This window comes from Haliscomenobacter sp., assembly GCF_033763495.1.
GTDB lineage: Bacteria > Bacteroidota > Bacteroidia > Chitinophagales > Saprospiraceae > Haliscomenobacter.
The window spans coordinates 1-57,671 of record NZ_JANRKL010000072.1 but is presented as its reverse complement, the minus strand read 5'-3'; the positions used below and the strand labels follow the sequence as shown (position 1 = coordinate 57,671).

Annotated in this window: 38 protein-coding genes, 2 pseudogenes and 1 riboswitch (1 of these 41 running past the window's edge); of the genes and pseudogenes, 21 read left to right on the top strand and 19 right to left on the bottom strand. The window is 47.4% G+C overall.

The window, feature by feature from the left end; genetic code table 11:
• From SFV55_RS08380 to SFV55_RS08370, 3 genes are all read right to left on the bottom strand, one after another.
• Nucleotides 1–2,067, bottom strand: the 5' portion of a protein-coding gene (locus tag SFV55_RS08380; protein WP_320029038.1) for a TonB-dependent receptor domain-containing protein. Its footprint begins 366 nt before the window's first position; 2,067 of the gene's 2,433 nt are visible here — the first part of the coding sequence; the start codon lies at nt 2,065–2,067; its stop codon lies off the left edge, out of view.
• A 299-nt stretch (nt 2,068–2,366) separates the two neighbouring features.
• A complete protein-coding gene (locus tag SFV55_RS08375; protein ID WP_320029037.1) occupies nt 2,367–4,694 on the bottom strand; it encodes a glycoside hydrolase family 3 protein in 2,328 nt (775 codons plus the stop codon).
• Nucleotides 4,695–4,820: 126 nt separating this feature from the next.
• Entirely contained in the window at nt 4,821–6,179 is a 1,359-nt protein-coding gene (locus SFV55_RS08370; protein ID WP_320029036.1) for an erythromycin esterase family protein, read from the bottom strand.
• 183 nt (nt 6,180–6,362) lie between these two features.
• Here SFV55_RS08370 and SFV55_RS08365 point away from each other — a divergent pair, with 183 nt between their 5' ends.
• Nucleotides 6,363–8,840 carry a glycoside hydrolase family 9 protein gene (locus SFV55_RS08365; RefSeq protein WP_320029035.1) on the top strand — a complete coding sequence of 826 codons (2,478 nt, stop codon included), beginning with the start codon at nt 6,363–6,365 and terminating at the stop codon, nt 8,838–8,840.
• A gap of 95 nt (nt 8,841–8,935) precedes the next feature.
• On the opposite strand, the gene SFV55_RS08360 is transcribed toward SFV55_RS08365, so the two are convergent.
• Nucleotides 8,936–9,682 carry a hypothetical protein gene (locus SFV55_RS08360; protein ID WP_320029034.1) on the bottom strand — a complete coding sequence of 249 codons (747 nt, stop codon included), beginning with the start codon at nt 9,680–9,682 and terminating at the stop codon, nt 8,936–8,938.
• Between the two features lie 26 nt (nt 9,683–9,708).
• On the bottom strand, nt 9,709–10,278 hold the full coding sequence (locus tag SFV55_RS08355) for a sigma-70 family RNA polymerase sigma factor (protein WP_320029033.1): 570 nt from the start codon (nt 10,276–10,278) through the stop codon (nt 9,709–9,711).
• 200 nt (nt 10,279–10,478) lie between these two features.
• Between SFV55_RS08355 and SFV55_RS08350 the strand changes: the two genes are divergently transcribed.
• The 6 genes from SFV55_RS08350 (at nt 10,479) to SFV55_RS08325 (ending at nt 18,324) form a co-directional block, all read left to right on the top strand.
• Entirely contained in the window at nt 10,479–11,774 is a 1,296-nt protein-coding gene (locus tag SFV55_RS08350; RefSeq protein ID WP_320029032.1) for a S8 family peptidase, read from the top strand.
• Nucleotides 11,775–12,149: 375 nt separating this feature from the next.
• Nucleotides 12,150–14,786, top strand: a complete 2,637-nt coding sequence (locus SFV55_RS08345; protein ID WP_320029031.1) for a CHAT domain-containing tetratricopeptide repeat protein — start codon at nt 12,150–12,152, stop codon at nt 14,784–14,786.
• Between the two features lie 95 nt (nt 14,787–14,881).
• The gene (locus SFV55_RS08340) at nt 14,882–15,283 is read left to right on the top strand and encodes a hypothetical protein (RefSeq protein ID WP_320029030.1); all 402 of its coding nucleotides are present in this window, start codon (nt 14,882–14,884) and stop codon (nt 15,281–15,283) included.
• A 76-nt stretch (nt 15,284–15,359) separates the two neighbouring features.
• Nucleotides 15,360–16,184, top strand: coding sequence for a hypothetical protein (locus SFV55_RS08335; RefSeq protein ID WP_320029029.1), 825 nt, complete (start codon nt 15,360–15,362; stop codon nt 16,182–16,184).
• Nucleotides 16,185–16,238: 54 nt separating this feature from the next.
• On the top strand, nt 16,239–17,741 hold the full coding sequence (locus SFV55_RS08330; RefSeq protein WP_320029028.1) for a thiol-activated cytolysin family protein: 1,503 nt from the start codon (nt 16,239–16,241) through the stop codon (nt 17,739–17,741).
• Between the two features lie 271 nt (nt 17,742–18,012).
• Nucleotides 18,013–18,324 carry a hypothetical protein gene (locus SFV55_RS08325; protein ID WP_320029027.1) on the top strand — a complete coding sequence of 104 codons (312 nt, stop codon included), beginning with the start codon at nt 18,013–18,015 and terminating at the stop codon, nt 18,322–18,324.
• Nucleotides 18,325–18,405: 81 nt separating this feature from the next.
• On the opposite strand, the gene SFV55_RS08320 is transcribed toward SFV55_RS08325, so the two are convergent.
• Both SFV55_RS08320 and SFV55_RS08315 read right to left on the bottom strand, forming a co-directional pair.
• On the bottom strand, nt 18,406–19,800 hold the full coding sequence (locus SFV55_RS08320; protein ID WP_320029026.1) for a RagB/SusD family nutrient uptake outer membrane protein: 1,395 nt from the start codon (nt 19,798–19,800) through the stop codon (nt 18,406–18,408).
• A gap of 39 nt (nt 19,801–19,839) precedes the next feature.
• Nucleotides 19,840–22,971, bottom strand: a pseudogene (locus SFV55_RS08315) (SusC/RagA family TonB-linked outer membrane protein).
• Nucleotides 22,972–23,543: 572 nt separating this feature from the next.
• On the opposite strand from SFV55_RS08315, the gene SFV55_RS08310 reads away from it, so the two are divergent.
• Entirely contained in the window at nt 23,544–24,317 is a 774-nt protein-coding gene (locus tag SFV55_RS08310; RefSeq protein WP_320029025.1) for a hypothetical protein, read from the top strand.
• Here the strand turns inward: SFV55_RS08310 and SFV55_RS08305 are convergent, their stop codons facing one another.
• From SFV55_RS08305 to SFV55_RS08290, 4 genes are all read right to left on the bottom strand, one after another.
• Entirely contained in the window at nt 24,318–26,504 is a 2,187-nt protein-coding gene (locus SFV55_RS08305) for a hypothetical protein (protein WP_320029024.1), read from the bottom strand.
• A 90-nt stretch (nt 26,505–26,594) separates the two neighbouring features.
• Nucleotides 26,595–26,990: an SMI1/KNR4 family protein gene (locus SFV55_RS08300; protein WP_320029023.1), complete on the bottom strand. Its 396-nt coding sequence runs from the start codon at nt 26,988–26,990 to the stop codon at nt 26,595–26,597.
• Between the two features lie 138 nt (nt 26,991–27,128).
• Nucleotides 27,129–28,310: a serine hydrolase domain-containing protein gene (locus tag SFV55_RS08295; RefSeq protein ID WP_320029022.1), complete on the bottom strand. Its 1,182-nt coding sequence runs from the start codon at nt 28,308–28,310 to the stop codon at nt 27,129–27,131.
• A 2-nt stretch (nt 28,311–28,312) separates the two neighbouring features.
• A complete protein-coding gene (locus SFV55_RS08290; protein WP_320029021.1) occupies nt 28,313–28,933 on the bottom strand; it encodes a hypothetical protein in 621 nt (206 codons plus the stop codon).
• 724 nt (nt 28,934–29,657) lie between these two features.
• Between SFV55_RS08290 and SFV55_RS08285 the strand changes: the two genes are divergently transcribed.
• The gene (locus SFV55_RS08285; RefSeq protein ID WP_320029020.1) at nt 29,658–30,059 is read left to right on the top strand and encodes a GxxExxY protein; all 402 of its coding nucleotides are present in this window, start codon (nt 29,658–29,660) and stop codon (nt 30,057–30,059) included.
• 261 nt (nt 30,060–30,320) lie between these two features.
• Here the strand turns inward: SFV55_RS08285 and SFV55_RS08280 are convergent, their stop codons facing one another.
• Nucleotides 30,321–31,055: a PLDc N-terminal domain-containing protein gene (locus tag SFV55_RS08280; RefSeq protein WP_320029019.1), complete on the bottom strand. Its 735-nt coding sequence runs from the start codon at nt 31,053–31,055 to the stop codon at nt 30,321–30,323.
• Nucleotides 31,056–31,173: 118 nt separating this feature from the next.
• A complete protein-coding gene (locus SFV55_RS08275; protein ID WP_320029018.1) occupies nt 31,174–32,430 on the bottom strand; it encodes a cation:proton antiporter in 1,257 nt (418 codons plus the stop codon).
• A gap of 193 nt (nt 32,431–32,623) precedes the next feature.
• On the opposite strand from SFV55_RS08275, the gene SFV55_RS08270 reads away from it, so the two are divergent.
• Together SFV55_RS08270 and SFV55_RS08265 are read left to right on the top strand one after the other, a co-directional pair.
• Nucleotides 32,624–33,904, top strand: coding sequence for a TIM barrel protein (locus SFV55_RS08270; protein WP_320029017.1), 1,281 nt, complete (start codon nt 32,624–32,626; stop codon nt 33,902–33,904).
• A complete protein-coding gene (locus SFV55_RS08265; protein ID WP_320029016.1) occupies nt 33,901–35,238 on the top strand; it encodes an FGGY-family carbohydrate kinase in 1,338 nt (445 codons plus the stop codon). The genes SFV55_RS08270 and SFV55_RS08265 overlap by 4 nt, the downstream gene beginning before the upstream one ends.
• On the opposite strand, the gene SFV55_RS08260 is transcribed toward SFV55_RS08265, so the two are convergent.
• Nucleotides 35,231–35,839, bottom strand: a complete 609-nt coding sequence (locus SFV55_RS08260; RefSeq protein WP_320029015.1) for a trimeric intracellular cation channel family protein — start codon at nt 35,837–35,839, stop codon at nt 35,231–35,233. The two genes, SFV55_RS08265 and SFV55_RS08260, sit on opposite strands and share 8 nt — an antisense overlap.
• Nucleotides 35,840–36,128: 289 nt before the next feature.
• Here SFV55_RS08260 and SFV55_RS08255 point away from each other — a divergent pair, with 289 nt between their 5' ends.
• From SFV55_RS08255 to SFV55_RS08240, 4 genes are all read left to right on the top strand, one after another.
• Nucleotides 36,129–38,837 carry a glycoside hydrolase family 78 protein gene (locus SFV55_RS08255; RefSeq protein ID WP_320029014.1) on the top strand — a complete coding sequence of 903 codons (2,709 nt, stop codon included), beginning with the start codon at nt 36,129–36,131 and terminating at the stop codon, nt 38,835–38,837.
• A 187-nt stretch (nt 38,838–39,024) separates the two neighbouring features.
• On the top strand, nt 39,025–39,453 hold the full coding sequence (locus SFV55_RS08250; RefSeq protein ID WP_320029013.1) for a hypothetical protein: 429 nt from the start codon (nt 39,025–39,027) through the stop codon (nt 39,451–39,453).
• Nucleotides 39,450–39,965 carry a DUF2199 domain-containing protein gene (locus SFV55_RS08245; protein WP_320029012.1) on the top strand — a complete coding sequence of 172 codons (516 nt, stop codon included), beginning with the start codon at nt 39,450–39,452 and terminating at the stop codon, nt 39,963–39,965. Before SFV55_RS08250 ends, SFV55_RS08245 begins: the two co-directional genes overlap by 4 nt.
• 111 nt (nt 39,966–40,076) lie before the next feature.
• A complete protein-coding gene (locus SFV55_RS08240) occupies nt 40,077–41,447 on the top strand; it encodes a Gfo/Idh/MocA family oxidoreductase (protein WP_320029011.1) in 1,371 nt (456 codons plus the stop codon).
• Nucleotides 41,448–41,618: 171 nt separating this feature from the next.
• Here the strand turns inward: SFV55_RS08240 and SFV55_RS30185 are convergent.
• Nucleotides 41,619–41,729, bottom strand: a pseudogene (locus tag SFV55_RS30185) (short-chain dehydrogenase); the annotation flags it as partial.
• 233 nt (nt 41,730–41,962) lie between these two features.
• Between SFV55_RS30185 and SFV55_RS08235 the strand changes: the two are divergent.
• On the top strand, nt 41,963–44,188 hold the full coding sequence (locus tag SFV55_RS08235) for a T9SS type A sorting domain-containing protein (protein WP_320029010.1): 2,226 nt from the start codon (nt 41,963–41,965) through the stop codon (nt 44,186–44,188).
• A 58-nt stretch (nt 44,189–44,246) separates the two neighbouring features.
• On the opposite strand, the gene SFV55_RS08230 is transcribed toward SFV55_RS08235, so the two are convergent.
• Together SFV55_RS08230 and metX are read right to left on the bottom strand one after the other, a co-directional pair.
• The gene (locus SFV55_RS08230; protein WP_320029009.1) at nt 44,247–44,666 is read right to left on the bottom strand and encodes an OsmC family protein; all 420 of its coding nucleotides are present in this window, start codon (nt 44,664–44,666) and stop codon (nt 44,247–44,249) included.
• Between the two features lie 140 nt (nt 44,667–44,806).
• On the bottom strand, nt 44,807–45,913 hold the full coding sequence (gene metX / locus SFV55_RS08225; RefSeq protein ID WP_320029008.1) for a homoserine O-acetyltransferase MetX: 1,107 nt from the start codon (nt 45,911–45,913) through the stop codon (nt 44,807–44,809).
• 12 nt (nt 45,914–45,925) lie between these two features.
• A riboswitch (SAM riboswitch) is annotated at nt 45,926–46,107 on the bottom strand.
• A 172-nt stretch (nt 46,108–46,279) separates the two neighbouring features.
• On the opposite strand from metX, the gene SFV55_RS08220 reads away from it, so the two are divergent.
• From SFV55_RS08220 to SFV55_RS08210, 3 genes are all read left to right on the top strand, one after another.
• The gene (locus SFV55_RS08220; protein WP_320029007.1) at nt 46,280–47,230 is read left to right on the top strand and encodes an NAD(P)-dependent oxidoreductase; all 951 of its coding nucleotides are present in this window, start codon (nt 46,280–46,282) and stop codon (nt 47,228–47,230) included.
• A gap of 27 nt (nt 47,231–47,257) precedes the next feature.
• On the top strand, nt 47,258–50,215 hold the full coding sequence (locus tag SFV55_RS08215) for a DEAD/DEAH box helicase (RefSeq protein ID WP_320029006.1): 2,958 nt from the start codon (nt 47,258–47,260) through the stop codon (nt 50,213–50,215).
• 284 nt (nt 50,216–50,499) lie between these two features.
• Entirely contained in the window at nt 50,500–51,540 is a 1,041-nt protein-coding gene (locus SFV55_RS08210; protein ID WP_320029005.1) for a LacI family DNA-binding transcriptional regulator, read from the top strand.
• Here the strand turns inward: SFV55_RS08210 and SFV55_RS08205 are convergent.
• Nucleotides 51,537–52,016, bottom strand: a complete 480-nt coding sequence (locus SFV55_RS08205) for a nuclear transport factor 2 family protein (RefSeq protein WP_320029004.1) — start codon at nt 52,014–52,016, stop codon at nt 51,537–51,539. The two genes, SFV55_RS08210 and SFV55_RS08205, sit on opposite strands and share 4 nt — an antisense overlap.
• Nucleotides 52,017–52,394: 378 nt before the next feature.
• The gene (locus SFV55_RS08200; protein ID WP_320029003.1) at nt 52,395–53,540 is read right to left on the bottom strand and encodes a DEAD/DEAH box helicase; all 1,146 of its coding nucleotides are present in this window, start codon (nt 53,538–53,540) and stop codon (nt 52,395–52,397) included.
• 321 nt (nt 53,541–53,861) lie between these two features.
• Between SFV55_RS08200 and SFV55_RS08195 the strand changes: the two genes are divergently transcribed.
• Nucleotides 53,862–54,548 carry a carbohydrate-binding family 9-like protein gene (locus SFV55_RS08195; RefSeq protein ID WP_320029002.1) on the top strand — a complete coding sequence of 229 codons (687 nt, stop codon included), beginning with the start codon at nt 53,862–53,864 and terminating at the stop codon, nt 54,546–54,548.
• A 319-nt stretch (nt 54,549–54,867) separates the two neighbouring features.
• A complete protein-coding gene (locus tag SFV55_RS08190; RefSeq protein WP_320029001.1) occupies nt 54,868–57,552 on the top strand; it encodes an alpha-L-rhamnosidase in 2,685 nt (894 codons plus the stop codon).
• Nucleotides 57,553–57,671 lie beyond the last annotated feature (119 nt).

Below are 57,671 nucleotides of genomic sequence, written 5' to 3'. Positions count from 1 at the left end.
GTCCTCCTGGATGTTGGAACCATCGGTGATGGCGCGGAAGAAGTTGACGTTGAAGTCCAGTTTCCACCACTTCTTCAGGGTAAACGAACTAGTGAATTCCGCCCCAAAGGAGTGCTCATCCAGCAGGTTTTCCGGACGGGTAGCGGCAAAACCATCGCTGTTTACCCGCCGGATGCGATCAATTTTACCCGTGGTGTAGCGGTAGTACAAAGAGGAGGCAAAGGAGCCTTTTTCAAAAAACTTGACGTGGCCCAAATCGTAGGCATCGGTGAATTCAGGATTCAAATCGGGGTTGCCACTGAAAAAGTTGCGGTTGTCGCTATAGGTCACAAAGGGGCTCAGGTCGTTGTAGCGAGGGCGGCGAACGCGGCGGCTGTAGCTGATTTGTAGGGAGTTTTCCTTGGCCAGTTTGTAGGTGAAGTGGGCGCTGGGAAAGAGGTTGGCGTAATTTCTGGGGTTGGATTCATTGGTTTGGGCCAGGGTGGTTTTGATGTCGGTGTGTTCGGCGCGAAGGCCGAATTGGTAGGAAAAACGTTTGATCTTGTTGCCAATGATGGCGTAGGCCGCGTTGATGTTTTCGTCGTAGAGGAAGTTGTTGTTCAGGCTGTCCAGAGGCTGGAAACGGCCAGTGCTGTCTTGCTCGGTGACAAAAAAGTCGTTGCTCATGTCGCGGAAACTGCTGCGGACGCCCAGTTCGTATTTGCCTTCTTTGCCGAAGGGTTGCACGTAATCCGCCGAAAAAAGCCATTGTTTTTCGGTTTCATCATTGAGCGATTTTTGGGTGAGGCTGGCCACTTTGTTGATGATGCCATCGTCAAAAACGGTGCGTTGGGTGAAAGTTTGGTCGGAATGCTCCCAATAGTCGAGGTAGCGGGCGTCGATGAGCAGTTCGTGGCCTTTTTTTTCAAAACTGCGTTTGTAACTCAGCGCGTATTCAGAATTGGGTTCGTCTTCGGTTTCATCCTGCTGCCGGTCGGTGACGCTGAAGCGGTTGCTCAGGCTATTGATGTAGTCCTTGTACTGGTTGTCGTTGATGCGGCGAGCATCGCTGCGGCGCCAGAGGTAGGAGGCGGTGAAAATGTTTTTGTCGTCAAAATAGTAATCCAAACCACCATTGATGCTGTTGTTGGCCGCGCGCATGCGGCCCTTGCTGGTCTGTTCCAGAATACGGGTAGTGGCACCATCGTATACTTCCTGGTAGGTCTCACCGCGACCCGGTTGCAGGCGGTAGGCCAGGGCGTAGTTGAGAAAAAAGTTGATTTTGTCCTTGCGGTAATTGACATTGGCACCCGCACCGAAGTTGTCGGGATTGCCCGCGATGAGGTCAAAAGAGCCGTTGAAACCCTGGCGGCGGTCTTTTTTGAGCACGATGTTGATGATGCCCGACATACCTTCGGCTTCGTAGCGCGCCGAGGGATTGGTGATCACCTCCACTTTGTCGACCAGGCTACCTTGCAGCTGCTGCAAACCCGCGCCGCCTTTAAAACTGACCAGCCCGGAAGGTTTGCCATCGATGAGGATGCGCACGTTGTCGCTGCCGCGCAATTTGACATTGCCTTCCCCATCCACCGATACGGAGGGGATGTTGCTGAGGATGTCGGAGGCTGTACCCCCCGCATTGGCCAGGTCTTTGCCGACGTTGAAGATTTTTTTGTCGAGGGCCAGTTCCATGCTGCTTTTTTCGCCCTGCACCACTACTTCTTGCAGGTTCTGGGCCGAGGCGCTGAGGCTGATGGTGCCCAGGTCCAGGCTGTTTTTACCCGCACTCAGGCTAAAGCTGGGGATTTTGATGGGCTGGTAACCCAAAAACTCCACCACCGCGTGGTAGTCGCCGTAGGGCGCTTCGAGCGAAAACAGGCCCTTTTCGTCGCTGATGCCCCCGGAGACCAGGGTACTATCGCTGTTTTTCAAGATGCGGATGGCAGCGTAAGCGAGTGGGGCTTTGCTTTGGGCTTCAATGATTTTGCCCTTGAGGTTGGCCTGTTTGCTGTTTTGGCCAAAACCTTGTTGGAGGAGGGCCAGGATAAAAAGAGCTGCCAATATCACTTTAGTCAATGGATGCTTCATGTTTTTTGTTTGGTATTTGCGACCTAAAGTTAAGCTATCGACAAGACAAGCCCCAGGAGAATAGATTCTTTACCACATTGGCTAGAATGATGCCTTGTTTTAATCGATGGCTTGGATGGAAAGACGTGTAAAAGGCGACTTGCCCCGCTGAGGTGGTGGGAAAAAAATGTAAGGAGGGCGGCAAATGGGGAGATAACTTAGGTGCCTCTTTGGTGCCTTTGGTTTCTTAGGTGGTGAAAAAGATGTTTTTTTTTCACCACCTGAGAAACCTAAGGCACTTAAGGAATCACCTTAGAAAATTACTTCTTCTTCGATACATACTTCGCCGTACGCGCATCCTGAATGACCCCTTTCCAGTTCATCCCAAAACCAAAGGTGTACACATGCCCGGCGGCATCCTTGTGGCATACCATATCGTGAGGAGCATCTTCCGCCTGTTTTTCCACTACGCTCATACTCGCTGGCATCTGCATGGGCAGCAGGCCGGAAGGTTCGGCTTTGCCCGTCAGGATGTCGAGAATGGCTTGATCCTGGACGCGGAAATTGACCAGAATCGCGTTGGCTTTGCTTTCAAATTCGCTGAAAACCATCGGATTGTCTACGTTTATAGAAACTATGACGGGTTTGCCTTTCATTTTTTCATAGGTCTCGGTTACCATCGCCAAGTCGCTAATGTTTGAGGCTTTGACCGATTTGTCTTTGTAGGTGCGGTTGGCGAAATTTTCCAGTGGGTCGCCGCCTGCAATACTTACTGCACGGGCTTCGGTCGCTTTGTATTCGCCGTATTGCAGGCTGATCGGGAAGTACCCATTGCCGCCTTTTTTGACATCATCGGCCTGGTAGCCGTTGCCTGTGTTGGGGCTGCTGATGAAGGCTATCGCTACATCGGCTTCATCAGGGTTGTCGGTTACCGTGAAGTACTTTTTCACGATGTTGATGTTGACCGGGTAATCCATTCTTTCCGGGGTCGTTTCACCCAGGAAGTTGCGACCAGCCGGGGTGAATTTTTTGGGCACATACACCTTGATGCCTGTTTTGAGGGGCAAGGTCTGTTTTTGGTTTTTCAACAAAACCATTGACTTCAATTGGGCCTCATAGCCTGCCGCCATAAACTCGGGCTTACCCACCGTTTGTTTGGTCGTTTCTACGTCCAGGTAAGGGTTTTCGAATAAACCTACCCGGAAGATGTTTTTCAACAAACGTACCGCAGATTGTTCCATGCGTGCGCGCATCCAAGCCTCACCGTGCTCTTTGCAGCCCATGGCATAGGCTTCGATGATGGGTTTGGCTTCGTTGTTGCCCCCAAACTGATCTACTCCTGCCATCAATACCTTGTAATGGCGCTCGGCGATGCTGAGTTTTTCTACACCCCAGGGTTTGCCTGCGGTAAAATTGTCCAGTACGGTTTCATCCCCGGTGATCCCCCAGTCGGTGCAAGCTACGCCGTCGTATTTGTACTTGGTGCGCATCAGGTCGGTGATGATGTATTTGTTGTAGCTGTTGCCTACGTTCTCCTTGTTCTTGGTGTCCTGATTCCAGGAAATGGTGTAATAGGGCATGACCGCCGAGGCCATCATTGTTTTGCCTTTCAATTTGAAGGCTCCATTGATGAAGGGGATAAAATGCGTCTGGAACTGTTTGCCGGGGTACACCGCAAACTTCCCCATGCCGAAGTGGGCATCACGCCCCGCTTCACCTGAGCCACCACCGGGCCAGTGCTTCACCATGGCATTGACGCTGCCATAACCCCAACCATTGGCGATTTCCTGGGCGCCAGTAGAGGTTTGGAAGCCATCGCAATAGGCCTGGGCCATCACCGCGGCGAGAAATGGATCTTCCCCAAAGGTGCCACTGAAACGGTTCCAGCGGGGGTCGGTGGCAATGTCAACTTGTGGCGACAAGGCCGTAGCAATACCCAAGGCGCGGTACTCCGCAGCAGCAATGCGGCCAAATTTTTCTACCAATGCCGGATCAAAAGTTGCGGCCATGCCCAGTGAACCCGGCCACATGGAAATGGCGCCACCTGCTGCAGCGTTGAATTCGGCGTTGGCTACGGTGCCATGGCGAGGGTCGGAACTGTTGTTGGCCGGAATACCCAGGCCCGTTCCTTCCACCAGGGCCTGCATATTGTTGTTCCACTTGGCGGCAATTTCAGGAGATTGCACCGTGGTGAGCAGGACGTGACGCAGGTTATCTTTGGTCAAAAAATCGATTTGTTGGTCGCTCAGGTCTTCGGGTTTGGCCCCACTTTCAGGGAACGGTTTTCCTTTGTAAAGACCAGCAAAATAACCAGTTGCGCGCGCTGGAATGGATTGGTGGCGGCTGTACAGCATCAAACCCGCAATTTGTTCGATGCTCATTTTGGACGCCAGGTCTTTGGCGCGTACATCGGCGGGCAGACGCCAGTCTTCGTAAGGATCGAGCTGTCCGTTTTTGTTCAGGTCTTTGAAGGCCAAACCCGCCACGGTCAAAATTTTTACGCCGGAATTGGGGGAATAAGCGATGGTCTGGCCGCCCTGGTTTTGGACCAGATTGAAACTTCCCTTGGAGGCCTCGGTCCATTTTTGTTGGGCAAAAATGCCGATGGTGCCCAAAAGCAGGATGAGTGTAGTGCAGAGTTTATACATGATTTCTATGTTTTAAAACTTCCACAATTTATGCAAAAAAGAATAAGGCTACCTGATGATTCTACTCACCCGCTGATGCAATGGAAATTTGGCCTGGAATGGTCGACGGTTTGGGGTTGGTCTGGTTTAGAATAAGCGAGAAGGATTGGTGTTGTCAAAATGAAAAATCACATCGTACAACTGATCCAAACGTATGGTGTAATAGTAATGGTCAACCAGATTGGCATTGAAGACAGCCCCAATGGACAAAAAGGGGCGGCTGGAACTCAGGCGACCATTCCAAAAAGTGCGTTTTTGCAAATCGGCCAGTATTACCCCGTAGTGTGGCTCATCTGCTTGTGTAAACGGATAATTGAGGGAATTGGTTATAGGTGCCGCCAGCCTCATGGTTTCCAATTGATTATTGAGGGCGTTGTACGCTTTAAAATTCCCACTCCCCATGCTGAATCCAATCACTTGATAAGCCGATCCGTATTTGGCTTTGAGGTTGCCACCTAATGAGTTGGTATTGAAATTCAGGAATTGTTCGTTTTTGGCAACATGTTCGTTATGGGCCCAAAGTGCCACTTTAACATTGCCGTATTGGCTAAAAACCCAATCCAGGTTTTCGGCCATGTATCTTTCCCGGAAAGTGAAAAAAGTCTCCGCGTTAAAGACCTGATTGTATTGGAGAATTTCGGCTTGGACGATGGTCTCGTACACCCGCATGATTTGTTGGTAATAAGCGGGGGAAGTCAATTGGGAAATGGAAGCGGCTCTTTCATTGAGTGCCCTGCCTACCGCGTTGATTTGCGGCAAAACCCCATTGCGGGCTTGTTGAAGGGTAGCGAAAGTTTCTCCCTTGTACAATTCATGTTTGACAATCGAATTCAGTTTGCTGCTCACCTCGGTGGCGAAACTGTTGTCGTATGGCTTGAGTAAATTGACCAATTGGGGAACAGCCTGCTTGGGGAACTGGCAATCCACTCCAACCAGGTGGACTTTTTCGGAGTCGGGTTTGTTGCGGTTGTAATCTTGCATCCACAAAAAAAGCTCTAGCACTTCCGTCGTGCGCCAGGTCCAAAAGTACATTTGCTGCGACATCCATGCTTTGATGTCGCCTTGCCCACTTTGGATCAGTTCATTCAGGGCCATACAGCCGCCCAAATCGTATTCAAAAGCCAGGTAGCGAAAGCCCTGCTTTTCAACCAGGTATTTAAAAATGCGGTGTTTCATTTGGAAAAACTCCTGGGTACCGTGGGTGGCCTCGCCCATCCCGACAATTTTGGCATTGCCTAGATTCCCCAAAAAGGCCAGGTCATTTACAGGAAGATTGGGGTCGGTGGTGCTGAGTGGGTGTAAGGTGGCGTTGAGCTCAATTTTGAGGTTTTTCTCGATGGTTCCTAAATTGTCGGGTTTTACGTCGGATTCGGGTTTGCTACAGGCCAGGGAACTGAGCAGGATCAAAAGGAGCAGGGGAAAGGAATTTGAGGCGAAATTTTGCATGATTGCTGGGTTTTATTGAGCGTATAATATGATTCAACAAGGTAATCACATGATTTGTTCGAGGTTTATTTATGGTGTTAAAATGTTAAAAAAGAGATGGTTAAAGTTTTGTTAAGGCTTGCTCTTGTTAAAAATTGAGCAGATTGAGTTATCTTAACAGCCTACATCAATCAGTCTGGCCCAATGAAAAATATTTTCCTTCTTTGTATTGGGATTGGTTCGCTGCCCAGTTTGCTCCCGGCCCAATCCACCTGGATCCGCGTCAACCAACTCGGCTACCTCCCCGAGGATAAAAAAGTAGCGGTACTTGTCAGCAAGGAAACACCCCAGGTCAGCAGTTTTGAATTGTGTGAAGAGTTGAGTCACAAGGTCGTATTCAGCAGCCGCAGCATTCAAACCTTTGGCGAATATGCCGCTTTCCGCTCCGGCTGTCGGCTCAATTTTTCCAGCTTCAACCGCGAGGGGCGCTATTATGTGCGGGCAGCCGGGGTGCGCTCGCCCAGTTTTCGCATTGCTGCCGAAGTATATGCGGGCACCGCCGACTTCATTCTGCGGTACATGCGGCAGCAGCGCAGTGGATACAATCCCTACCTCAAGGACTCTTGCCATACCCAGGATGGCTACATTGTGTACCATCCCGACCCGGCCAAAAATGGTACACACCTGGATGTTTCCGGAGGTTGGCACGATGCTTCCGATTATTTGCAATACGTTACTACTTCGGCAAACGCCACCTACCAAATGCTTTTTGCGTACCAGCAAAATCCGGGCTCTTTCGGCGACACCCATAGCGCCAATGGCCACCCTGGACCCAATGGTATCCCCGACGTATTGGACGAAGCCAAATGGGGCCTCGACTGGTTGCTCAAAATGAACCCCGCCAAAGACGAAATGTACAACCAATTGGCCGACGATCGCGACCACCTCAAATTGCGGCTGCCCAATCTGGATTCGGTGGTGTACGACCCCAAACAGGGCCTCCGCCGCCCCGTCTACTTCATCACCGGGCAGCCACAGGGTTTGTTGCGTTACCAAAACCGGACGAAGGGCGTCGCTTCCACTGCCGGAAAATATGCTTCAACTTTTGCGTTGGGAAGTAAAATTCTGGCACCCTTCTACCCTGAATACGCCCAAAAATTACTGCCCAAAGCCTGGGATGCTTATGCCTTTGGCCGCAAATTCCCTGGGGTATGTCAAACTGCTCCTTGCCGGGCGCCCTATTTTTACGAGGAAGACAATTACGTGGATGACATGGAATTGGCCGCCGCACAGCTCCTACAACTAGCCCCCCAACGCAGCGAACTGCTCCAACAAGCGGGCGAATACGCCCGGGCCGAACCCACTACGCCCTGGATGGGTGCAGATACTGCCAAGCATTACCAGTGGTATCCTTTTGTGAATTTGGGGCATTACCTCCTAGCCCAACAGGGTGGGGGAGTGGGCACACCTTTTCGCCAATACTTACAGGCGGGCATTGAAAAAGTGAAAGCCAGGGGGCAAAACAATCCCTTTCTCAACGGAGTGCCCTTCATCTGGTGCTCGAACAACCTCAGCGTAGGCATTTTGACCCAAATGCACCTGTACCGCCAACTGACCCAAGACGATCAATACCAGGAACTGGAGGCCGCCATGCGCGACTGGCTTTTTGGCTGCAATCCCTGGGGTACGAGTATGATTTATGGCTTGCCTGCGGATGGCGACAGCCCCGTTGATCCACATTCTGCTTTTACCAACCTCTACAATTATCCAATTGACGGTGGCTTGGTGGATGGCCCCATTTACGGCAGCATTTTTGGCAGGCTAATCGGCATCACCATGCACGAAGCGGATGAATACGCCGAGTTTCAATCCAAACTGGTGGTGTACCACGACGATTACGGCGACTACTCCAGCAATGAACCGACGATGGATGGTACCGCGAGCCTGAGTTACATCCTCTCGGCGTATGAAAAGGAAGGCAAAGCGGCGGCGGATCAACTACGAAAGGATGTATACGGTGGCATTCAAGGGATGAACCCAGAGGAGCCTACGATTTACTTGACTTTTACTGGCCACGAGTTTGGGGAAGGCCGTAAATTCATTTTGAAGACGTTGAAAAAACAGGGAATCAAAGCTTCGTTCTTTTTGACGGGCGATTTTTTGCGAACCCCGCAATTCAAAAACAGTATCCAACAAATGGTCAGGGACGGTCATTACCTGGGGCCGCATTCGGACAAACACTTGTTGTATTGTGATTGGGGCAAAAGGGATTCATTGCTGGTTAGCCGTCCACAATTTGAGCAGGACTTGCAGGCGAACTTGCAGATGTTGAAAACCTTTGCCCCTTCGGCGGTGATTACCCATTTTATGCCACCCTACGAGTGGTACAACGAGCAGATTACCAGGTGGAGCAAACAACAAGGCCTGCAACTGATCAATTTTACCCCTGGCACGGGCACCAATGCGGATTACACCACGCCTAGCATGAGCAACTACCGCAGCAGTGCGCAACTATACGAAGGCCTGCTGGATTTTGAACAAAAGAATCCCTCTCGCCTCAATGGAGCGATTGTGCTTATCCACCTGGGGACTGATCCGGAGCGGAAGGATAAGTTTTATCGGCGGCTGCCGGAGTTGATAGCGGAATTGAAGGGGAAGGGGTATGGATTTGGGCGGTTGTAGAAACAACGAAGTGAGGTGTAGGCCTCCAAATAAACGGGTAAGTTTGTAGGCTGAGTCTAAAAAATTAAACAAGCACCAATGACACCAATAAAACTTTACTGCTCGAGCTTAATTAACAACATTTCAGCTTGATTGACATGTTCTCTTCCAATCGTGACTATGTTTTCTAATTCTTTGCGGGCTGCGCTTGCTTGGTTTGTACTCAAATACACCAGCGCTAAATGCCAGTTGATGGCATCTTCTTGCCAACCTTTACCAAAAGATCTCGCTTGTAGTAAGTGGGTTTCGGCAAGGGTGAAATTTGGTTTTTCCTGTTTTAAAGCGGAGATACCCAAGTAAAAATGTTGCTGTGCGGTAGAAGGTGGTAGCGCAGCAAAAAGCTGAGCTGCCTTTTGGTATCTTTGTTCAATATAGGCGGTTCTAGCAGCCTGCTCAGCAGTACTTAAACTGTCATCATTCATTGTATTGCTCAGCGACGGGGCACTTTCCTGCTTTAAAAAATTTAGTGCCAATTCGGGTGCGCTCTCACTCCAAGAAGATTTCAGGAATTGCTTCCCCAACCACGCTAAGGCCACTGGCCCAAGGATAGTAGCGGCTGCTATTGCAATGGATAACCAAATCCGACGACGTGTCGCTTTGGAAGCAGCCAAAGAGGTAGGCGTTGAAGATGATGTTGCTTCAGGATTCTGGTTGGTTTCTATTTCTAGGGATGTGGCAATACGCTTTAAATTTTCTCTTAGTTTATCCTCATCCTGTTTCTGAACCAGTTTTTGCAGCAATGTTTCTTCAATCGCCTCCATTTCTGCTTCGGATAATTCCCCTTTTTTGTATTTGTCAATCATAAATGTTAGTTTAAAAAGTCAATGAATCATGCAGCATTGAGACGGTGCAAAAAAAGTTCTCGGAGTTTGTTGCGGCAAACTTTGGTGCGGGTTTTGGAAGCATCTTCGGAAATATTGAGCTCAATTCCAATTTCGCGGTGGGGTGTTTTTTGAAAATAGTGCCGTTGTAATAAAGTACGACAGGCTTCATCCAATTGTTCAAAAGCAAGCTCAAAATGTTGGAGGGTAGTTTCGTCGTATTCTTCTTCTGTCAGGCCCAGGCTAGTTATTTCAATATCTGAAAGGGGCATTTGTTTGCGTTTGCGCAATAGCATCAAGTATTCATTTCGAATTATCTGCATAATGTAGCCTTCCAGGTTACCATATTCAATACGGCGTTCAAGCAAAAGCCGGTGAATTTTTACAAAAGCTTCAGTTGTGACGTCCGCAGCATCATCATAACTGATGTTCAGGTTTTTAAGTGCATAATTGCGGTATTTCTGGTAATTTTGAATAAAAATTTTCTGAAAAGCCTGCTCTTTACCGTTTTCCAATTCATCCAGTAATACCAGAAAATCTGCTACGCCCAAACCCCAATTTTTATTTTCATTTGCCATATAGGTTCTAATCTAGGTGAATGCATTTTTTTAAAAAAGTGAGCTGATTAAGAAGAGTTTAGAACAAAAATACACAATTGGACCAATTGAAAAAAAAAAGTGCAATTCAATCTCACTTTTGCTCACTACAGGGAATTTCTTGCATTTACTCATTGGTTTATCAAAAAAACAAAATTGTATAAACTCCTAAATAAAACATTATGAAAACTCCTGTTTTAATTGGCTTTTTTTATTTTTTTGCTTTAACAGTGGTATGGTCGCAGATCATGCAACCGCCCCCCAGGGATTCATTTGATGTTATTGTGGTGTTTCCGGAAGGCACTTCGTTTAAGGCCATTGAAGGCAGAAAGAACAGTTTAGGTGCCAAAGAGAAGTGGATTACCCCGATTACGAAGGCTAGATTATGGCGAATGCCAAACAGCAGAACTGTAAAATCAGGAGACCCTGCGGATTGGTTTCCCTATTCAAGTCCAACCGAAGCAGTAGAACGAGCACGTAGAAAGACCTCCGGGGTTGAATTTTTCATTGAGGAAAATGTTGAAATTACCATTCCCGAAAGCCCTAACATGTGGTTATCAAGGCCAAGCGCTAGTTGTGTAACTTTAGACATCAAGAGATTTGTTGTTCCACCAAACAAAAATGGGAGACCTGGGAAAATAGCCATATTAGATACAGGACTTGGCTGCAATTCTCGCATACCTGACTGTAAAATACCTCCTGAATTGAACAGCCTTATTGCATTCGGGGAAGGGTACAACTTCACAAATGATTACCCATCTGTAAAGATTTTTGGTGACAATCATGGTCATGGAATGGCAGTTGCCAGCCTGATTGCTCCTAACATGGGGAATGCTGCCAATATAGTGCCTATCAAAGTATTGGACAGACATGCAAAAGGACGTATGTATGCTTTGATCCAAGGAATTGATCATGCCATTCAAACAAATGTGGACATTATCAATATCAGCATTGTGGCTGAGGTTCGTCCTAATTCGGACGGGAAATATTTTCCACTAGATAAAACACCTTTGGGGATAGCCATGGGGATGGCTCAAAGAAACGACATCCTGGTTGTCTGTGCGGCTGGAAACAACCAGCGAATAATAGATGACAAACCTCTTCTCCCAGCCTGTGTGCCTGCCGATAACATTCTGGTAGTTGGTGCAGAATCCTGCATTGGTAGTATTGCATCATTTTCCAATGTTGGACTTATCCATGTTGACATATTTGCCCCTGGAGAAAACATCATTGTACCTACTGTGGAGGGCCTCACCAGGCCAGTTAGTGGAACTTCGTTTGCAACCCCTATTGTAGCGGGAATTGCCTTTGCGCTCCGTACACACAGTGGCACCCGCAGTTGGCAACAATTGAAATGTGCAATCATGCAGGGAGCCTACCGAACAAAAGGCTCAGTCTTTGTGGGCAAATGCGTTAGTGGTGGAACCATCGATAATACCGCGGCACTTGGTCGTTTGAGCTATTGCTTTCGAAAATGATGCAATGAGTAAATAACATTTAGGCCAGTATGATAGTGAGGTATACTGGCCTGAATTTTTTACAAAAAATCCATTCCTACTTTATTTTTAATATTTTAGATAAAAAAATAATTTGGCCAAGCAACTTCCAGTACATCTTTTTATTTTTGGAGAAAACATGTTAATAGACCCTAAAAAACTGGCTTCTGCATCCGCAGCCTAGGCATACCAGTGCTGTTTTGTTTAACAGTGGCTCATCTTACCCTTCGTTCGCAAGGCAAAATCAACCCAATTGATAGCTTATTCGATCAATTTTATTCTTTAATAGACAAGCCAAACCAGCAGCCCAAGCATGTTTTGGAAGGAATAAAAAATATAGCACAAAAGCTGAAAACATTGCCCAACCCCGGGCTTGATGCCGCCGACCTTTGGCACGAAATGGGGTTGTATTACTACAGCGATTTAGCTGATTATGGCCAAGCATTGCCCTGTTTCGTTGCTGCAGACGCCCTCCGCAGAAAACACCTTACTGATCCTGCCCACAACGATCTTGCACGCAGCGCATTCATGATGGGGGTTTGCCACAAGTACCTGGGTGAATACAACACTGCACTAAATCAAGTTAATATTGCTTTAAAAATCAGTTCAAATGGTAAAAATCCTTTCATGCTGGCAAAAGAATGCCTAGAGTTGGGTGACATTTATGATTATTTGGGCGACTACGATAGGAGTATAGTTTATTATGATCGTGCTTATCCCCATATCCTGAATAGTCAAAGAGATCGAGTCCAGTTATTGGAAGAACATTACAACCGACTTGCGCAAACCTACCTGGCAAAAGAGGAATATTTGCTGGCACTACAAAAAAATCGTTCAGCGATTCAGGTTTGTCTCGATTCAATGAAAGAAGAATGGGCAGATCAATTTCATGCGGTTATTGGGGGGTGTTTCATTAATATGAACCTGAGTTTCCGGGCTATGCAGCGGTACGATTCTGCCCATTTTTGTTTAACCCAAGCCTTGGCCTACTATCAAAAGTCTGACCTGCCCTATGTCACCCGACACATTGGCAACATCTATAACGAATTTGGTGAACTTGCTTTGGCTCAAAATCGCTATAAGGACGCACTACAATACCAAAAAAAGGCCATCACTATTTTACAAAATTACCCTCAGTATCGCTTGTTGTCCAGTGCCTACGCCAGTGCCGGAGAAGTTTGCCTACAAATGGGAACTATCAATGAAGCCAAGACTTATTTTGAAAAAGCTTTAAAAGTAGCTGTCCCAAAATTCCCTGCCTCAGTAATGCGACTCAATACGGTTACGGATAAATGCCTCATAGCGCTATTCGGGATAACCCGTTGCCAAATGGCTCAAAAAAAATTTCAGGAGGCACTGCACAACTTTCGGCGTTTGGATACTTTGATCATTCAGTTGAGGTATTCTTTACGTGAAGATGGTTCCAAATTTAGTTTGTCCCAACAGGCTTTGCCTATTTATGAACAGGCCATACGCACCGCCTTAATGTTGCATGATACCAGTGCCGCATTAGACTTTTGTGAACGCAACAAAGCCATTGTACTCCGTCAGGCTTTGACCGATCAATCAGCCAAACAAATGGCAAATATTGACCCAACAATTTTAGCATTGGAAAACCGACAGTTACAGCGCCTGGTCTTTTGGCAAAAAAAAGTTTTAGAGGCGGAAAATGATTCTTTGCGGGGAGTCTGGCAAGATTCCCTGGCCACATTAAAAACAGCTTTTGAACAACAGGTTCAAAAACTCGAAAAAACACAACCAGATTACTTCCGCTTGAAATATGCTTCCATTCAGGCGATGAGGGTAGTTGACATCCAGCGGGCATTACCAGACTCTACTTTGTTCGTTGAGTATTTTATGGGAAACCAAGAATGCTTTGTTTTCGCAATTACAAGGAGTGAGTGCCGAATTTATACTCAGGTGCTTCAACAGGGATTTTTGGATTCAATTTCCTTGTTCATCCAACACCTTCAGAATCCAGCTCCCGATGCTACTACGATGCAGGTTTTAAGTAAAACGGGGTTTCTATGTTATCAAAAAATATTGGCCCCTGCACTAAAAAAGCTCAATACACACGGTGAAATTCGACGATTGCGCATTGTGCCTGACGGATTATTGCACTACCTTCCTTTTGATGCCTTGTTGGAAGCTCCCTACCCTGATCTCAAAGGGCGGAATGTCCCTTTTTTGATTAAAAAATTTGCCATCAGTTATAGCTTTTCCAATCAATTATTAAATAACAAAAAATACGTAAATGCTTTTGGCCGAACCAGGTGGAATTTCGGAGGCTTTGGTATCAGTTACAACCAAGTCAATACTTCATTGACGAGGCTTCCTTTAGCCGAACCACAAGTGGAGTTTTTGAAAAAAAGCCTTGGCGGTAAAACCTGGACACAGAGCACTGGCCAGTCGAGTAAGCAACATTTTTTAACCGAAGCCCCACGTTGCCGCATTCTCCACCTTTCGATGCACGGCCGAATTGATGAAAAGCAACCAGCCAAGTCAGCACTGATGTTTGTAAAAAATAAGTCCATCGAGCCGCTCAGTGCTTTGGAAATCTACGGGATGCGTTTTCGCAATAACGAACTTACGGTGTTGGGGGCCTGCAATACAGGTAAAGGTGTGTTGCAACGAGGGGAAGGCATCATGAGTGTGTCCCGAGCATTTGCATACGCAGGTTGCCGTAGTTTGATGATGAGTTTGTGGGAGCTTCAAGATGTTTATTCCGATGACATTGTAAAAGCCTTTTATGTTGAACTAAAAAAGGGAACCCCCAAGGACATTGCCCTCCAGAGAGCCAAACTTCAATTTCTGGCTAAAGATGCAGCAGAGCAACGAATGCCTAATTACTGGGCGGCCATGGTCATTATTGGAGAAGTAGAAGCCCTTGATTTTTACCCGAATAGGTACATATGGTTACTGATAGTGCTGTCGCTTATCATCATAGGGGCATTGTTTAAATTTTTTAACCTAGGGAGTAAAAATAAAAAATAAAAAAAAGGACCAAGCTCCTCACTTCTCTACTTTTCTCGCATTTAATAGTCAAATCCGCCAGTGGATTGATTTGATCATTATTAAAATCTTGCGCGATGAAAAGTATCCTCAGTTTAATTGCTTTTGGGGTTCTGTTCTTTCAAATTACTACCAACGCACAGTCAGTTACTGGCATTCATAGTGTAGCAAGAGCTAGCAGTACCCATACTAGTATTACTGTAGATTTTACCCTTAATTTTTCAGATGTTGGCACTGATATCTTTAACCAAGATCAGGTTGTATACGTATTGCTTTATGATAACAATCGTAAAGAATATTATGCTTACCATCAAATTTTCGTTATCAAACCCTGCCAGATTGTAAGCTTGGAAAACCCTAGCAGAACTTACTCCTTTAGTGTTGATTATCGGACCTCAGAAATCAGAGACAGAAATTTAAAAGCCGTTGTCAAAGTTTTGCGGGTATCCGACATTGTCACCTGTGAAGGCCGAGAGTAATCCAATCTTCGTTCTTGCCTCTTTTTACCACATCCATTTTCCAATTTGATTTTTAAACCCTAATAGTTCTATTCCAATGAAAAGTATCATTTTCATTTTGGCATGGTTTGGGCTTATGTTATCCCAAATCAACGCACAACCTGTATGCCCGGTTGTTCCTCGCTCCACCTGGTTCAATCCACTTCAAGCGAGTTTGTCTACTGCCGGAATTCGGATCAACAATTTTACGCCACGAAGGCATGAATTTGATCCATCCGGAGAACGTGCTTTTTGGAAACCAAACGATTGTTTCTTTAGAGTCGATTTCGGCGGAACACATTATCGGCTACCTTTTAGCCTCGACATGGTTGCCGGTGGCCCAGATAATCGCTGCAAAGCTTACATCAATGAATGGAATTCCTCAAGAACAACGGTTAATACCCGCGGTGGAAGGTTAATTATGAGTTTCAATTTTGAAAGTGCAGAAACCGAGCTCATAACTGATTGCTATAACAATGCCTGTTGCGAAGGAAATCCGTTTTGTCCCGGTGCAGGTTGTCCAGATTTTGAACTCAACAGTGCGTGGGTTGAAATGCAACTTCTACCTATTTTGTCTGGTGGCCGCTTGAGGTATTCGAGTGAGGTCATTTTTAAGGTTGATGTACGAGAATTAGGTCCAGACCCATGCACCAACAACTTTTGGGCTTTCCTTTGCGACTGGGGGTTGATCCCTAGAGTGGGCGATCGCCAAAACCAGATTCGCCGAGCAATTGAAAGCAATCTTCGTACTAAAATGGATGACCCAGGACTAAAGGCAGCCATTGAACTTGCCTTGAACAATGCAATCCGCAGTACAGGAGTTGACCTATCTCGCTGTAGTTCAGTACAAATGGATAATGCTGGGAATTTAATTTTTAGATAATCAAACTGCCCATCAGGGTATAACAATCTCTTGTTTTTTTAAAATCAAAACACCATGAAAACTATCTTTTTTGTAGTATTCTGTTTACTGGGCTTTGTCTGCATTGCTCAACACACTACGATCACCCCAAACGTTTTGGTAAGACCTCCCATTGTAAGGGTAAATGGTGCTACCATAGGTCGTACAAACAATACTCGGCCATCAGCCAAAATACAACCGACTGTAACAACGGAGAATGGCATGACTTGTTCCTCTCGACGAATTGAGTTTACTGAATCTAATTTTGAACGCATCATTTCCGGGGGCATTTGGGACAAGATCTATCCTGGCGCGATTTACCAAGCGAATTCAGTGGCAGACGGCTCTTTTAGAACCTTGGACTTGCCTAGAAATCCAATGCGAATGGCAGTCAATCTAATTGCCGCCCCTTCTGGTAAAATTTCGACCACCATCCAGCCTGTAAACCTAAACCGTAGTGGGATATGGCAAGGAATTTCATATTTGCTCGACCAGAACAGAACGGTGGTTAATGCCTCTAGGGCAGTATTTGAACTGAAACAAATATTTAGCCGAGAGCAGCTGCAAGTGTTTGTAGGTGGGGATTTTACAGGTTGGGGTGCCAGCGTACAGGCTACCTTCAATACCAGCAATACACAGGCTCGCAACGTATATATCGTAAAACTGACCCAGGTTTATTTTGATATCGTAGTGGATGACAATCAAAACCTGGTTACTACTCCCCCAACTGATGACAATGCAGTATACATTCACGCTGTATCTTATGGAAAAATTGGGTACTTACGGATAGAAAGCAACGAATCAGAACAGACCATCCGAGCTGCACTCAATGCCCGTTACAATTGGGGAAGTGGCAACGCTGGAGTCCAGGCCAATGTCGACTACAATAAGGTTCTTCGTGAATCGCAGACTGTTGGTTTCGTATTGGGAGGTTCGGCACAGGTTATTACCAATGCCGACCAATTCAATCAATACGTACGGGATGCACGTTGGAATCCAAGTGTACAAATCCAACCCATTTCCTATAAGCTCAAATTTTTGCGGGATAGGTCTGATGCCTATGTTAGTATGACTACGAGCTACACCGAACGCATCTGCGAACCCATCCGTAGAGGTACAATTTTGCAAGTAACTACACAAAGTGGGAGCGATGACTTGCGCTCTTACAATACCGCCTTTCTAGCGGTTAATTTTAACAATGGTACTTCCTCTCGTGAATATTTGTTGCACCGGGGGCTAGGGCAAAACCAATCTGCAACCCAAAACATCAGTTTGGGGCAAGAAATTGACGTGGTGAATGTTCGCAGCATCTCCATTCGTCATGACGGCACCCCCAATAACAACCCTTTTACTGGAGGGGATCTTGGACATACTTGCGACAACTGGGATTTGATGGCCTTCAGGGTCTCCTTGCTCACGCCTAGTGGCCTTGTAAACATTTACAACAATATTTTAAGAAACCAGAGTACCGATGGTGACCATGCGCCAATCAGGTTTACTGGTGATAAGCGAACTGCAGAATTCAAAAAACAGGATTAAGTTCAAATTTGGATTGGGGATGATTGAGCAACAAATCTGATGTAAAGAACAAGGTGATTCGGATCACTCTCCGGTAACCGAAACTATAAATCAGAAAATATTAGGGGCTGCCTGATCGCAGCCCCTTTTTTGTCCTTACGTATTCGAGTGCCGACGAACAACAGGTTAAGATCCGAACAAGTTTGTGAAAATTATTTTGCAGACGTGCAAAATCACACATTTAGGTGAGGTGCTTTAAGGGCAGTATGTTTAATTTTATTGAAAAAAAGGAATGTTCACACCTGCCCAACGTCTATACTTCCTGTTTTTGTTCGTCTTGGTCTTCATCATGTTCCTCCTGGCGGCCTACACGGCCTGGATCGATCCAGCCATTACCTATGGCTTTTGGCCTGGGATCAAACATGGTTTTTTTGCGGTGCAAAATGGGTTCATTGGCCTGTTTTCCGGGCGGGAGTATTATGCGCCTTTGGTTACAAGTGGATATCGCTGGGGGTTTTGGGTTGGTCTGTTTTTGATTCCGGGGTTGATTCGGGTGGTGTTTGAGGTGCTGGGTGTAGTAGTGGAGGAGATGATACGGCGTTGATTAAGTTTTGATGGACAAAAAAAGTAGCACCACCCCTCAGTGATGCTACCTTCCAAAAGACTATAAACAGTGCAGAAATAATTAGTAGCCAGGGTTTTGGCCAAAAGTTGCTGGGTTGTTCATGATGTCGATTTCCTGCTGCGGAATCGGGTAAATCAAACGGAAAGGCGCGATGGTGATTTTTTTGTTGGCTGCAATTTCGGCAATCGCCGTACCTCTGCGCACCAGGTCAAACCAACGGTCGCCTTCAAAAGGCAATTCCAGTCTTCTTTGCTTGTAAATTTCAGCGCGGAAGCTCTCCTGGGTAGGTAAGTCAGTTCCAGTTAATTCCTTCAGGCCAGCGCGCTTGCGTACAGCATTCAGGTGAGCAAAAGCTGTACCAGCAGCGGTGCTTGCGTTGTAACCCAATTCATTCAGGGCTTCCGCCTGGATCAGCAGTACATCGGCAAAACGCAAGATCGGGAAATCCGTTCCTGAGTTGTTGTTCACTGGTGTATCCAGAAACTTCCGGGGCATGATGAGGCTACTTCCAGTTGGCTTTACGGCATCAACCAAGGTTTTACGCAAGTCACCTGCTTCCGTATAAGCCTTCTGAATCGTAGTGTCGATGCCAATTACCTGGGTATTGGAATACCAAAAACCGTGATCCTGGCCGGAAATGCCTTTAGCGAAACGGATGGCGAACAGAATTTCAGCGTGGTACTTCACCGTAGCGCTGAACACATCTTCCACCTTTGGCAACAAAGAGAAGACCTTGGAGTTGATAACTTCGTCCAATACAGTTTTGGCATCGTTGTATTTCTTTTGGTACAGGTAGACTTTGCCCAACAAGCCCTTGGCTGCACCTTGGGTAACCCGACCCAAATCGGCTGCCGGGTAAGTAGCAGGAAGATTGGCTGCTGCAAACTTCAGATCCGCTTCAATTTGGGCATATACCCCTGCAACGTCATCGCGTTTTAAGCTGGTAGCACTCACCGGATCGATCGTTTTGGTTACCAATGGAACAGCGCCCCAGAGACGCACCAAATTGAAATAATTCAAGGCACGAATAAATGAGGCTTCTCCCTTGATGCGGTTCTTCAGGGTGTTGTCCATGTTGATCGGATCTACCGATTCAAGCACCGTATTGCAACGGAAAATGCTGCTGTAGATGGCCGTCCAACTGCTGTAGAGGTTGGTGTTGCCGGGGTTATCCGAAAACCGGTTGATCTGGTAGTTTACCCCCGAACCAGAAGAAGGATCCTGGTCAGAGAAATTGTCGCCACGGTGTTCCATCAACACTTGAAAGGTACCACCATACTGGCCGCCAACGGCCAATGACTTGTAGCAGCCGTTTACTGCAGTAATGGCATCCAGAGAAGTTTTGAAAAAATTCTCCGGGGAAATCGTTGATTGAGGCGTCAAATCAAGGAAACTTTCCTTGCAGGAGGTGCAGACCAATAGGAACATGCACCCTATAAATAGGTTGTTTTTCATTAGCATTTCATTTTTGATAAAAAAACAAATGGAACCCAATTAGAAGCTAAAGTTCAAGCCAAAGGTGTAGGTACGCGCCAGTGGGTAAGAACCATAATCTTCACCAGTAGTCAGGGAGTTATCGGGGCGGTCGCTGATTTCTGGGTTGAAGTAAGGATACTTGCTCCAAGTGATCGGGTTCAATACAGAGAAATAAACTCGTGCTCCGGCGATATTCGCTTTTGCCAAAGTTTCACTGTTAAAGGTATAGCCCAACGTCAGGTTGCGTACGCGTACATACGACCCATCCTCGATGTGCCAGCTGGAAGTGATCCCGTTGCCACCAGTAGCTAAACGGTTGGCGCGGTTGACAAACCCTGTACCTGGATCACTCGGAGATTTGTAATAGCCCAATACTTCGCTGGTGTTGTTGAAGTTACCTTCCACGTTGGCAAAGTAACGGTTGAGCAATGCCATTACTTTGAAGCCCTGGCTCCCCTGGATGGCGATGTTCAGGTCAAAGTTTTTGTAACGGAAAGTGTTGCTGAACCCAAAGGTGTACTTGGGCTGGAAGTTGCCGAGGATCTTGCGGTCACTTGCATCGATTTTTTTGTCGCCATTGACGTCTTCAAATTTAAAGTCACCCACTTTGGTCGGGTTAGTGGTTTTTGCCGAAGCGTCCAAATCCGCCTGGTCTTTGTAGATGCCAATTACATTGTATACATAATAGGAGGCAATCGTTTCGCCAATTTGGGTAATGAAATAGGTGTTACCCGTGCCACCCGTTTGGATAATCGGCGCACCGGATGGTCCAAGCTTGGTCACCTTATTCTTGTTGGTAGAAAAATTGGCGTTTCCTTCAATGGCAAAATTTGTACTCAAACGTTTGTTGTACCCCAAGGAAACTTCAAACCCACGGTTGTTCATTTCACCGATGTTCTGGAGGTAGGTATTGAATCCTGAACCACTGGGTACTGGCAAATTCAACAGCAGTTTGCTGGTATTGGAATTGTAGTAATCAACGGTCAAGTTCAAGGCTGATTTAAAAAAACTGATGTCTACACCAATATCGGTACTGGCCGTATTTTCCCAGGAAAGGTTATCGTTAGCCGGAGTAGTGATGGAAATCCCGTTGTTCAAGGCAGAATTGCCAAAAATGTAGTTGCTGTTGGTGTTGCTCAACTGGGCGCGTGAGCCGTAGTTGGGGATTTGGAAGTTACCCGTCAAACCATAGCTGGCCCGGATTTTGAAAGCATTGATGGCTCCTGAGTTACCAAAAAAGTTTTCCTTGGCAATGTCCCATGCAGCAGATATCGAAGGGAACAAAGCCCACTTGTTGTTGGCCCCAAAACGGGAAGAACCATCACGCCGAGCGGAAGCCGAAATGAAATATTTGCCAGCATAATTGTATTGGGCTCTGGCCAACAAAGAAAGCAAGCTCCATTGTTGCAAAGAAGAGCTACCGGACAAAATCTGGCCTGCATTCAGCGTGGATACTGCATCCGTTGGAAAATTATTGGCTGTCAAGGTGTTGCGATCCTGATTTTCTTTCTGGGAAGAATATCCTGCTAAAAGATCCAATTTGTGATTGCCAAATAATTTAGAATAGGTCAGGGTATTTTCAACCAACCAGTTGGAGAATTGATCGGTATTGGAAAATCCGGTTGATACCGAGCGGCCAAGCACCCCCTGGGTTGGCAAATTGGAAGGACGGTAGTAATCGCGGCGAAAGGTGTTGACGTCGGTAGCAACGGCCAAGCGGTATTTCAAACCTTCCAGGATTTCGTATTCGCCATAAGAGTTGGCCAACAGACGGAAGTTTTTGATTCGGTCTTTGGTCTAATTCGCTACGGCAACCGGGTTCAACTGGTTGGTTTGCCCATACCCCCATACGTTTACAGAGTCAGCAAAGGTACCATCTGGATTGTATACCGGAAAAATTGGGGCATAACCCAAGGCCATTGAAACGACCCCAGAGTTGGGAGCGAACCAGGGTCCTTCAGAATTAACCACTTGATTGGTAGAGAAAGAAGGACTCATGTTGACGCCAAAACTGAATTTATTCAATTTGGCATCTACTCGGAAACGGGTGTTGTAACGGGTCAGGTTGTTGTTGATTACGATGCCATCCTGGTTCAGGTAAGCACCTGAGAACAAAAACGTGACGTTCTCTGTACCTCCGCTGACGCTCAAGGTGTGGCTCTGCATGGGCGCCTGGCGGAAAATTTCGTCTTGCCAATCGGTATTGGTCAACCCTTGTTGGCCAGCCAGATAAGGAAGAATTTGCGGGGGAACACGCAGCGCCGGGTTGGTCGGACGAACGCTATTTGGATCGGTGGGTTTACCAGTCGGTACCGCGTCGAAATAGGCATTGTTGTGGCCGTCGTACACCACCTGGGCGTATTCGTAGGCGTCCAACAAATCTACTTTTTTGTTCACTTCTTGCAGGCCGTAGCTGCCGTCGTAGTTGATTCTAAGCTTTCCAGATTTTCCTTTTTTGGTAGTAATCAGCACCACCCCACCGGAACCTCTGGAACCATAGATGGCGGCAGAGGCCGCATCTTTCAATACGTCGATGGATTCAATGTCGCTAGGATTCAAGGAAGCCAAAGGGTTGAATGGCTGCTCATAGCTGTTTACCCCATTGGAAGCACTGCGGGTATCGTTGGTTACAGGAATACCGTCGATCACAAATAGAGGGTTGTTGCCTGCGCTGATCGAACTCACCCCACGGATGCGGATGGACACGTTGCCACCTGGTGCGCCGCTGGTTTGAATGACGTTTACACCCGCCATTTTACCCACTAAAGCCTGATCGAAAGAAGTCACAGCCTGTTCTTTGATGTCCTTGGCCTGTACAGATGCAACCGAACCCGTCAGGTCGCGCTTGGCCCGCACTCCATACCCGGTAACCACCAAGGTGTTGAGGTTGGTGGAGGAAGCCTTCAGGTTGACGGACAAGTTGTTCTTTGCTCCGGCTTTTGCAGTATAGGTAATGACTTGTTCTTCGTATCCAATGTACGAGACGATCAATGTAGAGGGCTCATCGGTCGGTAAGGCAATTGAAAAATTACCTTCGATGTCGGTGACGGTGCCTTTATCCGTACCTTTTACCCGGATCGAAGCTCCAATCAAAGCTTCACCCGATTCCGAGGCTACTTTCCCTTGAACGATTTCGTCGGCAATGGTCATTTCCAGGGACGCATTGCTTTCAAAAGATGGGTGGGAAAAAAGGGGCTGACTAAGGCTTAAAAACGAGATCATGGCGAAACTCCAAAGGCTTATGGCCTGTACATTGGAGTGTCGATCCTTACGGCGTGCAAGATTCATAGTGGTGAATTTGTTTAAAAAATCTTAAAGTAGAATAATGTGTCTGTGTAGATTTCAACACAAAGGTAGGAGTGATAAAACGCAAGGATTGACTGGGAAGGAATAAGAAATTGTAAGGCTTTGATTAATGTTTTAGCATAAAAAACGGCAAAAACGGCACTATGTCCAGTGCTTAGTTAACACAGAAATATCCATGTTTAACAATTTGAATGCAGAATAGACTAAGTAGCTATGCCTTGTGTTGTTTGGAGTGTAAACTTGAAAAGTTGCTTGTACATTTCTTGTTAAAAATGGATTAAGATCACCCAAAGATGTGAACTTTTTTTGCATTCGCTTTTTGCGGTATTTTGCCAAATCTTAACCCAAAAAGCACATTTGATTCATCTATAGCTTGTATTCTTGCAATTTGCTTCAACGTTAAACGCCACCTTATCATGAAAATATTGCTTGGTTTAATCCTGACTGGATTGTTTTGGATTCCTGGTATGACCCAAACCTCTACCGAACTTTTTCGTGTCAAATCCCGCCACGCCACCCAGGCGGTGGCTGTCGATAGTTTGCATTTTTACGCCATTTCCAATTCGCAGATTGTGAAATACCGCAAAAGCAACAAAGACAGCGTAGCCAGCTGGTCTGGTCCGCTCAAACACCTCAACAGCGGGATCATCATCAATGGCAAACTCTATTGCGTCAATTCCAATTACCCCGAAAAACCCATGGCCAGTTCGGTGGAGATTTTTGACCCCAAAACGCTCCAACACATCGGCAGCCAAAGTTTTGGCATTTATGAGGGATCCTGCACTTGGGTAGACTGGTACGAGGGGCATTGGTACGCCTATTTTTCGCAGTACGAAAACGAAGGCGGTGAGCCTGGCCGAGGGGTACAGTACAGCTCACTGGTGCAATTCGATTCCGAATGGCGGCGCACTGCTGGCTGGATACTACCCAAAGCGCTGGTGGAGCGCATCCGGCCCATGAATTTATCAGGGGGGACGTTTCGCGAAGATGGTTTGTTGTATTGCAGCCCGCACCACGATTTGGAATTGTACATTTTGCGCATTCCCAACATTGGATACGAATTGGACTGGGTCAAAACCATTCCGGTACCTTTCCAGGGGCAAGGTATTGCGATAGATCGGTATCAGAAGAATGTGTTGTATGGCATTCACCGGGGCACGAGGGAGGTGATTTCGATCAAGTTGGAGTGATCACCACTTCAACCATTTGCCCACATTCCGCTGCCCCTCCACGGCCACTTCAATCGCGTAAAAACCAGCGGGCAATCCATCAAAAGCAGTCAAGGGAATCCGATTCTCCCCCGCTCTAAGGCTTGTTTTAAAAGTGGTACCCTGGCCACTTGCTGCAATTGCCCGCACAGTGGCCTCAGTAGTTTTGGGTGAGGTCAAGGTCAATGTTGCCGCTCTGTATGATGGATTGGGTTCAATTTGTAGCTTGAATTTCGCCTCTTCCAAGAACTGTCTGGTTGCAACCAAAGGATCAGTTACTACGATCCGCACATTGCGCAGGTCTTCTTTGTACACCACTATTTTGGGCAATACCACCAAGCCGTCCGGACGAACCGTCACCTTTCCGCTTTGCAGAATGGCATTGGTGGCGAGGTCACGCACTTGCCAGTTTACTTCACTGCCCGGGCGAGGGCTAAATTTCTGTAGCCTTCTCAATGCCAAATCTGCGATCAAGGAATTGATCGGGCAATTGTCGTTGGTAAAACTGGCTTTTGACTCCAACCAAACAATGGCAGACCACATGCCAGCCTGATCTTGAATGCCGTTGAGGTCCCAACGGTGAAATCCGCCCCAGGTGCCCCAATTGTCGCCGTCGCCATTGTTGATACCTAATTTTCCAGTGCCGGGATCATTGTTGTTGGGGTCGAGGCGGTGATTGAAAAATGCGGGGTAAGATTGTTTGCTGCTGAACAATTCCTGGGTGGCCAGGTTGTCCAGAGCGGTTTGATTACTGGCACCCAGTCCTTGAATCCAGTGGTAGTTCAATTCATCGTAGGTATGTTGGCGTTCATCCCAAGAGATTTGGGCGCCTAGGCCCAGGCTGTCTGCCTTGCGGTACTGAGCGACCAGGTCGGGGCCCCAGTGCATGCGGTCGTTGATGTCATTTTTTCCGGCCCAGGTTCTAAAAATAGGTAAATCTCGGGTAGCGGAAAGTGAGGTCGGGAGGTCAAATACTTCGTTGATGCGCACGGCCTGGCCATTGGGGTAACGCAAATTGGTAGGCAGGTTTTCTTCCACCGTACCGTGAATTTGGGTAATTGTTGCTTCGTTGACCCGGCGAAAACCATTGTTGAAGGCGCTGATGGTGGAAAAAAACTCGGGAAAAGCCTTCCCCAGAGCAGATACCCCACCTGAGCCCATGCTGTATCCCTGGAGTGCTACCCGATTGGGGTCCACGCGGTAGTTGCGCTGAATCCAGTTGTTTATCCACAAGATGCGCCGCTGGGTGTAATTGATGAGGGTATCGCCGGGCTTGGCATCGGCAATCGGGTCAAAAGGATTGTAACTCTTTGCCCAACCGAACCAGGCAGTGCGGCCGGAAGTTACCACCGTATCCCCTTCATTTACGATGATGCGGGTAAAATCATCGGTATGGGAAACGGAAATACCCAATCTGGGGGCGATATTGAATTGGCCCGTTTTGTCGGCGGTATGGTGTATGGCAAGTCCGCCGCCACCGTGCATCCAGTGGGTAGCAGGAATCAATTTGCCCCCGCTGGTATCCATATTGAGGGCTTCACTGACGATGAACATGGCGGGCATGCCGTTTTTATACACATTGGCCATCACCGGGAAGTCGGGGCGCCCAGCCGATTGGTCTTGTTTGCCCAACAGCCACATTGCGTACCATTTGGCGGGATAGCCGCCGTTTAAGGTATTGGCCAATTGCAGGTGGCAGTTGACAGGCTCTTTGATGGGGTCGTAGGTGTATTTTACCGCCGCCGTTGTGAGGTTTACGCCAGCATTCACGGCGGTTTTGCCCCATTCTACTACTGCGTAATAGGCTGAACCGGAGTTGGTGACGGTTTCCACAAACAGCCCTTCGCCTGGTGCCAGCGTATAGGTGCTTCCATCGGGTTTGGGGATGGTGTAGGTAAACTGTTTGTTGGAGGTTTGTTCGATGAAAGTTCCGGGCAAATACTCGTAGGCAAAGGGCCGGCCGATGGGCGTAGCCTGGCTGACATTGTTGAAGGCAGCTGTGCTTTTGTAAATAGCGTAAGTTTCTGGCAGGGGCAGTTTAGCTTGCCAGATGACCCATACCTGTCCTTGCGCATACCAGGCGCGGACATTGGTTTGAGCAAAAGCCAAAAAGACGGTCAACAACAATTGGAAGGTCAAAAAAAGACGCAAGATGTGGTGTAGGTTCATGTGATAAGGTGTTTTGATCACCTCAAATGTAGGGGGAGTTGAGTGGGTGGGAATCACACTCAGGGGTGATTTTGGGCTGATTTTTATTTTTTACAACAATTCCTCTACCGAATCTGCCACCTCCAGCAACTGCCCCGTCTCATGCACCCACAAAAAAACATTTTCCCGCAATTCGGACATGTCCACTTCGGAGGGTAGTAACACGAGGTAATCGCCCCAGCCATTTTCGGCGATGGCGACAGCCAGGGTTGGGAAGCCTGGCCAGGTTCGGGCCACGTAAGTTTCAAGCACCAGGTGGTTGCTGGTGCGGCTGATTCGCTTTTCATCAGCGCGATCAAAGATGGGAAAAATGGACCAGGAATGTTCTGTAGTGATGATCTCGCCACCATTGTGTTCGATCATCTTCCGTTTGTAATGTTCTGGAAGCAAAACAGATAGCTCTCGTTCTGCTTCCAGGATGTATTTCGGGTCAAGCGGGAAGGGCATAATCGAAGGTTTATAGGGGAAACTGAACGATACCCCGCACGGGGTATACCTGCGAATGTAATTTAATTCACAGTCCTAATGAAGTTTTATCCCCGGTTCTGCAAAAAAAGCCAATTGAACTCATGCTGAACAGGTACATTATTCTTTCATCATTTCATCAACAATCGCCTTGCGGAAATCCAAAAACACCGCTTTCAAATCGCTTTCTGCATCGGTACCGTAATTGATCAGGTAGGCCATCGTGATGTCCTGGTTGGGGAAATAAAATAAATCCGCCGTATAACCCAGGTCGCGCCCCCGGTGGCCAAGGGCGTATTGATTGACCGGTCGGTCCAAAAAGTCCTTGCGGATGGTAACCCCATACGCCTCCAGTTCAGGAAGGTCTTCGGCACTGATGCGGGTCATTTCCTGTAAAATTTGGGCTTTCAGCAGGGTTTTTTCTCGCAATAAGGCTTCAATGAAGCGTTGCAGGTCAAACACAGTTGAATAAATCCCTCCATATCCATTGCCGCTTCCGGTATTCAGGTTGGCAATGTTGACTATAGTATGGTTGTTGTACAGGTCAAAGTAGCCTTGCGCAACAAAATTGGGCAGGCCTTCATGCCAGTGGTAGTAGGTATCCTCCAAATCCAGGGGGTCGAGGATTTTTTCGCGCAACAAGCGGGCGTGGTCTTGTCCGGTAGCCCCTTCAATGGCCATGGCTGCGTAGAGCAGGTTGGTGTTGGAGTATTCCAGTTGGGTGCCGAGTTCAAAAACTGGATCAAGTCCTTTTACATATTTCAACAAGTCTTCGGGCGTCCAGAATCTGCCGGGGTTATTCAATACCGCCAGGTAAAAACTGCTTTGCTCAATGACGTCGGGGATACCCGAGGTATGGTTCAATACCTGGCGTAAGGTTACTTGTTTGGCATTGGCTACATTGTCCAGGTGTTTGGCGGCAACGTATTTGCTCAAGGGGGCATCAAGCTCCATTTTTCCCTCTTCAACCAGTTTCATAATCAAAGCTCCGATGAATATCTTGGTTATGCTGGCGGCTTTGGATACATGGCAAGGTTGCATGGCAATCCCTTTGTCGATGTCAGCCATACCTGCCGCACCGTACCAAGTCCCATCTTCATCGCGGATCAAAAGGGAGATGCCCGGCAAACCCTTGCGGACATAATCATTCAACACCTTTTGATAGGAGGTAGCTTTGGGGTGTGGGGCTGGGGAGCTTGTACTGCAACTTTGGGTGGGTTGAATTTCATTTTGTTTACAGCCCAGCGGCAACAGCAAAACGAAACTCAAGAGCAAAATGAAAGAAGATTGAATCGTTTTCATGGCTATTGCTTTTGGTGAAAAAATGGGAAACTCAGTCCCAGGTGCATAGCGATATTGGGCAAAATGGGAACGTACTCATTCACAAAAGGAAACTGCACATAGAATTGGTAAGCCAGGAATATTCTGGGGGTATTGCTTTCAGGCAATTGATAGCCAAGCCCCAAACTCAAAGAGGCAGCTACCTGGGGCCGACCCAGGCTTGTTTTTTGCGCATAAACGCCTTCGTTTAGTTCAAAAATCTGGGCAGCGGAGATGGAGTGCAAATACCCCAGTCCAAACCTGCTTTCCAAATCCAGCGGATTGCCAAAATGGTAGCGATACCCCACTTCACTCATCAATTGTACACTATGCTGGATATAGCGGTGATAGTGGTAGGCAAACCTGGCGGTTTGAAACCAATCGTGATGCGGACGGGTGCTGTACAGGAATTCGGTACCCAGAGAAATACCTGGATGAACCGGAGTTCCCCAAACTCCCAACTTCCCCGCACCGGGTAAAAGGGTAGCATTGTTGAACAAGGAAAGGACGAGTGGGCGAGATACCTCTTGCTGGGCACTTGTTTTGGTGTTCAACAAAAAAAGTAAAGCAAGCCCGATGATCCACCTGATTTGGCGTGTTTTCATGTTGTCCTGCTTTTGAGTAACGCAGAAAAATTGGGAAGTAATTTTTTGCGCCACAGTAGATGAATAAATTGTACAATTAAGCTACAACTTACTTCCTAGGCTAGCAGGCATATGGATCAGGTCATGGGGTGACTTTTGTCATCAATTTTAAGCGTCATCATTGCCCCAACGGAATAAATTACTCGCCTAAAACTAGGGAATTTGGCGCGGCATCTTTGCAATGTACCGTTAGGTGGGACTCACATTACGCAGTTTTAAAACGCAGAGTTTCACAGAGTACACGCAGAGTTTCACAGAGTTTTTAGTTTTAAGGAGTTTTGCCATCTTCGATGGCTGAAGGCCGGGCACTAATGAATTTTGATTTTTTCATACCAACTGCTATTCAGTGCGTTCTCTGAGTAATCTTTGCCATCGTAGATGGCCTAACTTAAAAACTCCGTGGAACTCTGCGTGTACTCTACGAAACTCTGCGGTTAAAAAAACTGAAGTTAAATAGAATAAGGCTATGCACTTTAGCTGCACCTTTTCAGAATCAAACTTGCGTAATGTAAGTAAATTATTTTTAGAAAATATTTGGGTAGTTCTTCCAAAGAATTTAATTTTATGGCTACTTACACAGCCTTTCTATATTTTTCAACACCTCTGATTTATAATATTCGGATAACCCTGCCTTACTGTTTCATCTATCCAGATGACAATCAATCAGAGAACAAACCTAAAGCTAATGTCTAAAAACGAGCTTAATTTTAAAGTGATTGGCTGTGCTATGCGTGTTCACAGTGCTCTTGGTCCGGGGTTACTTGAAAATGCCTATGAAGCATGTTTGTGTTATGAATTAAAAGGGATAGGCCTAAAAGTAACTCAACAAATGAGCCTACCATTAATGTACAAAGAAGTCAAATTAGATGTAGGATACAGGATTGATTTGTTGGTTGAGGATCAGCTTATTCTTGAAATCAAGGCTGTCGAAAACATCAAAGATGTTCACCTAGCTCAAATGTTGACTTACCTTAAGATTGCTAAATGCACCAATGGGTTGATATTAAACTTCAATGTAGTCAGTATGAAAGATGGGATTAAGCGTGTAATCAATAGTATCCCAACTTCGAAAAGTCAAGTTTTTTAGGGACAGGTAAATAATAAAGTGCCACTTCATTTTTTTACCACAGAAAACACGGAGTACACGCAGAGTTTCACAGAGTTTAAGCCACCTTCGGCGGCTAAGATGACTCAGAGGCGCATGGAATAAATTCTAATGTATAACAATCAAAATTTAATAGTGTCCGGCCTTCAGCCACCGAAGGTGGCAAAACTCCTAAAAACTAACTCTGTGAAACTCTGCGTGTACTCCGCGAAACTCTGTGGTAAAAAAACATTTATTCAGAATTTATGCCTTCAAACCACCATGCATCTGCTTGATCTGGCGCAAAATGGGGCGTTTTAATTTTTGCTCAAAAGCACTCATGTGATCTATTTCATCCATTAATGTTTCCAGTTTTTCTTTGGCCTCATCTACTCTTTTGATTTCAATTAAGAACTTGTAAAATTCGACCCGGTGGGGGAAATTGGTGAATTGAAGGTCCATGGCAGAAAAATTGACTTCTGCTTCTTCTACCTTACCTGCATAAAAACAAGACCAGGCATAGGCTATTCTTGCTTCGTCATGCTGGAAACTTTTCTCCTGCAACAATTTTTGACCACACTCAATGGCCGCTGCATAGTCCTTATTCAAATACAATACCCGCAACAGTTTTTTGATCAGGTGCGGATCGTCGGCATATAAGCCTTGTAAACAGGATTGATATAGCGGTATGGCCTCTGCAAAACGTTGGTGTTGGACATAAGCGTCCGCGAGCTTTACCTTATTGGTGATGGTAGGCGCGTATTTGATTTCCTTTTCTAACTTGTTGATTTGGTAATTGCTGTTGACCAGGTTTTTTACCCCTTCCTGCACGTCTTCCAGGTTGCGTCGACTGGCAAAGTTGTCATACAGGTAAATCAAACAGCCAATTAAGGGAATAAAGATGATCAGCCAAAGCCATTTTTGGTGAGTGTTGTTGCGGTAAGCATGGTATAAGCAAAATGCTTGCAACAACAAAATTGGGGTGTAATAGCCGTACATAGCAACTTAGTGTTTAGAATAATCAGCAGTCGGGGATAAACCCGGCACAAAATAACGTTTTAGGCGCTTTCATTGGTTCCCTTAGGCTGATAAAAAATGATCACTTATTTTTGCCCCACTACTCAGTCTCTAACTCTTCGTCAACCAACTGGTCTTTTCCAAAAAACAAACGATAAAAGGGTCGGCTGAACCCAATTTTTACCAAAAAAAACAAGGCTACACAGTACAGGGTGCTGAACAAAATCACCGCAAAACAAATCGATTGAATGATCACCCCATCCACATGCCCTCGCTGCAAGGGTAAGGTGGCAATGACCGCTGCGCCCAAACCTTTCGGAATCATGATCGACATGATGGACTTGTCCAACAGTGGCGTATCCTTGGTGACAATTAACTTGACAATGATGATGCGCGCAGCATAAAGGACCAGGGTAATGATGGCGCCCCACATAAGCCAGTCCAAACGATTGATCTGGATGCTGATGCCAATGAATACAAGGAAAAAAGTACGCAACAAAAAGACCAGTTCACTGAAAAAATCCTTTTCAATTTGGGACAAAACAATGCTTTGATTGGGAATAATCCGTTCCAGCAATTTGGGCTCAAAATACTGCAAATTGCCAATCGCAATGCCAAAAGACAAAGCAGTTATCGGGCCGCTATAATTGAGGTATTCCGTAAGCCCGTACAGGATAAATAAAAAGGCGGGAGTGGAAAATTTGGTCGATTTAAGGTTGGGCGTTTTGTTGAGGATAAAAGACCATAAAAATGCTCCACCAATCCCAATGAGCAAAGCAATGACCAGCGAAGCAATAAATTGCGACAATACCATACCTGCCTGGATCTCCCCACGCATCATCAAGCCCAAAATACTCAGTGGAATGGCTAGGGTGAACACATCCGTTTCTGCTGATTCCATGATCAGCGTTGTAGCCGTTTTGGGCTTTACGGCTACTTTTTTTACCAACCCGATCACCACCGCAGAGGAAGTCCCACCCAGGGTTGCTCCGATAAAAAGGCAGGTCAGAATGGACAAATGTAAAATCAAATAGCACATGACTGCCACGGTAACCCAGGTAACCAAAAAGCCTAGAGTCGTAATCCCAGCCGATTCTTTAAAGGAAGCTTTGACCTCGGAAATGCGCAAATCAGTACCACTTTCAAACAAAATAAAAATCAGCACCAGGTTGCTGAACAAGGGGCCGAACTGACCAAAGGAAGTTGGATCAACCAGATGAAAAATGGGCCCCAACAACATCCCGATTAGCATCAACCCCAACACATCGGGGATACTCCTGCGTTCAAACACCCCATTGAGGTAATGCCCCCAGAAAATGAATAAGCCAATGATGATGATAATTATGGATGTTTGCATTGGAATCAGTGTCTTTTTACAGATGTACATAAAGCTAAGTAAATAATACCGAATGCCAGATCCAAACCATAAAAAATTCAATTTTTGCAGCAGGAGAGCACAGGATAGCAGCGCACAAGGTTTTCATTTATTTTGTAAGCATTACCTTTAGCTTGTTTAAGTTTTATAGGCAAATCAAATAATCTACTCTGCCATGATCGTAAACGACCAAATTCAATACCATAACCAGGCACAATTGCCTGAACACGAAACCCGGCTGAGCTTCATCGAAGGAGTGCTGGAGCGCAAGGGCTTTAATGTGGCCCAAGTTGTCGAAAAAATCCGGGACTTTCAAATTGCCATCCCCAGCTGGGCACTGGGTAGTGGTGGCACCCGCTTTGGGCGTTTTAGCATAGGTGGTGAGCCGCGCAACCTGGAAGAAAAAATTGAAGATGTGGGTTTGATCCACCAGCTCAATCGATCGGCCAATTCCATTTCCCTGCACATTCCCTGGGACATTCCCAAGGATGTACCCGCCCTCAAACAATTGCTCACGCACCACGGTCTGACCATCGATTCGGTCAATTCCAATACCTTTCAGGACCAAAAGGATCAGGCCTACAGTTATAAATTTGGCTCCCTTTGCCATACCGAAACGGTGGTCCGCCAACAGGCCATCGATCACAATATTCAATGCGTGGAGTATGGCAAACAGCTGGATTCCAAAGTATTGACCGTATGGCTAGCCGATGGCTCCAACTTTCCGGGCCAACACCACCTTCGCCGTGCTTACCAACGCACCTTCGAATCCCTGGCTGACATTTATGCTGCCATGCCCGACGATTGGACCATGCTCATCGAGTACAAACCTTACGAACCCAATTTTTACTCCATGGTCATCCCCGATTGGGGTACTTCTTATTCTTTGTGCCAATCCGTGGGTAAAAATGCACAAGTCCTGGTCGATTTGGGCCACCATTTGCCCAACACCAATATTGAGCAAATTGTAGGCCGGCTGATGCATTTTGGTCGACTGGGTGGTTTCCACTTCAATGGCTCCATGTACGGCGACGACGACCTGACTACGGGCAGCATCAAGCCCTTCCAGTTGTTCCTGATTTTTAACGAACTGGTTGACGGCATGAACGACCCCGCGGTGAGAAACCCAAACATCGCCTGGATGATCGATGCCAGCCACAACACCAAAGACCCCATCGAAGATTTGTTGCAATCCGTCAATGGCATCCTCTCGGCTTACGCCCGGGCACTTTTGGTAGACCGTGCAGCACTGAATCAGGCCCAGGAAGAAAACGATGTCGTTCAGGCCGAGGAACTCCTGCGCGATGCCTTCCTCACCGATGTACGCCCGCTGGTGGCTGAAGCCATGCGTTTGGAGGGTGGCGCCATCGATCCATTGGGCGCTTTCCGCGCAGCTCAGGTTCGGGTCAATTTGATTGAAAAAAGAGGTAAATTCAGTACGGCAACGGGCTTATGAAAACAGCGGCATTTGCAATTTTTGATGTAGGGAAAACCAACAAAAAACTCTTGCTTTTTGATGAGAAATTTCAACCCATCGAAGAGCAAAGCCAAAATTTTCCAGAAACCTGCGATGCCGATGGTTTCCCTTGCGACGATTTGAGCTTACTCAATTCCTGGTTGCTGGATCATTGGGAAAACCTGCGTTTGCGATCTGGCATCGTGCTCAAAGGGGTCAATTTTAGTGCTTATGGGGCCAGTTTTGTGCATCTGGATGCTGAGGGCCAGGCGATTGGGCCTTTGTACAATTATTTGAAGCCCTTGCCCTCCGACTTGCAGACCGAGTTTTACGCAGACATCCAGCAACATGATGGCCAGGATCAGGAAGCTTTTGCTGCCATAACTTGCTCGCCCACCATGGGCATGCTCAACTCTGGCTTACAATTGTACTGGCTGGCTCGCAGCCAAGCGGAGGTTTTTCAACCAATCAAAACAGCACTGCACCTGCCACAATACCTTTCCTATTTGTTATCAGGTGAAAAGTTCAGCGATTACACCTCGATTGGTTGCCACACTGCCTTGTGGGATTTTCAGGTGGGGGCGTACCACCCCTGGGTCAAACGTTGGGGCATTGAGGAAAAACTGGCGCCGATCACCAAAGATCCCATTGCTACGGTAAAGGATGGGGTGATGATCGGGGTGGGTTTGCACGATAGTTCGGCGGCGCTATTGCCCTATTTGTTGCGGGGAAAAGAGCCCTTTATGCTGCTATCTACAGGTACTTGGTGCATCAATCTGAATCCTTTTAATGAGGAGCACCTGAGCCCTGAGGCATTGCGTTGTGATTGTTTGGCCTACCTTACACCCAAAGGCAATCCGGTCAAAGCTTCCCGGGTCTTTTTTGGACGAGAACACGATCACCAGGTGGAACGCATTGCCCAGCATTATGGTGTCGAAATTGGTTTCTACAAAAAACTAAATGGCCGTGAGCAAGTCGGTATCCAATCTGGCTTTGTGCCCGCTTGTATGGAGGGCACGGGACCCGAGCCGACCCTGCAAAATGGCAATTGGGATTTTTCGGCTTGCCCTGATGCCATTTCTGCCTACTACAGCTTAATGCGGGGCTTGATGGATTTGTTAAAAACCGCCATTGATCTGGTCGACAATGGGGTGCCCCAATTTTATGTAGATGGCGGCTTTGCCCAAAATCCCATCTTCATGGCCATGCTTGCGGTCGATTTCCCCGACAAACAAATTGAAGCGCTCGAATTCCACCAGGCCACCGCGCTGGGGGCTTTGATGCACTTGAAAAATGGGCAGGCTTATCAACAGTCGATGCCACTTTTTACTTGATCGTAGGCAAGCGCCATTCGTAGCGCACGGCCAACTGTCGAATGCCAAACACCACAATAATGGTGACAATCATTTTCCAACGGTAATCAAACCCCAATAGCCCCAGGAACAAATAAAACAAGCCACCCAATAAACACACGGTTACATACAATTCAGCTTTGGGCTGAAACACCTGGGGGATTTCGTTGCACAACAAGTCGCGAAGTACTCCTCCAAAAGTAGCTGAAACTGCACCCATGACCACCGCCACCGCTGGATCAAGCCCCAAGGCCAGGGTTTTTTCCATACCCAAAACGGTGAACAAACCAAGCCCCAAACTATCGAACCACAAAAAGGTACGAGGAAAGCGCAAAATGGTTCTGCGGAAATAATAAACCACGGGCAGTGCGGCGAGGATGGCGAACAAAAAATTGGTGTCCCGCATCCAGCCCACGGGCAGTCGGCCAATCATCACATCGCGGATGGTTCCTCCGCCCACCGCAGTGGCCCAGCCAATGATCGCTGCCCCGAATATGTCGAATTTTTTTTCGGCAGCAGTGGCCATTCCGCTGATGGCAAATACGAATGTACCCAGGAGTTCGAAAAAGTAAATGATGTCCATTTTATCCAGCCTTTTTGCTTACTTTATTGCACGAAGGTAAAGTCAAAGTAAATGTGTTCGGCACCTCGCCTTCGGCGATGCGCGAACATTTTTCAGCCACAAATCACACAAATTTTCACAAATTAAGGACGAACCTTGTTCGTCTCGGTAGCACAAACGCAAGTTTGTGCCTCAATTTGTGAAAATTTGTGTCATTTGTGGCTAAATTTCTAAAAACACTCCACCGCAGGTGGGGTGGTACTTTTACAAATCAACCACTACTCATACAACCATAAACCTTTTTCAAAACATGAGATCGCTCTACCTACTACTTTTACTTTTAGGCTTTACCATAAGCGCACACAGCCAACTTACGGTAAATAGCCTCACTTGTGAACACCTCGTCAATCCCATGCCGCTGGATGCCAGCAAGCCCCGCCTGAGCTGGAAACTGAACAGCCCCCAGCGCAACATCCTACAAACTGCCTACCAAATCCGGGTAGCTACGGCAGCGGATTTCAACAAAAAAAGCCTGATCTGGGATTCTGGCAAACTGAATTCTGCACAATCCATCCTTCAGGAATACGCCGGACCAGCCTTACAAAGCGCCAAACGTTACTACTGGCAAGTCAAGGCCTGGGACAACCAAAACCACGAATCCGCCTGGAGTGAAACAGCCTGGTGGGAAATGGGCCTGCTCAAACCCGAAGACTGGAAAGCTTCCTGGATTGAGCCCGAACTGACGGTTGATACCAAATCGATGCCACCTCCGCCCCTGACGCGTAAAGAATTTAGCCTGGGCAAAAAAATCCAGTCTGCCCGCCTGTACGCCACCAGCCATGGCCTCAATTTTATGGTCATCAACGGAAAAAAAGTAGGGGAAGATCTGTTTACGCCAGGATGGACGGCTTATCAGGATCACCTGCAATACTTCGTATACGACGTTGGCAGCATGCTCAACCAGGGCCCTAACGCCATCGGTGCGGTACTCGGTGACGGCTGGTACCGGGGCTACCTCGCCTGGGAAGACAACCGCAATGTATATGGCGAAAAACTGGCACTGCTGGCACAATTGGTCGTCACCTTCACGGATGGTTCTCAACAAGTCATTAGCACCGATGCTACCTGGAAAGCACAAAACAACAGCGCCATCCGCATGGCTGACTTGTACAATGGTGAGACTTATGATGCGCGTATGGAAATTCCCAATTGGTCCAAACCAGGCTTTGACGATAAGGGCTGGTGGGCGGTAAACGTGGCCAATTTTCCAAAGAACAACCTCATCGCCCCTCAAGGACCACCGGTTCGCCGCATTCAGGAGCTGAAGCCCCAAAAAATGATTACCACGCCACAAGGTGACAAGGTCATCGATTTTGGGCAAAACATCACGGGCTGGATTCGTTTTAAAGTCACTGGTCCAGCCGGAACGAAGGTTACCATCCAACACGCCGAAGTATTGGATAAAAAAGGCAATTTTTATACCACCAACCTGCGCCACGCGAAGTGTGAATTGAACTATACCCTCAAGGGAGTTGGAGAAGAGGTTTTTGAGCCGCATTTTACCTTCATGGGCTTCCGCTACATCAAAATCATCAACTATCCTGGTACTTTGAGCGCTGACAACTTTACAGGGGTGGTGATCCACAGCGACATCAAAAAAACCGGAGATTTTTCCTGTTCCAACCCCTTGCTCAACCAATTGCAAAGCAACATCCAATGGGGCCAGCGCGGCAACTTCCTCGATGTACCCACCGATTGCCCCCAACGCGACGAGCGCCTGGGTTGGACGGGTGATGCGCAAGCCTTCTCCCGCACTGCTGCTTACAACTACCAGGTAGCGGGCTTTTTCAACAAATGGCTGAATGACCTGATCGCCGATCAGGGTGAAAATGGCGGCGTGCCCCACGTGATCCCCGATGTGTTGCAACGCAAAGAAAAAAAGAACCTCACTGGCTCTTCGGGTTGGGGCGACGTATGTACCATTGCGCCCTGGAACCTGTACCAGGTTTACGGCGACCAACGCCTGCTGGAACGGCAGTACAACTCGATGGAAAAATGGGTAGCCTGGATCACCACCAAGGCCCCAGACGGCCTTTGGAAAGGCGGGCCCCACTTTGGCGACTGGTTGTTTTACCAGGCCCAAATCAGTAACCCTACTGAAAAAAGTGGCTACACCGACCCGGATTACATCGCCACTGCTTTTTATGCCAACTCGGTGGACATCTTGCGCAAAACGGCTCAGGTTTTGGGTAAAAAAGCGGATGAAGCAAAATATGCTGCCTTGTTTGAAAAAATCAAAAAGGCCTTCAATAACGAATACGTGGCGGGTTCGGGGCGGACAATTTCGGATTCTCAAACTTCGTATGTGCTGGGTTTGACCTTCAACTTGTTTGAGGAGAAACATCGGGCTGCGGCCACTGCACAGTTGGTACGCGACATCAAATCGCGCGGTAACCACTTGTCGACGGGCTTTTTGGGCACTCCTTACCTCTGCCATGTCTTGTCCGACAATGGGCATACCGATGTGGCCTACGACCTCTTGTTCCAGGAATCCTATCCTTCCTGGTTGTACCCGGTCAAAATGGGCGCCACCACCATCTGGGAGCGTTGGGACGGCATCAAGCCCGACAGTACTTTCCAGGACGCGGGCATGAATTCCTTCAACCACTACGCCTACGGCGCCATCGGCGACTGGATGTACCGCGTAACGGCTGGCCTGGAAATCGGACAGGTGGCTTACAAACACATCCTGATTCAACCGCAGCCTACGCCCAAGTTGAATTTTGCGAAAGCGAGTTTCCAAAGCAGTTACGGTGAGATTGTCTCCGGCTGGGAACGCCAAGGGGGAAAGATCAAACTGACCGTCAAAATTCCAGCGAATACTACGGCTACGGTGACGCTGCCGACGAAGGATGCGGGCGCGGTGCGGGAAGGTGGAAACCTGGTGGCGAATGCGAAGAGCACGGCGAAGGGGGTTGTGGTTGAAGTGGGGAGTGGGGAATGGGTGTTTGAGTTTTAGGATGTATCTTGGGTGTGTACATCAAAAGGTTTTTTCGAGTGACGAGTGCAGAATACATGACTTACGAGTTTAGAAGTGAGCTACCGCAGCGGCTTGGACACAGCCTTGGTCAAAGATGCTGCGGTAGCTCACTTCAAAAAGTCATGTATTCTTAACTCGGAACTCAATAAAATAAGAAAATTGCCAATTGACTGATAATCAAATCGTCTCACGCTATTTAGAGGACAACCAATATTCCGATTTTCAAATTTCCATTCTTGCATATTTTTTCAGAAATGCCGACATTGCAAGAGAAAAGGTTCAAAAATTCATTAAGGCTTTGCCTCCAAGCATAAACAAAAATGCCATGAGTACTTATGATTTGATTGTTGAAGAAGGGGTTGCAAAAGGAATTGAACTAGGTCGAGAAGAGGGACGCTTAGAAGGACGAGAGGAAATGCTTATACAAACCACACGAGAAATGCTCCTCAAGGGTTTAGATTATAATTTCATCATCGAAATTCTGCATGTAGAATCCGAGTTTATTGATGGCGTTAGCGAAGCGTTACTGCTGGAACAAGAGGGGCTTTCTTCTGAGGACACCGCCAACAATGCCCCAACTCCACCTATACAATGACCTACACCTGCCCCTCCTGCGGCGAAACCCACGATTCCTGGCCAGCCCTCGTCTTCCGCGCGCCCGACAGCTACGTCCATCTTTCCGCTGAAGAAAAAGAAAATATAGCCTTTTTAAACAGCGATTTCTGCGTCATTGAATACCCCGATCAAACGGATCGCTTCATTCGAGTCGTGATGACTCAAAAAGTCAATGACCATTGTTCAGATTTGGAATACGGCATTTGGGTAAGTTTGAGCGAAAAAAGTTTCAACGATTACAACGACAATTTTGAGAACCCAAACCACCAAGTCGAATACTTTGGCTGGTTGAGCAACAAGCTACCCGATTATACTTTTAAGGATTATATTCCCTGCCTTGTCCAGACCCGTCCAGATGGCCAACGCCCGGAAATTGTACCTCGTCCCGATTTTGACCACCCTTTTGTTCAAGACTATTACGCTGGCATTACGAAGGCTGAAGCCGAGCTGCGCATTCAAATGCTATTCAATCGTGGTCAAAATCCCAATTAAATCGCTCATTTTTTCCCACCCCTGCTTCACAATCGCCAAATTTTTCCCTACTTTACCTCTCTCAATTGATCGCAAACTATTTCTGGTTTCAACCCTCAATCCTACACCTACATGGAAAGTTTCAACATCAATCGCCGCCGGTTTTTAAAAGGTGCCACTGCCGCCTTAGCTCTCAACACCTTGGGCTTATATGGCATCGACCTGATCAACCCTGCCGCACCCCTGAAGGTGGGCTTGATTGGCACTGGCTGGTATGGAAAAAGTGACTTATTCCGTCTCATTCAAGTGGCACCCGTGGATGTGGTTGCGCTGTGTGATGTAGACAAAAACATGCTGACTGCAGCCGGGCAACTGGTGAGTCAACGCCAAAAATCGGGCAAAGTGCCCAAGTTGTATGGCGATTACCGCAAAATGCTCTCCGAAAACCAGATGGACATTGTCCTCATTGGTACACCCGACCATTGGCACGCCTTACAAACCATCGAAGCCGTTAAAGCTGGCGCAAATGTGTATGTGCAAAAACCAATCAGTGTCGACGTACTGGAAGGGGAAGCCATGCTGGCCGCTGCCCGCAAATACAACAAAGTTGTCCAGGTAGGTACCCAGCGCAAAAGTACCCCCCATCTGATCGATGCCAAAACCAACATCGTCGACGCTGGCCTGCTCGGCAAGGTTTCTCACGTTGAAATGTGCTGCTACTTCCACATGCGCAACAACGGCAACCCACCCGTACAACCCGTCCCCGACTTTTTGGACTATGAAATGTGGACTGGGCCTGCACCCCTACGCCCCTACGACGGCCTGCCACACATCCGTTGGTGGCGCACCTTCAAGGAATACGGCAACGGCATCATGGGGGATATGTGTGTACACATGCTAGACACCGTGCGCTGGATGCTCAAATTGGGCTGGCCAAACTCCATTGAATCCAGCGGGGGGATTTTGGTACAAAAAGAAGGCAAATCCAATATCGCCGATACGCAAACTGCCATTTTCAAATTTGATGAACTCGACTGCGTATGGCAGCACCGCACCTGGGGCACGCCACCCAACCCAGAGTATCCCTGGTCATTCACGCTGTATGGGGAAAAAGGAACTTTGATTGCCAGTACCATGCGCTACGATTTTATCCCGGTAGATGATAAAGCTCCAAAAATTCACAAGGATGTTGTCTACGAAAAAGAAAAATACCCGGAAGACCTGACTGAGGAGCGCATTGAATTGAATGCTGCCCCGGCAACTCGCCTGCACATGCTCAACTTCCTGGAAGCCATTGATAAAAAGAGTCGCCCGGTAGCCGATATTGAAGAAGGACATATTTCTACGGCGAGTTGTATCCTGGCCAATATTGCCATGGAAACCGGACGGAAACTCACTTACGATCCCAAAAAACGGATTGTAGTGGGGGATAAGGAAGCAACGGCATTGTTGGCAAGGCCGTATCGGAAGCCTTGGGTGCATCCTGATCCAAGTAAAGTGTAAATTAGCTTTGACTACTAAGGTGCATCCAAGGTGCCTTTGGTTTCTAAGGTGTTAAAATAAATGTTCTTCACCACCTTAGAAACCAAAGGCACCAAAGGGGCACCTCAGGTTAGACATGAGGCTTAGCCTACAACATCATCCCTTCAACAACTCAATCCTCTGCGCATTGATTCAACGCGCATCTTCTGTACACAGAAAAGCCACCACTCCACCAATGTCTTCTGGCAAACCAATTCTGCCCAGCGCAGTTAGCAAGGCAACTTGAGCATTCAGGGCCGCATTGATGTGTATTGCACAGGCATAGTATGCTCAAAAAAAGTAGAGTATCGTATGTACTGTCCCAATGCTGGGTGTTTAACAATATATTGTTGCAATTTAAGGGTTTTAGACGCTAGATAAGAAACTTAACAATTTAAGATCAAAATCAACAATTCTTCAATAGCGCATATAAAAAAATACTTCATACTCAGTACAAACATTCTCAGATAGCCTTATCTAAAAAAAACACCTTAGCCATGAAAACACTGATAACAATCCTGGCCCTTTTGCTGGGCGCCCCAATGCTCTTCACTCAAGAATTGATGGTAACTTTTGCTGCCAACCTGGATAATTCTGGGGGGGCCAATCGTTTGGACATTAGTGGTGCAGATATTTATTGTGCCCGGTTCAATCCCGAGCAGGCCAAGGTTTCAGCCATAAAACGCCTGACCAATACGCCAAATGAAGGAGAATATTTTCCATCCTTATCTCCCGATTTACAATGGGTTGCCGCAGACCGATTACAAGGGAATGTACACGAAATCATTCTAATTCACCTTGCCAGTGGAAGCATCGCCTCTGTTTACCGGAACGGGCGTTTTCCGGAATGGTTGAACAATTCGGAATTGTTGTTGACGCACACAACCCAGAGTTTGCAGGATATTTACAAACTCAACCTCGATTTAAGTACATCGACTCCTAAAGTAAAACAAATCGATCGCATTACCGATCGCACCCGTTGCCCAGGTACTTCCATTGGGGCGGATGCCTTTCCTTATGCTGATGGGAGCAAAATCATGTTCAACACCCTGCGAAGCAGTGGCGAAACTGGTGCTGCGGTGGCAAGCATCAACCTGGATGGTACCGGCTTTAAATTACTCACAGACTGGAATGGGGCAGGGCACACCGCGCCCAATGCGGATGGAAAATTCATTGTTTGCAGCCATTCTCAAAGTGGCAAAACTTCCTTGATCGAGGTCAAAAATGATGGATCCACTTCTTTTCGTAATCTGGATGGCCCATCTACCAGCGCTGCTTTCATGCAACAATTCGATACTCGTTTCAAGAATTTTACTTTTGGCAATTACAGTTACCAAACCTGGGGAGCCCATGAACGTGCAGTGTTCCAAACCGCCCAAGCCGTGAAAGAAGCGGAGAACAAGTCTATTTCCAGATTGATTTACACACAATACGATGAAAACTGGCAAAATCCGCAGATTGTTGATTTTTCGAAATTGGTAGAAGCCTTCTTAGGCAAAACTGGAAAGGACTTCACTACTTCGTCGGCCAGGCTCATGACCACTACGGTTAATCCTGTTGCGAGTACTACGGTCCCCATTTACCTCAATTTCGTCACCCACAATGAGCCTACGGACAAGTTAGAATATGAAAAAAATCAGGCCGATTTTAATACAAGTACCAGTTTGGTGCGAGAATTTGCGAGCGCCGTCATTAACAAAAATGCAAGCTGGAACCTTCAAACCTCACCCAAATACCTCATGGGGGTAATCAAATGGGAAAATGCAGTCAACAGCAGTATGGATGTACTTGAAAGTATTCACAACGCCCAGCAAATTGACGTAGACCCTCGGCAAAAGACCGGGCTAGGTTACAATCAAAATATTGCTGACGTAGCTTATTTGTTAGGCACTATTGGCGTGAGTGACTCCAAAACTGTGGGCGGATTCATCGCCTCTCCTGCCCAAAATGCGGACTGGGAAAAATACCTGAGTCCGGTTAAGGGAGTGGTGTATCCCAATACCAGCTGGCAAGCAGAGATTCTTTGGGGGGCAGCTTCATTTGGTCACCAAAGTGATGACCTTCAAAACTATGGCATTTGGAAACCAAAAGATAAGGCCAATTTCGGTACACATGAACCCAAAAACAGTGCCTGGTTCATTGGCAATGGTTGCTCCAATGTACTTTTTGCCAATACCAATCCTGATAGCATTTTGCAAAACATCAAAAATGTAATGCGTGCTATTGAAACCGGAAAAATGCCTGCAAACAAATTTTACTCCATGACGATCATGACCAATCAGCGGGATTTTTCTGCGGCTTACCTGCAAAAAATCAGTTGGCTGATAGATTCTCTCAGCACTTATGTCAAACAAGGAAAAATTGTGTGGGCTACCTTACAGGAAAAGCTGGATTACTTCGAGGATTGGAGCATAAAACAAAAATTGAATTATTCTCAATACAGTTGTGCAGAAACTCCCTTGCTTACCAATTCCAGCGAACCTGTACCTACGCCACTGAAAATAGCTATTTTTCCAAATCCAAGCCACGGGGTGGTCAACATTCAAGGAGCACTGGGTTGTCAATTAGAATTATTCGATTTGGCTGGGCGGCGATTAAAGAGCCAACAGATGGTGAGTGACAATGAAGCGCTTGATTTGAGTTTTTTACCCAGAGGTATGTTTATCCTACGCCTGCGCAATAAGGACGGGCGCAATGGATTTGTGAAACTGGCACTTGAATAAACTAGGTAACAAAGCTTGGGCTAGAATTTAATGTTTTAGCCCTGGCGTTGTTGCCTGTTCAGCCTTCCAGTACATTTGTCTCCCAGGTAATCTTTGCCGTTTTTTCCAAAATCTTCGCCACCGAGCAATATTTTTCCATCGACATATCTACGGCCCTTTTGGCTTTGTCTAAATCCAGATCACCATACAGGTTAAACGTTACATGGATATCTGTAAAGAGTGAAGGTGTTTTGTCTTTTTCACGTTCCCCATTCAGGGTCACTTTGATGTCGTTGAGCGGCTGGCGCATTTTGCGCAGGATATCAATTACATCGATGGAGCTACACGCTCCCAAACTACTGAGTAGCATTTCCATGGGGCGCATACCCTTGCCTCCGCCACCAATGGCGGGTGCGGCGTCGGTTTCTACGGAATTTCCTTGTTCATTGGTCGCCTTCAGGTTGAAGGCATCGTCGAGACGTTCGAGTTGAATGAGCATTTGTTTGGATTAAAAGGTTGAGGGAGGTGGAGAAGGTTGAGAAGGTTGTGGCTACCGCGAGCGACTTAGACAATGACATTGTCCAAATCGCTCGCGGCAGCCTCAACCTTCTCAACCTCCCTCAACCTTCCTAAACTTTATTAGAATTTTTCCGACCCCGGCAGCGCCACATTCGATACCGTCCATGCCTGTGAAGGCCTGGGGCTGGCGTCTACTTTAGCTTCCGGGGAGAATAAAAAAAGGCGGATCAAGGATTCAATGCGTTGAAATTCAACCAAAAAACCATCGTGGCCATAAATACTTTCCAAAACGGTATACTGTGCACCGGGAATCCCTTTGGCAATTTGTTCCTGCTCCCGAATCGGAAACAGGATATCGGTAGCAATGCCGATCACCAGTGTTTTTGCTTTTACCGCCTGGAGCGCTTTTTCCACTCCGCCCCGACCCCGGCCCACGTTATGGCTGTCCATTGCGCGACTCAAGGTCAGGTAAGAGAAAACATTAAAACGCCGCCAAAGTTTTAAGCCTTGGTAACGTTGATAAGAACTTGCCCGAAAATCTTCCAGTTTATCGGCATCATCTGTTTGTGACAGCTGATAGGTATCGTAACTGCGGTAAGACAACATGGCAATGGAACGCGCAGTTTCCAGCCCTTTTTTACCCGCTTCGGGATTGTTTTCTTCCAGCAGGGTACTGTCCGCATAAATTGCCATCCGTTGGGATTCATTGAAAGCAATACCCCAGGGCGAATGTTGGGCGTTGGTAGCCAAAAGCACCAGGTGATCAAACAAATCCGGCTTTTGAATACCCCATTCTAGCACTTGTTGCCCTCCCATGGAACCGCCCAAGGCGACGTGGATTTTTTGGATGCCCAATTCTTCCCTTAGCAATTCATGCGCTGCCACCATATCCCGTACGGTAATCAGGGGAAAACTATGCCCGTAAGCCTTGCCGTTGGCAGGATTGATGCTCAAAGGCCCGGTACTCCCATAACAAGAGCCCAGGATATTGGCACAAACGATGAAGTAAGTTTCAGGGTCAAAAAGTTTGCCCACGCCTACCAAGCCATCCCACCAATCCGCTGCCTCGGAATTACCCGTCAAGGCGTGGCAAACCCACACGACATTGTCTCCAGCAGGTGAAAGTTGACCATAGGTATGGTATGCGATTTCGATTTCCGGCAACGTAGTGCCACATTCCAAATGGAAGGCTTGTGCAAGCTTCCAAAGTTTGGGTGATTCAGCCATTGACTCTAAGCGATTTTATATGCCCATTAATGGCGGGATTTGGCACCGTTGCCTAATAGATGAAAGATGAGAGATGAAAGATAGAAAAGCACAGTGCTTTCCTTTTCATCTTTCATCTCTCATCTTTCGTCTTTAGTATTGCATGGTTGCCAGAGGTTCATCGAGCCCGTTCTCTCCCCTCTTCTGTATAAAATCACGCCTTACGTAAAAGAAGTGATCAGGAGGGCAAAGTTATGGTGAGATGGGGAAAAATCAAATAGTGGTCTAGAAATAGATTAAATAATTGTTAGTTGTCCTGCTTTGCTTGCACAATTGCGCAAGACGCTGCATATTTACATTTTGTCTGAAAATTGAAGGATCTGATACATGAGTAAAAAAAGAAGGGTCATCTTTATAGACAACACCCATCCTTTTCTTTTTCAACGCCTTAGCGAATTGGGTTTTGAATGTGAAGCCCATTACAATACCTCCAAGGAAGAACTTTTACCCCAATTATCCGATTGTTTTGGATTGGTCCTGCGCAGTCGTTTGCGTATAGATGCAGAGTTCATCAATCGGGCCAAAAATTTAGCATTTATTGCGCGCAGCGGGGTCGGATTGGAGCACATTGATGTGGAATGGGCTGAAAAACGGGGGATAAAAGTGATCCCTTCACCGGAAGGAAGCCGGGATACGGTAGCTGAACATGCCATTGGTATGCTCTTGATGTTGATGAACAATTTGGGGCTCGCCGATCGCCAGATTCGTGATGGACAATGGGTTCGGGCCGCCAACCGGGGCATCGAAATCAAGGGGAAAACCATCGGTATCATTGGTTATGGCAACATGGGTTCTGCTTTTGCCCAAAAAATACGCGGTTTTGGTGCCCGCCTGATCGCTTACGATAAATTTAAGACCCACTACGCTGACGAACTGGTAGAGGAAGTTGCGCTGGAACAAATCTGGGCGGAAGCCGATATTGTCACCTTGCACATTCCTTATCTGCCCGAAAATTACCATTTCGTCGACCACACTTTTTTGCAGCGCTTTCAAAAAAACATTTTCCTGGTCAACACTGCCCGGGGGACGGTGTTGAATACAGTGGATTTGGTACAAAACCTTCAATCCGGGAAGGTGCTGGGGGCGGCTTTAGACGTATTTGAGTACGAAGAGCAATCTTTTGAAAACCTCAAACCAATGGAGCTTCCTGAACCATTTCAGTATCTACGCAAGGCTGACAATGTCGTGCTGACACCCCATTTGGGTGGAAGTTCCGTAGAGTCCAACGAAGGCCATGCCAGGGTTTTGGCACAAAAAATTGAACACTTATTTTGTTGATTGGAATAGTTACATTGATTGATGAGGATGCAATTGTTTTCAAATACTGCAGAAATACAAGGCAAACACGAGGTGGTCTACAACCTCATGGAAGTAGCGGAAGGGCTCTATTTGCCCAATGCTTACATCGTAAGTGTGGATCAAAGCAACCTTTTGGCGCACATCCGGCAAAAAGCCCTGGACGACACCATTGGGGCTTTTAAACTGGAGTTGGATGCCGTTCGAAGCAAATTGTTTGCCATCATTGAAGAGTTGCAGCCCAAAAATCTGGAAAAAAAATACAGCCCGCCCAAAAAAAAGATCAAGCCGCTGGAAGAACTTTGGGCCGACAAAGACATCCAAAGCGCCATCTCCCTCTTTGTACACCGTAAGCTGGATGAATTGTTGAGCCAGGTGGTTGAACACCGCTTGCATTTGACCTGGAATGTGGATCGCCGGGGCCTGGTGAAGGACTTTGTGATGCAGTTGCCGGAGAAGGGTGCTGAGTTGGACGTGCATCTTTATTTTAAAAAAAACCAGGACAATGTCCAATATCGCCTTCGTTTGAGTGAAGGTGAGGGGGAGCCCTGGGTGGTCAGCGCAAAAGAAGTCATCCCGATAACCAATCAATCTGCGTGGTTGTTCATCGATTACCGCTTGTGCAAGGTTGCCGAAATCAACGGCAACATGGTCAAACCTTTCCAAAAGCGCGACGAGGTCTTCATCCCCGCCAATTCGGTCAAAACCTACTTCCAAAAATTCATCCTCAAAGTAGCCGCCAAGGTTGACATCGAAGCCGAAGGTTTCGACGTGGTAGTTTGGGATGAGCTCAAAGCCTGCCAACTGGAACTGGTACCCAGCGTATTCAATGGGGAATGGGTGTTCTCCATGCACATGATTTATCCTGCGCAGGCCAGCTTCAACTGGAACGACAGGCGAAACAAGCGCACCAGTCTGGAATTTGGCGAAAACGATGTGCGCATCAACCAGGTGCGCCGCAACCTGGAGCAGGAGAAAAAGTTTGTTACAGCCATCAAAAAGCTGGGCCTGCACAATCCTGAGGCCTCTTATTTTACCGTACCAGATAAAAGCGCAGACCCTTTTCACTTGCTCGATTGGTTGCTCACCCATCGGGAGGAACTGAACAAACTGGGTTTCAAAGTCGTCCCTGTTCAATTGGAGGAAAAAAAGGTCTACCTGGCCAATGCACAATTGAGTCTCCACTCCGAACGCATCAATGACTGGTTCGACATATACGGTGACATCCAGATAGGTGAATTCAACATCCCTTTCCTGGCCTTGGCCCGCAACATCCGCGAAGAAAACCGCTTTTACCCCCTGCCCAACGGCGAGTTTTTCATCATCCCCCTGGAGTGGATGGAAAAATTCCGCGCCTTGATGCAATTTGCCCGCAAAGAAGGCAATGCCCTGCGCCTCAACAAAAGCCAATATACCCTGGTGGATGAGTTGGGCATCGCCCAAAAATCAGGTACTGAAGAGGAGGCTACCGACCTCGCTGATTATGTGCCTGGCAAAAAGCTCAAAGCCGATCTGCGCCCCTACCAACTCGAAGGGGTGCGCTGGTTGATCAAATTGTACCGCAACGGTCTGGGGGCTTGTTTGGCCGATGACATGGGTTTGGGCAAAACTTTACAAACCATTTCGGTGCTCCTGTATGCCAAGGAACAAAAAGCCGCCGCCCCAGATCCTGCAGCAACTGGCAATCAACTGGATTTGTTTGCCACCAGCGCCGGCGATGAGGAGTTTTTGCAAGCGCTCAACGCCCTGATTGTACTACCCGCCTCTTTGGTGTTCAACTGGGAAGCCGAGATCAAAAAATTCGCCCCCACCCTCAGCATTTACAAACATGTAGGCCAGCGGCGCTACACCGATATCCGCTTGCTGCGGCGTTTTGATGTGATTTTGACTACCTACCAAACTGCCCTGCGCGACGAAGAGTTGTTGGCGCAAATGGAGTTTGAATACATCATCCTGGATGAAAGCCAACAGATCAAAAACCGGGAGAGCAAAATCTTCCAGTCGGTTCACGATTTGCGGGGCAAACACCGGGTTTCGCTTTCTGGTACCCCGATTGAAAACTCCCTGAGTGACCTCTGGGCCCAAATGCAGTTCATCAACCCGGATTTATTGGGCAATTATTCTTTTTTCAAACGGGAATTCATCACCCCGATTGAACGGCATCAGGTAGAGGACAAAAAACTCCGCCTGCGCAACCTGGTTGCTCCGTATATGTTGCGACGCACCAAGGAGGAGGTAGCCAAGGATTTGCCGCCACTCACTACCCAGGTTTTCTACTCCGAAATGACCCCGGAGCAGAAGAAATTGTACGAGCGGGAAAAAAGCGCAGCCCGGAATTTCTTGTTGGAAAACTACGACGCGAACAGCCCACAGTACCGCATTTTGGTGCTGCAATCGCTGACGAAACTGCGCCAATTGGTGAACCACCCACGCCTGGTTTCGGAGGAATACACCAAAGAAAGTGGCAAGTTCAACGACATTCTGGAGCAATGGGATACCATTCGCCGCAGTAACCACAAGGCGCTGTTTTTTAGTTCCTTCGTCCAATACCTCAGCCTTTTTCGCGAGGAATTTGAACAACGCAAACAGCAGTTTTCCTGGCTTACCGGCGACCTGACCGCGAACAAACGGGTGGAAGAAATCAAAAAATTTGAGGCGAACCCCGAGGTGCAATCTTTCCTGATTTCCATCAAATCTGGCGGCACCGGCCTGAACCTCACCGCCGCCGACTACGTCTTCATCCTCGATCCCTGGTGGAACCCCACCACCGAACAACAGGCCATAGCCCGCGCCCACCGCATCGGGCAGGACAAAAACGTGATCGCCATCAAGTTCATCACCAAAGATAGTATCGAGGAGAAAATCCTGAAGTTGCAGGATAAAAAATCAAAGCTGGCGGAGGATATCATTGAGAATGTGAATCGGGCGGAGTTCTCAAGAGGGGATATTGAGTTTTTGTTGGAGTGACGAAACCTAAATTAGGTGAACCTGTAGGTGGTTAACAAGCATCCTGCTCCGCAGGGCTTTATTTTACTTCCCTTTCCAACCCATAAAAATCTCCACCAAGGCACCGCAGTGCAAGTGCTTGCATTGATTTATTTTCACAATTTTTTGACTACCTTTGTTTTAGCTAAGAAGAAAGGCACTTAAAATCACCCATTTTATTGTTTTTCAATCATTTATGCTTTATACGCCACAGGGAATGTAGAGCTATTGATCTTAGCGCCAGACTACAAATGTTCCTGCGTGTTATGAGCAAGACAAAAAAGGATGTAACCATCTACGATATTGCGGCCCAGCTTGATATTTCCGTAGCGACAGTGAGCCGGGCCTTGAGGAACGATCCGGTGGTGAGCGACAAAACCAAAAAAAGAGTCTTTGACTTGGCTGAAAAACACGGCTACCAGGCCAATCAGTTTGCTCGTAGCCTGCGCCAGCAGCATACCAATACCATTGGGGTAATCATTCCCAGGCTCAATAGCTACTTTATGGCCTCGGTGATTGCAGGCATCGAAAACGTGGCCAACCAGGCCGGGTACAACCTGATCATCAGCCAATCTTCTGAATCTCCCGAAAGAGAAGCCATCAACGTCCGCACTATGTTTAACAACCGGGTAGATGGCCTATTGGTGTCCCTCTCTTACTTGACCAATAATCTGGAACCTTTTGATAAATTTGCCCGAAAAAACATCCCCGTCATCTTTTTTGACCGCAGTCCTGAAAACAGTTCCTTCACCAATATCCGCATCAACAACGTTCAGGCTGCATACGAAGCTACCAGACATTTGCTGAGCCAGGGGCGGCGGCGGATTGGCCACATTACCGTATCCAACACGCAGAGCATCTACAAGGAGCGCTTTCAGGGCTATGCCATGGCACTCGCTGAGTTTGGTATTGCTTTGGACAAAAGCTTGATCCGCCTGGCCGACTTAAGCACCGAATCAGGAATGGAGGCCGCCAAATACCTGCTGGCCCAGCCTAATCGGCCCGATGCCGTATTTGTGGTCAACGACAACTGTGCTGCAGGTTGTGTCATCGGCCTGAAAGCCCAGGGCATTCGGGTACCAGAAGACATCGCGGTAGTTGGCTTCAATGATGACCCGGTCAGCAGAATTGTAGAGCCCAATCTGACCACCATCCATTACCCAGGGCATGAAATGGGTGAATTGGCAGCCCGTAGCCTGATCAATCACTTGAGTGGTGCAGGTGATATCATGTTGACCCAAACCATTTTGTTGCGTTCTGATTTAGTGGTACGGCAATCATCGGGCGTTTTGGTGCCCAGTCACTAAGCAGATTTGTGTTGCATAAACCTGGCCAGGTTACCCATTGCCGTGCTGTTGACTTTTTTGCGAAAATAGGGCGTCCAACCCAGAAGCATGCCTGTAAAACCAAAAGCTTGTCTGGCCCAGCCATAAAAATCAAAACGATCGACGTGTTTTTTGATTTTGCCGTTTTCAAATTCAAAACTGGCACTGATTTTATTGAGCACTTTGCGCCCAGTGGCGGAGAGGGTGTAGTGGGCCTCCCAATAAGCAGACCCACTGTGCTCATCTGCGCTAACATCCCGGAATTCCAACTGTAAATCCTTGCCATTCCTGATCAGCATTTCCCACATGGCACGTACCTGAGCGGCATCCAGGTTCTGAAATGCCTCGTCGTTAAATGTGGCATTATCGCTGTAGCAGGCTTGCATGCCCGCGTAGTCTTTGTTTTGGAAGCAGGTGTAGAACTGTTCGATAAGCAGGTGATTTGGATGTTTGGACATGACGCTAAGTGTTAGTACCGCGAAATGTACATCAATTTCCTCAATCAGTGGTCGTTAAGCACAAAGAACAATAGGGGAGCAGCAATAAATCAACACCTCGCCAAATCTTGACGAGCCCCACTAATGCTGCATTGGTTCTTTGTGCTTATGGTCTTTGAATAATGTGAAAGGTAAAACGAGCTTAAAGCCTAGTAGAGTTTTGTTTGAGTCCCAGTAATCATTGCCGTAGATGATTATTTATGCTACAAAAATGGGGCATGGATATCGTGTTGAAAAGTACAAATTTGCTAAAAAATGGAACAATAAAAAAAGCCCTAATTTTCATAAAAAGCATGTTTTCAGAAAATTAGGGATTTTGTCTTTGGGGTTTACTGGTTTTTAAAACCTCAATTCCATATTTGGAGCATAGGTTACAGTAGGAATATTTTTGGCAATAAGCCGATTGATATCCCGCAAATAGGCTTTTTCTTCACTATCACAGAAAGACAAGGCAATTCCACTGGCTCCTGCTCGCCCGGTACGACCAATCCGGTGTACGTAGGTTTCTGGAATATTGGGCAAATCGTAGTTGATGACGTGGCTGAGGTTGTCCACATCGATGCCCCGGGCCGCAATGTCAGTTGCCACGAGCACCCGAATTTTACCTTCTTTAAATCCGGTTAGCGCACTCTGGCGGGCATTCTGAGATTTGTTGCCGTGGATGGCGTTTGAGCGGATTCCGGCCTTGACAATGTCGCGATTGATTTTATCGGCGCCGTGTTTGGTGCGGGTAAAGACCAATACCGACTTGATCTTCGATTGTCGGAGCAATTCGATCAAGAGGGCGCGTTTGTCCCTTTTTTCCACAAAATAAACCAGTTGCTCTACGGTTTCTGTGGTGGAGGACACGGGAGTTACTTCCACTTTAGCGGGGTTGTAAAGGATGGTACTGGCCAGTTTTTGAATTTCCGGAGGCATGGTCGCTGAAAAAAACAAGGATTGCCGACGCTCGGGCAATTTGCTAATGACGCGTTTTACATCGTGTACAAAACCCATGTCCAACATGCGGTCAGCCTCATCCAATACAAAGGTGTTGAGGTATTGTAAGCTGACCAGTTTTTGGTTCATCAGGTCCAGTAAACGCCCGGGCGTTGCGATCAAGATGTCCAGACCCCGGCGAATGTTTTCTACTTGTTTCATCTGTTTGACGCCGCCAAAAATTACCCCGTGACGCAAGTTGGTGTGTCGCCCGTAAGCACTGAAACTATCGTTGATTTGAATGGCCAACTCCCGGGTTGGAGTGAGTATCAAAGCTCTGATTTGGCGTGGACCAATCGTTGGAACGACTTCATTGTGCAACAACTGCAGGATGGGAATGGCGAATGCTGCTGTTTTGCCGGTTCCAGTTTGTGCACAACCCAGTAGGTCTTTTCCTTTTAAAAGCAGAGGAATGGCTTGTTGTTGGATGGGGGTTGGGGTAGAATACCCTTCGGTCTCAAGCGCGCGCAAGATGGGGTCAATCAAATTTAAATCCTTAAAAGTCATGTGGTGATGTTAGCTGCTACCTTGGTATCTGTTGTCTCAGTAGCAATAATAGTACAGTTAGGGGAAAGATAGACTTTCTCCAGTGTGTACCGTAATTTCCTGAAATTGAATGAATCACAAGGTGAGCAAGGCAAAAATACCGAGCCGGAAAAACAAATGTAACAGTGGCTCTTCCGTATCTTGAGCTACAAATCAACATCAAGTATTTCAAAATCACTACAAAGGTACAGTTTTATACCGTACCGTGCAGGTTTTTGTTTTTTACCTTTAAAATCCGCCATCCCTAATTATATTTGTTAGCACAGGCTAAGTCAAAAATCTATGCTACACCTTTTCCTACTGCTATTTTCTATCCACATGCACGAACAAAACACCAAAAGCATCCAAATCCAGGCCAGCCAATGGACTGCCCTGGAGTCTTCCACTTTTTTTCACTCCACGGATGGCAGCGCCGCCGATTTTCCAACATCCGTACAGCTAAAAGCGGATGAGGACTACTTGCACGTCGCTTTTTTGTGTGAAAAAGATGAGTACGTAGCTCAAAATACTTACCTGGAGCACAACCAGCCCCTTTACAATCAGGAAGTATTTGAGGTGTTTATCGCCTCCGGTACAGCCGACCCGGCCCAGTACCTTGAACTCGAAATCAACCCCAATAATGCCATTTGGGTGGGTAAAATTTCGTATCCGTCCCTGGGGGAAAAAAGTGACATGAAGGGAGAGCTAATCGACCCTGCCAGCAGTAAGATCCTACACCAGGCCACTAAAGGGCAACAAACCTGGTCGGGCACTTTGTCGATTCCCTGGGGCTTGATCTCGCCGGAAAAATCCTCACAGTACCGCATCAATTTTTACCGCATTGTAGCCAAACAAAAGCCCCAGGAAAAAAACTGGAAATGCAATGTAGACAATTGCGCGTTCCTCTGCTGGAGTCCTACGATGAGTGGCAAAACTCCGGCTTTTCATCGGCCACGTCGTTTTGGATTGCTTAATATTCTTCCGCGTTAAACATCCCTTTATTTATAGGTGTGTGCTGAATTAAGGGACGTTTTTACCGCAGAGTTTCGCAGAGTACACGCAGAGTTTCTCAGAGTTTTTAGTTTCACAGATTTTTGCCACCTCCGGTGGCTGGAGGTCGGACACCATTAAAATTTGATTGTTTTACATTATTGTTTATCAATGCTACTCTGAGTCATCTTAGCCACCGAAGGTGGCCTAAACTCCGAGAAACTCTGCGGGTACTCTGCGAAACTCTGTGGTAAAAAAATGTTGAGCCTGCACCAATTCCTTGATTTCTAAGGCAAATAAGTCAAAATTCCCATCGTTTATGAAACCTACATCTGCTCGTATAATTCTCTGCGCATTTTGTGCATCCTTTATTCTAACTCTAACCCCATGTTTCTCCAAACCCGTCGAACTCCGCTGCGAGTACCTCGTCAATCCCTTGGGCATAGATGCAGCTCGCCCGCGTTTCAGTTGGCGTTTGGATGACCCTGCTCAGGGGGCAGGTCAAGTAGCTTACCAAATTTGGGTGGGAAGCGATTCTTCGGGGCTGCTTCAGGGCAGGGCTTTGGTATGGAACTCGCTAAAGGTGGTTTCCAACACAACCTTATTAACCTATGCAGGTCCAGCCCTGCAAGCCTTTAGCAAATACTACTGGGCCATAGCCTCCTGGGGTATAGATGGCCAACGAACGGTATCCGCAGTCGCTAATTTTGAAACGGGCATGCAAAAAGCCAGCAACTGGAAGGGCGCCTGGATTTCGGATACCCGCGATGTCAACCTCAAACCAGCCCCTTACTTCCGCAAAACCTTTGATACCAATAAAAGCATCCGCTCGGCACGTGCCTACATCGCAGTAGCAGGATTGTACGAATTGTCGATCAATGGCCAGGCCATCGGCAATCACCGCCTGGACCCCATGTATACCCGCTTCGATCGGCGCACCATGTACGTGACCCACGATGTGACCAAACAAGCCCAAAAGGGCAAAAATGCCATTGGGGTTTTGTTGGGCAATGGCTGGTACAACCATCAATCCACTGCGGTGTGGTTTTTTCATGAAGCACCCTGGCGCAACCGGCCTACTTTTTGCCTCGATTTGCGGATCACTTACAGCGATGGATCGGTGGAAACAATCAGTTCGGGCAAAGACTGGAAAACGGCGCTTAGCCCAATTATTTTTAACAGCATTTATACCGCCGAGCACTACGACGCGCGCCTGGAGCAGCCCAATTGGAACCAACCCAATTTTGACGATGCCAAGTGGAAAACCGTGATTTTGCGTCCTGCCCCCAGCACCAACCTAGTCGCCCAGGTGATGCACCCCATTCGCGACGTGGAGGAAATCAAGGCAAAATCCATGCGCAAAATCAACGACACCACTTATCTGTACGACCTGGGCCGCAACATTTCCGGGGTGGTCAGCCTTCGGGTAAGCGGTGCAGCAGGTACGCGGATTCGGCTCCGGCATACCGAACGCCTCAACGCGGAGGGCCGCTCCGACATGTCGAACATCGACGTTCATTACCGACCTACCGACAATACCGATCCTTTCCAGACTGACATTTTTATCCTCAGTGGCCGGGGTGAAGAACGCTTCATGCCCCGCTTCAACTACAAGGGCTTTCAGTATGTGGAAGTGAGCAGCAATCAGGCCATCACGCTTTCTGAAAACAGCCTCAAGGGGTATTTCATGCACAGCGACTTGCCTGTGCTGGGAAAGGTGCAATCAAGTAGTTCTACCCTGGACAAAATCTGGTTTGCCACCAACAATTCCTACCTTTCCAACCTTTTTGGCTATCCCACCGATTGCCCCCAGCGGGAGAAAAACGGCTGGACCGGAGATGCACACATTGCCAGTGAAACCGGCTTGTACAATTTTGATGGCATCACCGTTTACGAAAAATGGCTGGCCGACCACCGCGATGAGCAACAACCCAACGGCGTTTTGCCCTCCATTGTGCCTACCAGCGGCTGGGGTTACGAATGGGGCAATGGCCCCGACTGGACGAGCACCATCGCAATCATCCCCTGGAACGTATACCTGTTTTACGGCGATTCCAAACTGCTAGAGGATTGTTACGACAACATCAAACGTTACGTGGATGCCATCAGTGACCGCAGTCAAGGGCATTTGACTACCTGGGGGCTGGGTGATTGGGTGCCCGTCAAATCCAAAGCGCCGGTTGAGCTGACTTCTTCGATTTATTACTACGTAGATGCAACCATTCTGGCCAAAACGGCTCAATTGTTGAATAAAAAAGCGAATTATACGACCTACTCAGCGCTGGCTACCAAAATTAAGGATGCCATAAATGCCAAGTACCTGAACCGGGAAACCGGGGTTTATGGCAACGGCACCCAAACGGAAATGAGTGCGCCACTCCATTGGGGCGTGGTACCCGCCGAACTTCAGACCAAAGTAGCGGCCAACCTGGCGCAAAGGGTCAAAGCCGATGGCGCCCACCTGGACGTAGGCTTGCTCGGTACCAAAACCATCCTCAACGCCCTCAGCGACAATGGCTACGCCGACCTCGCTTACCAAATCGCGGCACAAGAAGATTTCCCCTCCTGGGGTTGGTGGATCAAAAACGGCGCCACCACCCTCTACGAAAACTGGCCCATCGACGCCCAATCGGACATCTCCATGAACCACATCATGTTTGGTGAAATTGGGGCCTGGTATTACAAGGCCTTAGGGGGCATCAAGCCGGACCCGGCAGTTCCGGGTTTTAAAAACATACTGCTCAATCCTCATTTTGTGAAGGGTTTGGATCGCTTTCAGGCCAGTTTTAAAACGCCTCAGGGAGAATTGGTGTCGAGTTGGGAAAGGACGGCTCAGGGTGTTAGTTACAAGGTAGTGGTGCCACCGAATAGCAGTGCCAGTTTGAGTTTGGAGCTGGGGCCAGGGCAGAAGGTGTGGAGTGGCGGACAGGTGTTGGTGAGTGAGGGAAAAAATGGGTTTGTACAAAATTTACGAGCTGGGTCTTACGTATATTTGATCAAATAATCAATAGATTTAAAGTGATTTGACTCTCAAGCAATTGATGATTTTCTTTTTTTGAGTTCAGAATTCCGAATACATGAGTACATGAGTTTAGAAGTGAGCTACCGCAGCGACTTAGACCA

Bases quoted from the DNA above. Each gene is read 5' to 3' on its own strand.
- SFV55_RS08375 (WP_320029037.1), bottom strand. From the start codon at position 4,694: ATGTATAAACTCTGCACTACACTCATCCTGCTTTTGGGCACCATCGGC.
- SFV55_RS08370 (WP_320029036.1), bottom strand. From the start codon at position 6,179: ATGCAAAATTTCGCCTCAAATTCCTTTCCCCTGCTCCTTTTGATCCTG.
- SFV55_RS08365 (WP_320029035.1), top strand. From the start codon at position 6,363: ATGAAAAATATTTTCCTTCTTTGTATTGGGATTGGTTCGCTGCCCAGT.
- SFV55_RS08360 (WP_320029034.1), bottom strand. From the start codon at position 9,682: ATGATTGACAAATACAAAAAAGGGGAATTATCCGAAGCAGAAATGGAG.
- SFV55_RS08355 (WP_320029033.1), bottom strand. From the start codon at position 10,278: ATGGCAAATGAAAATAAAAATTGGGGTTTGGGCGTAGCAGATTTTCTG.
- SFV55_RS08350 (WP_320029032.1), top strand. From the start codon at position 10,479: ATGAAAACTCCTGTTTTAATTGGCTTTTTTTATTTTTTTGCTTTAACA.
- SFV55_RS08340 (WP_320029030.1), top strand. From the start codon at position 14,882: ATGAAAAGTATCCTCAGTTTAATTGCTTTTGGGGTTCTGTTCTTTCAA.
- SFV55_RS08335 (WP_320029029.1), top strand. From the start codon at position 15,360: ATGAAAAGTATCATTTTCATTTTGGCATGGTTTGGGCTTATGTTATCC.
- SFV55_RS08330 (WP_320029028.1), top strand. From the start codon at position 16,239: ATGAAAACTATCTTTTTTGTAGTATTCTGTTTACTGGGCTTTGTCTGC.
- SFV55_RS08325 (WP_320029027.1), top strand. From the start codon at position 18,013: ATGTTCACACCTGCCCAACGTCTATACTTCCTGTTTTTGTTCGTCTTG.
- SFV55_RS08320 (WP_320029026.1), bottom strand. From the start codon at position 19,800: ATGAAAAACAACCTATTTATAGGGTGCATGTTCCTATTGGTCTGCACC.
- SFV55_RS08310 (WP_320029025.1), top strand. From the start codon at position 23,544: ATGAAAATATTGCTTGGTTTAATCCTGACTGGATTGTTTTGGATTCCT.
- SFV55_RS08305 (WP_320029024.1), bottom strand. From the start codon at position 26,504: ATGAACCTACACCACATCTTGCGTCTTTTTTTGACCTTCCAATTGTTG.
- SFV55_RS08300 (WP_320029023.1), bottom strand. From the start codon at position 26,990: ATGCCCTTCCCGCTTGACCCGAAATACATCCTGGAAGCAGAACGAGAG.
- SFV55_RS08295 (WP_320029022.1), bottom strand. From the start codon at position 28,310: ATGAAAACGATTCAATCTTCTTTCATTTTGCTCTTGAGTTTCGTTTTG.
- SFV55_RS08290 (WP_320029021.1), bottom strand. From the start codon at position 28,933: ATGAAAACACGCCAAATCAGGTGGATCATCGGGCTTGCTTTACTTTTT.
- SFV55_RS08285 (WP_320029020.1), top strand. From the start codon at position 29,658: ATGTCTAAAAACGAGCTTAATTTTAAAGTGATTGGCTGTGCTATGCGT.
- SFV55_RS08280 (WP_320029019.1), bottom strand. From the start codon at position 31,055: ATGTACGGCTATTACACCCCAATTTTGTTGTTGCAAGCATTTTGCTTA.
- SFV55_RS08275 (WP_320029018.1), bottom strand. From the start codon at position 32,430: ATGCAAACATCCATAATTATCATCATCATTGGCTTATTCATTTTCTGG.
- SFV55_RS08270 (WP_320029017.1), top strand. From the start codon at position 32,624: ATGATCGTAAACGACCAAATTCAATACCATAACCAGGCACAATTGCCT.
- SFV55_RS08265 (WP_320029016.1), top strand. From the start codon at position 33,901: ATGAAAACAGCGGCATTTGCAATTTTTGATGTAGGGAAAACCAACAAA.
- SFV55_RS08260 (WP_320029015.1), bottom strand. From the start codon at position 35,839: ATGGACATCATTTACTTTTTCGAACTCCTGGGTACATTCGTATTTGCC.
- SFV55_RS08255 (WP_320029014.1), top strand. From the start codon at position 36,129: ATGAGATCGCTCTACCTACTACTTTTACTTTTAGGCTTTACCATAAGC.
- SFV55_RS08245 (WP_320029012.1), top strand. From the start codon at position 39,450: ATGACCTACACCTGCCCCTCCTGCGGCGAAACCCACGATTCCTGGCCA.
- SFV55_RS08240 (WP_320029011.1), top strand. From the start codon at position 40,077: ATGGAAAGTTTCAACATCAATCGCCGCCGGTTTTTAAAAGGTGCCACT.
- SFV55_RS08235 (WP_320029010.1), top strand. From the start codon at position 41,963: ATGAAAACACTGATAACAATCCTGGCCCTTTTGCTGGGCGCCCCAATG.
- SFV55_RS08230 (WP_320029009.1), bottom strand. From the start codon at position 44,666: ATGCTCATTCAACTCGAACGTCTCGACGATGCCTTCAACCTGAAGGCG.
- metX (WP_320029008.1), bottom strand. From the start codon at position 45,913: ATGGCTGAATCACCCAAACTTTGGAAGCTTGCACAAGCCTTCCATTTG.
- SFV55_RS08220 (WP_320029007.1), top strand. From the start codon at position 46,280: ATGAGTAAAAAAAGAAGGGTCATCTTTATAGACAACACCCATCCTTTT.
- SFV55_RS08215 (WP_320029006.1), top strand. From the start codon at position 47,258: ATGCAATTGTTTTCAAATACTGCAGAAATACAAGGCAAACACGAGGTG.
- SFV55_RS08210 (WP_320029005.1), top strand. From the start codon at position 50,500: ATGAGCAAGACAAAAAAGGATGTAACCATCTACGATATTGCGGCCCAG.
- SFV55_RS08205 (WP_320029004.1), bottom strand. From the start codon at position 52,016: ATGTCCAAACATCCAAATCACCTGCTTATCGAACAGTTCTACACCTGC.
- SFV55_RS08200 (WP_320029003.1), bottom strand. From the start codon at position 53,540: ATGACTTTTAAGGATTTAAATTTGATTGACCCCATCTTGCGCGCGCTT.
- SFV55_RS08195 (WP_320029002.1), top strand. From the start codon at position 53,862: ATGCTACACCTTTTCCTACTGCTATTTTCTATCCACATGCACGAACAA.
- SFV55_RS08190 (WP_320029001.1), top strand. From the start codon at position 54,868: ATGAAACCTACATCTGCTCGTATAATTCTCTGCGCATTTTGTGCATCC.